Annotated in this window: 53 protein-coding genes (2 of these 53 only partly in view); 24 read left to right on the top strand and 29 right to left on the bottom strand. The window is 70.5% G+C overall.

Annotated elements, in window-relative coordinates; genetic code table 11:
- The 4 genes from F8A92_RS04320 to F8A92_RS18540 form a co-directional block, all read left to right on the top strand.
- Positions 1 to 474, top strand: partial view of a universal stress protein gene (locus F8A92_RS04320; RefSeq protein ID WP_153503685.1) — the 3' portion only. Its footprint begins 387 nt before the window's first position; only the last 474 of its 861 coding nucleotides appear in the window; its start codon lies beyond the left edge, outside the window; it ends in the stop codon at positions 472 to 474.
- Between the two features lie 159 nt (positions 475 to 633).
- On the top strand, positions 634 to 1,305 hold the full coding sequence (locus F8A92_RS04325; protein ID WP_228389189.1) for a phosphoribosyltransferase: 672 nt from the start codon (positions 634 to 636) through the stop codon (positions 1,303 to 1,305).
- The gene (locus tag F8A92_RS04330; RefSeq protein ID WP_153503689.1) at positions 1,302 to 2,627 is read left to right on the top strand and encodes an erythromycin esterase family protein; all 1,326 of its coding nucleotides are present in this window, start codon (positions 1,302 to 1,304) and stop codon (positions 2,625 to 2,627) included. The genes F8A92_RS04325 and F8A92_RS04330 overlap by 4 nt, the downstream gene beginning before the upstream one ends.
- Before the next feature lie 89 nt (positions 2,628 to 2,716).
- Entirely contained in the window at positions 2,717 to 2,860 is a 144-nt protein-coding gene (locus F8A92_RS18540) for a GPGG-motif small membrane protein (RefSeq protein ID WP_194291354.1), read from the top strand.
- Between the two features lie 75 nt (positions 2,861 to 2,935).
- Here the strand turns inward: F8A92_RS18540 and F8A92_RS04335 are convergent, their stop codons facing one another.
- Complete coding sequence (locus F8A92_RS04335) at positions 2,936 to 3,946, bottom strand: zinc-binding dehydrogenase (protein WP_228389190.1); 1,011 nt, start codon at positions 3,944 to 3,946, stop codon at positions 2,936 to 2,938.
- Between the two features lie 243 nt (positions 3,947 to 4,189).
- On the opposite strand from F8A92_RS04335, the gene F8A92_RS04340 reads away from it, so the two are divergent.
- Positions 4,190 to 5,788, top strand: coding sequence for an ABC transporter substrate-binding protein (locus tag F8A92_RS04340; protein WP_153503691.1), 1,599 nt, complete (start codon positions 4,190 to 4,192; stop codon positions 5,786 to 5,788).
- 18 nt (positions 5,789 to 5,806) lie between these two features.
- Here F8A92_RS04340 and F8A92_RS04345 read toward each other — a convergent pair whose 3' ends face one another.
- From F8A92_RS04345 to F8A92_RS04355, 3 genes are all read right to left on the bottom strand, one after another.
- A complete protein-coding gene (locus tag F8A92_RS04345) occupies positions 5,807 to 6,421 on the bottom strand; it encodes a GNAT family N-acetyltransferase (protein ID WP_153503693.1) in 615 nt (204 codons plus the stop codon).
- 74 nt (positions 6,422 to 6,495) lie between these two features.
- Entirely contained in the window at positions 6,496 to 7,551 is a 1,056-nt protein-coding gene (locus F8A92_RS04350; protein ID WP_153503695.1) for a GNAT family N-acetyltransferase, read from the bottom strand.
- A gap of 168 nt (positions 7,552 to 7,719) precedes the next feature.
- On the bottom strand, positions 7,720 to 8,616 hold the full coding sequence (locus F8A92_RS04355; protein WP_228389191.1) for a haloalkane dehalogenase: 897 nt from the start codon (positions 8,614 to 8,616) through the stop codon (positions 7,720 to 7,722).
- 421 nt (positions 8,617 to 9,037) lie between these two features.
- Here F8A92_RS04355 and F8A92_RS04360 point away from each other — a divergent pair, with 421 nt between their 5' ends.
- Positions 9,038 to 9,556: a hypothetical protein gene (locus F8A92_RS04360; RefSeq protein WP_153503698.1), complete on the top strand. Its 519-nt coding sequence runs from the start codon at positions 9,038 to 9,040 to the stop codon at positions 9,554 to 9,556.
- A 116-nt stretch (positions 9,557 to 9,672) separates the two neighbouring features.
- Here F8A92_RS04360 and F8A92_RS18895 read toward each other — a convergent pair whose 3' ends face one another.
- Positions 9,673 to 11,079 carry an alpha/beta fold hydrolase gene (locus tag F8A92_RS18895; protein WP_228389192.1) on the bottom strand — a complete coding sequence of 469 codons (1,407 nt, stop codon included), beginning with the start codon at positions 11,077 to 11,079 and terminating at the stop codon, positions 9,673 to 9,675.
- A gap of 105 nt (positions 11,080 to 11,184) precedes the next feature.
- On the opposite strand from F8A92_RS18895, the gene F8A92_RS04370 reads away from it, so the two are divergent.
- The 7 genes from F8A92_RS04370 (at position 11,185) to F8A92_RS04400 (ending at position 19,110) form a co-directional block, all read left to right on the top strand.
- Entirely contained in the window at positions 11,185 to 11,391 is a 207-nt protein-coding gene (locus tag F8A92_RS04370; protein WP_153503700.1) for a hypothetical protein, read from the top strand.
- Positions 11,392 to 11,938: 547 nt separating this feature from the next.
- The gene (locus F8A92_RS04375; protein ID WP_194291355.1) at positions 11,939 to 13,708 is read left to right on the top strand and encodes an ABC transporter family substrate-binding protein; all 1,770 of its coding nucleotides are present in this window, start codon (positions 11,939 to 11,941) and stop codon (positions 13,706 to 13,708) included.
- 130 nt (positions 13,709 to 13,838) lie between these two features.
- Positions 13,839 to 14,852: an ABC transporter permease gene (locus tag F8A92_RS04380; protein ID WP_153503704.1), complete on the top strand. Its 1,014-nt coding sequence runs from the start codon at positions 13,839 to 13,841 to the stop codon at positions 14,850 to 14,852.
- Entirely contained in the window at positions 14,845 to 15,777 is a 933-nt protein-coding gene (locus tag F8A92_RS04385; protein ID WP_228389193.1) for an ABC transporter permease, read from the top strand. Before F8A92_RS04380 ends, F8A92_RS04385 begins: the two co-directional genes overlap by 8 nt.
- Complete coding sequence (locus F8A92_RS04390; RefSeq protein ID WP_228389194.1) at positions 15,777 to 16,853, top strand: ABC transporter ATP-binding protein; 1,077 nt, start codon at positions 15,777 to 15,779, stop codon at positions 16,851 to 16,853. Before F8A92_RS04385 ends, F8A92_RS04390 begins: the two co-directional genes overlap by 1 nt.
- Positions 16,850 to 17,950, top strand: coding sequence for an ABC transporter ATP-binding protein (locus F8A92_RS04395; protein ID WP_153503706.1), 1,101 nt, complete (start codon positions 16,850 to 16,852; stop codon positions 17,948 to 17,950). Before F8A92_RS04390 ends, F8A92_RS04395 begins: the two co-directional genes overlap by 4 nt.
- Positions 17,947 to 19,110 (top strand): metallophosphoesterase, encoded by a 1,164-nt coding sequence (locus tag F8A92_RS04400; protein WP_194291356.1) that lies wholly within the window; start codon positions 17,947 to 17,949, stop codon positions 19,108 to 19,110. The genes F8A92_RS04395 and F8A92_RS04400 overlap by 4 nt, the downstream gene beginning before the upstream one ends.
- Here the strand turns inward: F8A92_RS04400 and F8A92_RS04405 are convergent.
- The gene (locus F8A92_RS04405) at positions 19,100 to 19,441 is read right to left on the bottom strand and encodes a hypothetical protein (protein ID WP_153503708.1); all 342 of its coding nucleotides are present in this window, start codon (positions 19,439 to 19,441) and stop codon (positions 19,100 to 19,102) included. The genes F8A92_RS04400 and F8A92_RS04405 overlap by 11 nt on opposite strands.
- 94 nt (positions 19,442 to 19,535) lie before the next feature.
- Between F8A92_RS04405 and F8A92_RS04410 the strand changes: the two genes are divergently transcribed.
- Both F8A92_RS04410 and F8A92_RS04415 read left to right on the top strand, forming a co-directional pair.
- Positions 19,536 to 20,324, top strand: a complete 789-nt coding sequence (locus F8A92_RS04410) for a glycerophosphodiester phosphodiesterase (RefSeq protein ID WP_194291357.1) — start codon at positions 19,536 to 19,538, stop codon at positions 20,322 to 20,324.
- A complete protein-coding gene (locus tag F8A92_RS04415) occupies positions 20,321 to 21,133 on the top strand; it encodes a lysophospholipid acyltransferase family protein (RefSeq protein WP_153503713.1) in 813 nt (270 codons plus the stop codon). Before F8A92_RS04410 ends, F8A92_RS04415 begins: the two co-directional genes overlap by 4 nt.
- 686 nt (positions 21,134 to 21,819) lie before the next feature.
- Here F8A92_RS04415 and F8A92_RS04420 read toward each other — a convergent pair.
- Positions 21,820 to 23,124, bottom strand: coding sequence for an aspartate aminotransferase family protein (locus tag F8A92_RS04420; RefSeq protein WP_153503715.1), 1,305 nt, complete (start codon positions 23,122 to 23,124; stop codon positions 21,820 to 21,822).
- A gap of 80 nt (positions 23,125 to 23,204) precedes the next feature.
- On the opposite strand from F8A92_RS04420, the gene F8A92_RS04425 reads away from it, so the two are divergent.
- A complete protein-coding gene (locus F8A92_RS04425) occupies positions 23,205 to 23,906 on the top strand; it encodes a thymidine kinase (RefSeq protein WP_153503716.1) in 702 nt (233 codons plus the stop codon).
- 105 nt (positions 23,907 to 24,011) lie between these two features.
- Positions 24,012 to 24,365: an RNA polymerase-binding protein RbpA gene (locus F8A92_RS04430; protein ID WP_153503718.1), complete on the top strand. Its 354-nt coding sequence runs from the start codon at positions 24,012 to 24,014 to the stop codon at positions 24,363 to 24,365.
- Here the strand turns inward: F8A92_RS04430 and lnt are convergent.
- Both lnt and F8A92_RS04440 read right to left on the bottom strand, forming a co-directional pair.
- Positions 24,362 to 25,948: an apolipoprotein N-acyltransferase gene (gene lnt, locus F8A92_RS04435; RefSeq protein ID WP_153503720.1), complete on the bottom strand. Its 1,587-nt coding sequence runs from the start codon at positions 25,946 to 25,948 to the stop codon at positions 24,362 to 24,364. The genes F8A92_RS04430 and lnt overlap by 4 nt on opposite strands.
- Before the next feature lie 2 nt (positions 25,949 to 25,950).
- Positions 25,951 to 27,054 carry a M24 family metallopeptidase gene (locus F8A92_RS04440; RefSeq protein ID WP_153503722.1) on the bottom strand — a complete coding sequence of 368 codons (1,104 nt, stop codon included), beginning with the start codon at positions 27,052 to 27,054 and terminating at the stop codon, positions 25,951 to 25,953.
- A 44-nt stretch (positions 27,055 to 27,098) separates the two neighbouring features.
- Between F8A92_RS04440 and F8A92_RS04445 the strand changes: the two genes are divergently transcribed.
- Positions 27,099 to 28,016 (top strand): 5'-3' exonuclease, encoded by a 918-nt coding sequence (locus tag F8A92_RS04445; protein WP_153503724.1) that lies wholly within the window; start codon positions 27,099 to 27,101, stop codon positions 28,014 to 28,016.
- Positions 28,017 to 28,031: 15 nt separating this feature from the next.
- Here the strand turns inward: F8A92_RS04445 and F8A92_RS04450 are convergent, their stop codons facing one another.
- The 7 genes from F8A92_RS04450 to F8A92_RS04480 form a co-directional block, all read right to left on the bottom strand.
- Positions 28,032 to 28,919, bottom strand: coding sequence for a DUF4333 domain-containing protein (locus F8A92_RS04450; RefSeq protein ID WP_153503726.1), 888 nt, complete (start codon positions 28,917 to 28,919; stop codon positions 28,032 to 28,034).
- Positions 28,920 to 29,100: 181 nt separating this feature from the next.
- Positions 29,101 to 31,878 (bottom strand): DEAD/DEAH box helicase, encoded by a 2,778-nt coding sequence (locus F8A92_RS04455; RefSeq protein ID WP_153503728.1) that lies wholly within the window; start codon positions 31,876 to 31,878, stop codon positions 29,101 to 29,103.
- A 21-nt stretch (positions 31,879 to 31,899) separates the two neighbouring features.
- A complete protein-coding gene (gene tatC / locus F8A92_RS04460) occupies positions 31,900 to 32,850 on the bottom strand; it encodes a twin-arginine translocase subunit TatC (RefSeq protein WP_228389195.1) in 951 nt (316 codons plus the stop codon).
- A 15-nt stretch (positions 32,851 to 32,865) separates the two neighbouring features.
- Positions 32,866 to 33,153: a Sec-independent protein translocase subunit TatA gene (tatA, locus tag F8A92_RS04465; protein WP_153503730.1), complete on the bottom strand. Its 288-nt coding sequence runs from the start codon at positions 33,151 to 33,153 to the stop codon at positions 32,866 to 32,868.
- 62 nt (positions 33,154 to 33,215) lie between these two features.
- Entirely contained in the window at positions 33,216 to 33,458 is a 243-nt protein-coding gene (locus tag F8A92_RS04470; RefSeq protein ID WP_153503732.1) for a hypothetical protein, read from the bottom strand.
- A gap of 10 nt (positions 33,459 to 33,468) precedes the next feature.
- A complete protein-coding gene (locus tag F8A92_RS04475) occupies positions 33,469 to 34,437 on the bottom strand; it encodes a helix-turn-helix transcriptional regulator (RefSeq protein ID WP_153503734.1) in 969 nt (322 codons plus the stop codon).
- Positions 34,437 to 35,417, bottom strand: a complete 981-nt coding sequence (locus F8A92_RS04480; RefSeq protein ID WP_153503736.1) for a helix-turn-helix transcriptional regulator — start codon at positions 35,415 to 35,417, stop codon at positions 34,437 to 34,439. The genes F8A92_RS04475 and F8A92_RS04480 overlap by 1 nt, the downstream gene beginning before the upstream one ends.
- 62 nt (positions 35,418 to 35,479) lie before the next feature.
- On the opposite strand from F8A92_RS04480, the gene F8A92_RS04485 reads away from it, so the two are divergent.
- Positions 35,480 to 36,589 (top strand): DUF3866 family protein, encoded by a 1,110-nt coding sequence (locus F8A92_RS04485; RefSeq protein WP_228389196.1) that lies wholly within the window; start codon positions 35,480 to 35,482, stop codon positions 36,587 to 36,589.
- Positions 36,590 to 36,597: 8 nt separating this feature from the next.
- On the opposite strand, the gene pafA is transcribed toward F8A92_RS04485, so the two are convergent.
- The 6 genes from pafA to arc all read right to left on the bottom strand — a co-directional run bounded on the left by pafA (position 36,598) and on the right by arc (position 43,170).
- A complete protein-coding gene (gene pafA, locus F8A92_RS04490; RefSeq protein WP_153503738.1) occupies positions 36,598 to 37,989 on the bottom strand; it encodes a Pup--protein ligase in 1,392 nt (463 codons plus the stop codon).
- Positions 37,986 to 38,696 carry a proteasome subunit alpha gene (prcA, locus tag F8A92_RS04495; protein WP_153503739.1) on the bottom strand — a complete coding sequence of 237 codons (711 nt, stop codon included), beginning with the start codon at positions 38,694 to 38,696 and terminating at the stop codon, positions 37,986 to 37,988. Before prcA ends, pafA begins: the two co-directional genes overlap by 4 nt.
- Positions 38,697 to 38,771: 75 nt before the next feature.
- Entirely contained in the window at positions 38,772 to 39,647 is an 876-nt protein-coding gene (gene prcB / locus F8A92_RS04500; RefSeq protein ID WP_228389197.1) for a proteasome subunit beta, read from the bottom strand.
- A 4-nt stretch (positions 39,648 to 39,651) separates the two neighbouring features.
- Positions 39,652 to 39,852 carry a ubiquitin-like protein Pup gene (locus tag F8A92_RS18900; protein WP_228389198.1) on the bottom strand — a complete coding sequence of 67 codons (201 nt, stop codon included), beginning with the start codon at positions 39,850 to 39,852 and terminating at the stop codon, positions 39,652 to 39,654.
- A 34-nt stretch (positions 39,853 to 39,886) separates the two neighbouring features.
- A complete protein-coding gene (gene dop, locus F8A92_RS04505) occupies positions 39,887 to 41,392 on the bottom strand; it encodes a depupylase/deamidase Dop (RefSeq protein WP_153503743.1) in 1,506 nt (501 codons plus the stop codon).
- Complete coding sequence (gene arc / locus F8A92_RS04510; protein ID WP_153503744.1) at positions 41,392 to 43,170, bottom strand: proteasome ATPase; 1,779 nt, start codon at positions 43,168 to 43,170, stop codon at positions 41,392 to 41,394. The genes dop and arc overlap by 1 nt, the downstream gene beginning before the upstream one ends.
- A gap of 131 nt (positions 43,171 to 43,301) precedes the next feature.
- On the opposite strand from arc, the gene F8A92_RS04515 reads away from it, so the two are divergent.
- Positions 43,302 to 44,156 carry a hypothetical protein gene (locus tag F8A92_RS04515; RefSeq protein ID WP_153503746.1) on the top strand — a complete coding sequence of 285 codons (855 nt, stop codon included), beginning with the start codon at positions 43,302 to 43,304 and terminating at the stop codon, positions 44,154 to 44,156.
- On the opposite strand, the gene F8A92_RS04520 is transcribed toward F8A92_RS04515, so the two are convergent.
- Positions 44,136 to 45,119 carry a tRNA (adenine-N1)-methyltransferase gene (locus F8A92_RS04520; protein ID WP_228389199.1) on the bottom strand — a complete coding sequence of 328 codons (984 nt, stop codon included), beginning with the start codon at positions 45,117 to 45,119 and terminating at the stop codon, positions 44,136 to 44,138. The two genes, F8A92_RS04515 and F8A92_RS04520, sit on opposite strands and share 21 nt — an antisense overlap.
- A gap of 10 nt (positions 45,120 to 45,129) precedes the next feature.
- Positions 45,130 to 46,200, bottom strand: a complete 1,071-nt coding sequence (locus F8A92_RS04525) for a site-2 protease family protein (protein WP_153503748.1) — start codon at positions 46,198 to 46,200, stop codon at positions 45,130 to 45,132.
- Between the two features lie 57 nt (positions 46,201 to 46,257).
- Here F8A92_RS04525 and F8A92_RS04530 point away from each other — a divergent pair, with 57 nt between their 5' ends.
- Complete coding sequence (locus tag F8A92_RS04530; RefSeq protein WP_228389200.1) at positions 46,258 to 47,139, top strand: RecB family exonuclease; 882 nt, start codon at positions 46,258 to 46,260, stop codon at positions 47,137 to 47,139.
- A gap of 114 nt (positions 47,140 to 47,253) precedes the next feature.
- Positions 47,254 to 48,978, top strand: a complete 1,725-nt coding sequence (locus F8A92_RS04535) for an N-acyl-D-amino-acid deacylase family protein (RefSeq protein WP_153503751.1) — start codon at positions 47,254 to 47,256, stop codon at positions 48,976 to 48,978.
- 6 nt (positions 48,979 to 48,984) lie between these two features.
- Here the strand turns inward: F8A92_RS04535 and F8A92_RS18905 are convergent, their stop codons facing one another.
- The 5 genes from F8A92_RS18905 to metH are packed head-to-tail and all read right to left on the bottom strand — an operon-like array spanning position 48,985 to position 55,378.
- Positions 48,985 to 49,614, bottom strand: a complete 630-nt coding sequence (locus tag F8A92_RS18905; RefSeq protein ID WP_228389201.1) for a DUF3349 domain-containing protein — start codon at positions 49,612 to 49,614, stop codon at positions 48,985 to 48,987.
- Positions 49,615 to 49,917, bottom strand: a complete 303-nt coding sequence (locus tag F8A92_RS04550) for a hypothetical protein (RefSeq protein WP_153503753.1) — start codon at positions 49,915 to 49,917, stop codon at positions 49,615 to 49,617.
- A complete protein-coding gene (locus F8A92_RS04555) occupies positions 49,914 to 51,152 on the bottom strand; it encodes an inorganic phosphate transporter (protein ID WP_153503755.1) in 1,239 nt (412 codons plus the stop codon). The genes F8A92_RS04550 and F8A92_RS04555 overlap by 4 nt, the downstream gene beginning before the upstream one ends.
- Positions 51,153 to 51,203: 51 nt before the next feature.
- Positions 51,204 to 51,827 carry an HAD family hydrolase gene (locus tag F8A92_RS04560; protein ID WP_153503757.1) on the bottom strand — a complete coding sequence of 208 codons (624 nt, stop codon included), beginning with the start codon at positions 51,825 to 51,827 and terminating at the stop codon, positions 51,204 to 51,206.
- A complete protein-coding gene (metH, locus tag F8A92_RS04565) occupies positions 51,824 to 55,378 on the bottom strand; it encodes a methionine synthase (RefSeq protein WP_228389202.1) in 3,555 nt (1,184 codons plus the stop codon). The genes F8A92_RS04560 and metH overlap by 4 nt, the downstream gene beginning before the upstream one ends.
- Positions 55,379 to 55,429: 51 nt before the next feature.
- Between metH and F8A92_RS04570 the strand changes: the two genes are divergently transcribed.
- Both F8A92_RS04570 and F8A92_RS04575 read left to right on the top strand, forming a co-directional pair.
- Positions 55,430 to 56,278 carry a PAC2 family protein gene (locus F8A92_RS04570; RefSeq protein WP_228389203.1) on the top strand — a complete coding sequence of 283 codons (849 nt, stop codon included), beginning with the start codon at positions 55,430 to 55,432 and terminating at the stop codon, positions 56,276 to 56,278.
- Positions 56,279 to 56,376: 98 nt separating this feature from the next.
- Positions 56,377 to 56,874: the 5' end (the start) of a PhoX family protein gene (locus tag F8A92_RS04575; RefSeq protein WP_153503758.1), read on the top strand. The gene runs 1,536 nt beyond the window's last position; 498 of the gene's 2,034 nt are visible here — the first part of the coding sequence; its start codon is at positions 56,377 to 56,379; its stop codon lies beyond the right edge, outside the window.

A 56,874-nucleotide genomic window follows, 5' to 3' on the forward strand; every position in this document is an offset into this window, starting at 1 on the left:
GTGGCGGCCCGCGCGGCCTGCCCCGTCGTCGTGGTCGGCGAGAAGACGGAGCACGGCGGTTCGGGTACCGAGGTGGTCGTCGGCATCGACGGATACGCCGACTCGCAGGCCATCCTCGACTTCGCCTTCGACCACGCCAGCTGGCACGGCACTCCGCTGCGCGCGGTGCTCTGCTGGCACCGGGATGCATTGAGCGCGCTCGGCTGGTCGGCCGCCGCGGTACCGGAGAAGACCGAGGCGTGGCTCTCGGAGGCGCTGGCCGGCTGGCAGGAGAAGTACCCCGACGTGCGGGTGCGCACCAGCGTGCTGCGCGATCGCCCGGTCGTGGGTCTGCTTGCCGCCGGTCGTGGTCAGAAGCTGCTCGTCGTCGGGTCGCGCGGTCGGCATGCCCTGGCCGGGACGCTGCTCGGATCGGTCAGCCAGGGAGTGCTGCACCACGCGACCTGCCCGGTGGCCGTCGTGCCGGTGCGCTAGCCGAGCCGGCGCCGGTCCCGCTGTTTCCCGGGCGGACCGCGCCGGCGCATGCTTTCGCCCGATCCGGGTACGAAGGTCCCTACCGGTCACGAGACGACCCGGCGAGGCTGGGACTGGAGCGGTGGCACCTGTGGGAATCACGGAGACGGGGTGGATGCCGTGGCGCGAGACGAGTACGTCGACCGCGTCGATGCGGGCCGGCGGCTCGCGGAGCGGCTGCGCAGCCTGCGCGGGCAGCACGTCGTCGTGCTGGGTCTGCCGCGCGGCGGCGTCCCGGTCGCCTTCGAGGTGGCGCGGTCGCTCGGTGCGCCGCTGGACGTGATCGTCGTCCGCAAGCTCGGCCTTCCGACGCATCCCGAGCTCGCGATGGGGGCTATCGGCGAGGGCGGCTACCGGGTGGTCGACCGCGAGCTGATGGCGCGTGCCGGCGTCCGGGACGCCGAGCTCGCGCAGGTCGAGGCCCGCGAGCGCGCCGCACTCGACTCGCGGATCGAGCGGTACCGTCACGGGCGTTCACGTGCCGATCTGCGCGGAGCCACGGCGGTGATCGTCGACGACGGCATCGCCACGGGCCGCACCGTCGAGGTCGCCTGTGCCGCGGCGCGCCGGCTGGGCGCCGCCCGGGTCGTCGTGGCCGTGCCGGTCGGGCCCGTCGAGGCGCTCGAGGGCCTGCCGGGGGCCGACGAGGTGGTCGTCGCGCGCACGCCCGACCCCTTCCTGGCGGTGGGCCGTCACTATCGCGACTTCGACCAGACGACCGACGACGAGGTGGTGCGGCTGCTCGATGCGGCCGCCGAGATCGGCGCCGATGAGAGAGGACGGCCGCGATGAGCTGGGAACCTTCGACCAGTCGGACGATCGATCGCGAGGCGCTGGCGCAGGTGCGCGCGCTGGCCCGGCCGCTCAGCGGTCCGAACGATCTCGAGGCCGTCGTGAACCGGTTCGCCCCGGACCGCTTCGTCTGCATCGGCGAGGCGTCGCACGGGACGCACGAGTACTACAGCTGGCGCGCTCAGCTGACCCGGCGGCTGATCGAGGAGAAGGGCTTCACCTGGATCGGCGTGGAGGGCGACTGGCCGGACTGCTGGCGCATCAATCGATGGGTCCGCGGAGAGCAGGACCAGGCGCTGGATGCGCGGGGGCTGCTCGCCGGCTTCCAGCGCTGGCCGACGTGGATGTGGGCGAACGAGGATGTCGCGGACTTCCTGGACTGGCTGCATCGGTGGAATCTGGGCCGTCCGACCGAGCGACGCGTCGGGTTCTACGGCTTGGACGTCTACTCGCTGTGGGACTCACTTCGCGCGATCAGGACCTGGCTCGATGCCTACGCGCCGGAGGCGGTGAGCGCCGCAATCCATGCGTGGCAGTGCTTCTGGCCGTACGGCGAGGACCCGCATCGCTATGCACGTGCGGCCCGGCTGGTGCCCCAGTCGTGCGAAGCGGCCGTCGTGTCCCTGCTGGTGGAGACGCTGCGCCGGACTCGTAGCTTCCCTGACGACGAGTTTGCGTTCGACGCCATGCAGAACGCCCAGGTCGCGGTCGGCGCCGAGCGCTACTACCGCGTGATGCTGCGCGGCGACCGGTCCTCGTGGAACATCCGGGACCACCACATGGCGGACACGATCGACCGGATCGCGCGGCACCTCGGGCCGACGTCCCAAGGGATCATCTGGGAGCACAACAGCCACATCGGTGATGCCCGCGCCACGGACATGGCGCACGCCGGGCTGGTGAACGTCGGTCAGCTGGTGCGCGATCGCCACGCCACCGAGGGTGTGGGGCTGATCGGGTTCGCCGGTCATCGTGGGTCGGTCCTCGCGGCCCGAGCGTGGGGCGGCGCCGAGTCGTGCCTTCCGGTGCCGAAGGCGAGGCCGGGCACGCATGAGGATGTGCTGCACCGTGCGTTGGGACGCCCGGCGATCCTGGACTTCGGGGCCGACCGCTCCGGATCCTGGCTCGCCGAGCCGCGCGGGCACCGCGCCATCGGCGTGGTCTACGATCCCGCTGCGGAGCGCGGGAACTACGTGGCCACGGCGATGGGACGCCGGTACGACGCATTGTTCTGGCTGGAGGAGACCACCGCGTTACGGCCGCTGCATCACGAGACGCGACCCATCCAGCCGGAGCTCGAGGCGGAACCGTCGGGTCTCTAATCGGTTACTCGGTGGAGGAGTGCACCCCAAAACACGCATGGAACTGCCCCCGGCCGGGTACCTTGAAGACACCCGAACAAGGAGGACCCATGAATACCGTGTTGTGGATCATCGCCGCCATTCTCGTCATCGCGGGAATCTTCGCCCTCGTCCGGCGGCAGTTCGTGTGGGGCGCCGTCCTGATCATCGTAGGGCTCCTGGTGGGTCCCGGCGGCGTCAGCATCTTCACCTAGCATTCCTCCCATGAACGACCGCCGTGCTGGCCAGGCCAGCACGGCGGTCCTTTGTTTGCAGGGGATCGGCGGCCGTCAACCGCCCTGGTCGTCCAAAGCCGTGCCGATGGTGAGCACGACCTTTCCCGACGCCCGGTTGGACCGCATGTAGTCCGCGGCCGCCTTCGCCTCGTCCATGGGAAGCACCCGGTCGACGACCGCGCGGATTCTTCCCTGTGCGACGGCGGGCAGGACTGCCGGACGCAAGGCGGCGTACACGCCCGCACGCTCCTCGGCGGTCCGGACGCTGAAGGTGGTGCCCTGCAACCGGATGCGACGAAAGGCGAGGTCGTCGACGTTGATCGTGGACTCGGGGCCGGTGAGCCGGCCGATGTTGATGATCGTCCCACCAACTCTGGTCGCCGCGACGGAGCCGGCGAGCGGTCGACCCCCGAGATGATCGAGCACGACATCGACGCCGGTGGACGCGGTATGGCGCAGGACCTCGGCGGTGAACGAGTCGAAGCCGGTGTCGAGCACGACGTCTGCCCCTGCGTCGGCCAGCGCGCGGACTTTCGCCGGGGACCGCGTCGTCGCGATGACGAGCGATGCGTCGAACGCCTTTGCCAGCTGGATCCCGAGGAGGCCGACCGACGATGCTCCACCCAGCACGAGAACGGACTGTCCGGCGCGGAATCCGCCCTGGGTGACGAGCGCGTCGTGCTCGGTGGCGAGGCCGACCATCAATGAGGCGGCTTCGACCAGCGGAACGCCGTCCGGTACGGGAAGCACGTGGCGGTGGTCGACGGCGACGTACTCGGCGAGGGTGCCGCCGCTCGCGGCCATCACCGCCTGGCCGAGGTCGACACCGATGACGCCGGGCCCCGCCTCGATGACGCGTCCGGCGCACTCCAGCCCGCCGATGAAGGTCCCGGGCTTGGTGAGTGCCGCATTGTAGGTGCCTCGGAGCCGAAGCAGGTCGGCGCGATTGAGGCCTGCCGCGGCCACCTCGATGAGCACCTCGCCGGGACCCGCTGTTGGGCGCGGCACGGAGTGAAGCTCCCAGTCCGGTCCGAGGCCGCCGACCAGTGCCCGCATGGTTGCCATCGTCGTCCTCGTTCCCGCCGCTCGCTTGCGCCGATGGTAGCGAGTGGGTCGGGCCGCACGCCCTCGGAACGGCGGCACGGACCGTCCACCATGTGGGAGACCGTGCATGTGCGTTCGCTGTGCGGCGTGTCGCAATTTGGCTGACCGTCTGACTCGTGTTGCGATGGTGTTAATGATCACTGCAATCTCATCCACGGGCTACAGCCCGTGGGCCTTCGACTCCAAGAGTGGGTGAGTGAATTCGTGTCAGCGAACAAGCGTGCACGGCAGATCCGAACCATTGCGGCGCTCGGCGCCTCAGCGCTGCTGCTCGCCGCCTGCGGCGGCGCCCCGAACCGCGAGACGTCCAAGGAGGTTGCCGAAGAGTTCTCGAACAAGATCAAGCTCGCCGACGATTACGACCCCAACGGTCATTTCTCGTACTCGTACAGCGTCATGACGCCCGGCTGGGATCCGATCAAGAGCGTCTCCGGCTTCGACTTCGTCACGCTCGCCCCGGTCTACGACCGGCTGGCGTTCAATGCTCCCGACGGCACGGTCAAGCCGATGCTCGCGACCGACTGGGAAACCAGTGACGACGGCAAGGCGCTGGTGATGAAGCTGCGCGAGGGCGTGACGTTCTCCGACGGGACGCCGTTCAACGCAGAGGCCGTCAAGGTGAATCTCGAGCGCGCGAAGGGCCAGGGCAGCCGGATCGCGACCGAGATCGAGCAGCTCGACGCGGTGGAGGTCCTCGATCAGTACACCGTCAGGCTGGTCGCGGACTCCGGCCTCGGTGCGCTGCTGACGGCGATGGCCGAGCGTCCGGGCATGATGGTCTCTCCGGCGGCGGCCGCCGCCGGGACGCTGGATACGCAGCCGGTCGGCGCCGGCGCGTACACCGTGACGTCGTTCAAGGCGGGAGACACCGCGTCGTACGCCAAGCGAGCGGGGTACTGGGACCCCGACGCGCAGCGGGTCGCCACCATGGACATCAAGCTGATGACCGATGATCAGACCCGGCTCAATGCGCTGAACTCCGGTGAGGTCGACGGGGCCGTGATGCGGCCGCCGCAGGTCAAGACCGCGGTCGCCGACGGGCTGACCGTCACCGCGGCGCCGTCCTCGGTGTACATGTACCTGCTGGTGAACTCGGCGAAGGAGCCGTTCGACGATCCCAAGGTGCGCGAGGCACTGAACTACGCGGTCGACCGCGTCGAGATCGGCGACGGCTTCTTCGAGGGGCTGTGCACCCCGCAGATCCAGCCCTGGCCGAAGAGCAGCTGGGCGTACAACGAGGAGATCGGCGACGGCCTCGACATCTGGCCGCACGACGTGGAGAAGGCCAAGAAGCTGCTGAAGGAGGCGGGCGTCGGCGACGGGTTCGCGATGCCGGCCGTGACGACCAACGTCACCTACACCGTGCAGCTGTCGGAAGTGCTGCAGGAGCAGCTCAGCGAGGTCGGCATCGACATGTCGATCGAGCAGGTGCCTACGCCGCAGGTGGTGGAGAGCTTCTCGGTCGCCAAGACGGTCGTCGGCAACGTGAACCCGTATTCCGGCAGTGCCGACCCGCACGGTGTCGCCTCGCGGTACCTGCTGCCGGGATCGATCTACAGCGTCGGCAACCCTCCGGCGCAGTCCACCCTTGACCTCGCACTGAAGGCATCGACGCCGGTCGATGCAAAGGACCGGGCGCCGATCTACCACGAGATGATGCAGGACATGGTGGACAACCCGAACCACATGATCACTCTCTGCCAGCTGAAGGTGCTCAGCGCCTTCAACGACAACGTCTCCGGCTTCGAGCTCGGCTCGACGGGATTCCCCGACCTTCGGGGAGTGGCGGTCGCCAAGGAGTAGGGCGCGGACGGCGGCGTCCTAGGCCGGTTCGACGGTGCGACGCATGACGGTGTTCTTCAGCCCCTTGGGGCGGACGAACTCGAAGCCGGCGCGTTCGTACACGGCGCGGGTGCCGTTGTAGAGGAACGACGAGGACAGCCGCCGCTCGCCGGGTATGTGCGGATACCCCTCCACCACGCCGCCGCCGGCCTGCGCGATCAGGTCGAGCGCGCCGTGCAGGGCGGTGGTGACCAGCCCGTGCTGCCGGAACCGCCGGTCGACGAAGACGCAGGTGATCCGATAGTCCGGCTCGGCGTCCTGCGCGGCCGCGAGATCGGCCAGGTACTGCTTGCGGTGGTGGATGTTGGGCAGCTCCGCGGGCGTTCCGTACTGTGCCCACGCGATCGCCTCGTCGCCGTCGTCCCCTGGACGAACGACGAGGGCAGCATGCGCGGCGCCCGTCGCGACGAGCTGCTGCTTGAACGCTCGGCTGCCGTCGTAGCCCTTCGCGCGTTCCGCGCAGGCGGGGTGGAACCAGGTGCACCAGCACCCGCCGAAGATGCCGTTGTGCCGCTCGACGAGCGCGGCGAACAGGTCCCACGTATCGACGGCGAGGGGCTTGATCGTCGTCGCGCCGGGCTCCCGAGTCGCCATGGGGCGACGGTACACCGCGGGCCGCGCCGCCGGCGAGCGCGCTGCTCCGCAGCCGGGAACGTCAACCAAGCGGACTAGCGAGCGCCCCCCGATCCCCGCGTCCGCCCCTCGCGCGCGCGCCTGATGGTGCGCCACGCGTGGTAGGCCAGATCGCTGGACCACGCCTCCAGGCATCGGTGAGGGTACATCGTCGCAGCTCCACTGAGCTTGTACCGCTGGAGTCCTGTGCCCCAGTCGACGGCCGAGATCACCGGATCGCCGTGTGCCATGCGGATCACCTCGGCGTTGGCCAACGCGCCAGCGCTGTACCGCATCCACTCCGGCGCCATGCGGTTGGAGTAGACGTCGAGGATGTCCGCGCTCTGTAGACAGAGGGCGTAACCGGCGAGCTCCGAGTTCAGCCGGTGGGTGAGAAGGCGGCAGCTCCCGTCTTGTGCGAGGGCGTGCACCATGTCTGCGAAGTACTGGCGGTAGCCGGCGTCCGCGAGCAGCGAGACATTCTGGCCCAGCTGGATGGTCCTGCGTTGATAGAGCGCGATCAGCTCCGGGACGATCGCGCTGATCTCGCTCGCATCCGACGTCCATCGCATCTCGCTGCGCAGGCTGTCCCGCTTGATGCGATTACGCGCCTTGGCAAGGGCGGAGCGGGTGTTGGGCGAGAGATGGGCGTTCAGGGGAGTGCCCTCCTGGAACACCAGCCGGGGCGAGTACTGCCGCGAGCTGACAGCGCGAGGCACCTCGCGCATCAGCGCGACCAACACGGGGTCGGTGATCTCCAGATAATCCAACCGCAAGACCCAGGGTGCGCGAAGCGCGCGAAGATGCCGGTGGACCGCGGCGGCCAGAGCGCGCGCGCTGACGGTGTCGACCGCCGGGAGCGCGCTGGGCAGACTGCTCTCACCGATGGTGCCGACCCGGTAGCCGAATCGACGCCGCGCGCGCACCAGCGGCGCGGCGCCGACCAACGCGCCGTTCCGGCGCAGCAGGACGGTCCACGGCGTCAGCTCGCGGTGATGGCGCAACCAGGCGAGCGTGGGCAGCCACCGGGCGGTGGCCGGCGCCCGGGTCCTCGCCAGCAGGCATTCCACCTCTGCGGCGCGCGCCTGAAGCGCCTCGAGCCCGACGACCACCTCGGAGGAGAGTCCGAGGGCTCCGCCGTCGAGCCTTCATGGGCGGGAGCGACTGCCGGCCGCCGACGTCCCGGTACCGCTGGGTCACCAGGCCGCACTGTGTCCCCCTCCTGGCAATGGCCCTGCAGGACCGGCGCGTTGTGGCCACAAGATACCCAAATCCGAGGCTCAGGTCCGGCGGGAATCTGAGGTCGTCGGGTACCAGTCGGCGATCGCGCGGCCGATCTCGTCAGGGGAGTCCTCCTGGATGAAGTGGATGCCTGCGACCGTCACCTCTTGCTGGTTGGGAAACGTGCGCGCGAACTCGCGCTGTGGCCCCGTCAGGATCGAGCCCGGCTCGGCGTTCACGAACAGCTTGGCCACCGGACTCGCGGCGAGCCAGTTGCTGTAGTCGTTGACGATCTGGCAGACATCAGCCGGTTCGCCCTCGATCGGTATCTCGCGCGGCCAAGTGAGGGTGGGCCGGCGATCTTCGCCCGGTTCGAGGAAGGGTGCGCGGTAGACGTCCATCTCAGCGCTGGTGAGAGGGCGTAGGACCGAGGCGGGAAGGACGCGCTCGACGAACATGTTCTTCTCCAGGATCAGCCTTTCCCCGGCCTCGGACCGGAATCCCTGGAACACGCCGCGCGCCGCCTCCGGCCAGTCCTCCCAGGTGACCTCACGGACGATTCCTTCCATGTAGACGATTCCTTGCACGGCGTCGCGATGACGGTTGGCCCAGTCGAAGCCGAGGGCCGACCCCCAGTCGTGCACGACCAAGGTGACCCGCTCGGTGACGCCCAGCTGCTCGAGGAGCTCGTCGAGGTAGCGACGGTGCTCGACGAACCGATAGCTGCCGGGTCCAGAATCCGCGAGCTTCTGCGAGTCGCCCATCCCGATCAGGTCCGGGGCGATGCACCGGCCGAGCGCCTGGACGTGGGGGATCACGTTCCGCCAGAGGTAGGAGGACGTGGGGTTGCCGTGCAGGAAGACGATCGGATCTCCGTTACCGACCTCCGCGTACGCCATGCGACGCCCCAGCACGTCCGCGAACTTCTTCTCCAGTGGCTTTTCGGACGACGGCACGGCGGCTCCATTCCTGGTCGGGAAGCTCGGCTGCCCTGCGGTGCGTCGGGAGGGTCCCACCAGCGGCAGCGCATCGGCTAGGTCGGTTCTACCACCTGACCGACTCCGAGCACGAGCCCGCGTTCTCCGGAAAACGTCAGCCAGGAGACCCGCTGTCCACCCGGGGTGATCAGGTGGCACCCGGTACGTCGTTTTCCGGAGAGCCGCGGCCGCCGAACGGGCCGCACGGCCAGGCGCAGAGCGAAAACCGCTGATCAGAGCCATGAATTGCCCGGGTTCCAGATTGCGGCGGTGCTGCTGAGCCCACTACCGTGAGGACCGGGGACCGTATTTCCACGGTGTTGGAACGTGTCCTGGTTGTGCTAGGGCATGCGGTTCCCGAAACGGTCCACAGAAGTAACGTTCTCGGAAAGGAATTGCCATGAAGCGACTCGGTACCATCGTGTCGGCAGCGGTGATGATGCTCGGAATGGGCACCGCCGCGTACGCCGCGACCACCGTCGATCTCGACAATGCGCCCAACGGAACCCACTTCGTGAAGGGAACGACCGCCGACTGCACCGTCGACGGGGGAGTCGTCACCTGCGGGTCGTACGAGCTCGCGGGCGTCGGCAACATCGATGCGACCGCAAGCCTCGACGCCACCTACGCGGCGACGGTCAACTGCCGCAACCACGGCGGACAGGTCGTGGAGTCGCACTCGCAGTCCACCTCGGTGGCGTCCAGCACCGGTGCGCTGTCACCGGAGAACGGGCGTCTGACGGTCCCCACGCTGACGTCCGGCATGACACCCAGCGCTGCGCAGTTCGAGGAGCAGGCGACCTGTCCCAACCCCAACTGGACCAGTGAGGTCGACGCGAGCAGCATCGCGCTGACCGGCTACACCTACACGCTCAGCTTCGACGGCTACACCGAGCCGGCGGTCACCATCACCGGCTGACGTCACCGATGCCGGCAGAGGCTGCGGGGTTGCGCTGGAGCGCAGCCCCGCAGCATTCGGCCGAACTCAGGCGGACGGTGAGGCCGCGACAGTCGGGCAGCGCGCACCTGAGCATGTCAGACGCCGAGGTGGTCCAGCGCTCTGATGAAGTACTCGGCAAACAATGGGGGATTCTCGGCCATCGAGAAATGTCCTTGTCCGGCCATCTCCCAGAACGTCGCGCCGGGGATGCGCGAGGCGGTCGCAGCCGACATGGCCGGCGTGCAGGAATAGTCGTATTCCCCGGTCATCATCACGACGGGACAGTCGCGGGTGTCGATCTGTGCGACGCGTTCACGGGCGTCCCATTCACCGCTGTAGAAGTCGATGTCGCCCTTGAACGTGTTGAATCCTCCCTGCGAGTATCCCCACCAGACCTTGCGGCGATAGCGTTCGGGGCTCGTGGGGGACATCAGGCCATACACCCACTCAGGCACGAACACGGTTTCGTCGACCTGGGGATTGCGTGCCCACGGCACCCTGCGGCCCGGAACGTGATCGGTCGCGGAGCAGGCGATGACGCCGCGGAGGCGGCCGGCCGCCCGCAAGGCAGCCTCCAGGCAGATCTCGCCGCCCATCGAGGATCCGCTGACCACCGGGGTGTGGAGCTGGAGTGCATCGATGACGGCGAAGACCGTGTCGGCGTAGTAATCGGTCGTGAGGGAGTAGGACCCGAACGCAGCTCCGGGAATCATGTCCGACCGTCCGTGGCCCGGCAGATCGAAGGTGACGAGCCGGCACCGTGACGTCAGCAGGGGATCGGTCATGACGTCGTGGTACTGGCGCCCGTCCGCTCCCGCGGTGTGCAGCAGCAGGACGTCAGGACCCTGTCCGGCCGTCTCGTAGAAGATGTCCAGCGGCCCCTGACCGGTCTCGATCTGGACGTAGCCCGACCGGATCGCCGCCTTGCTCGCAGCGGGCACGTCGGGGCCCGTGTCCGGTTTTCCGGACGTTCCGCCGTTCGCCGTCATTCGGCCGATCTCCAGTACCCGACGGGCGATCTGGATGTGCTGAGCCATGGCGAGCTCGCTGCCCTCGACGGCTGCGGACGCCACGCGCATCCGCATCCCGAAGAAGTTCTGGTACGACGGAGGTGGAACGGCCTGGAAGAACTTCGACCAGTCCTCCGGCGCGGCCGACAGCGTGAAATCAGCAGAGTCCGGTTGGTCGGACCTCGCGCCCTGCAGCTGACCGTCGCGACAGACGAACTGGACGGACTGATCGGCCGAGCGAAGGCCGAAGGTCACGTCGGCGGCGATCAGGAATTCCTGCAGCTGCGGGTCTTCTGTACATGCCTGCTGCCAGGCGTCCAGATCGATGTTCTGCCAGGTGCGCCGAATCATGCGGCTCTCCCTCATGCATCCCGGAGTGGCGCCGGTGCGGCGCCCTGGTCGTTCGATGATCCGGGGACTGTAGGCAGAGGCCGAATTTCCTGTCAATTGCGTCGGCCGTCGCGTGCTGCGCCGCGTCGGAGGTGCGCACATCGGAAGGACCTCGGCACCGACAGAGGACCGACCCGTCCACCCGTTGTGCATAGGCCCGATCCGAAACCGCAGCTCCCCGCGCCGCACAGGTGCCAGGGTGACATAATGTCGATTATCGGCGCAGGGCGGTGCAGGACTACGCAGGGTGCAGTGCGCTGCCAGCCCGGGCCGATCGACTGGCTGCAGACTGTTCTGCCGCCGATCGACGCGCGCCGCGCGAGTTACGGCGAGCCGAGCCGCCCGTCGCTCGACGATCCGCTGGCGGCTCGGCGGCTCGGCGGCTCGTTCGCGTCGTCTGAGCGGCAGGGCTGAGCTGCCAGGTCTCTGGGGTGGCTCGGAGACCCCTTTTTCAGATACTCGCGCATCGACTTCAAAGTGTCACAGTGACGATTAAAGACCTTTGCAATGACCCCGCCACCTGCGGTTATGGTCGGCGAAGTGTGGTCCGGGTCTCACGAGAACCGTCGACGGCGGATCGATTCGCCGTCGGCGGGCGCCAATCGATGCGTCGCCCTCCTCGGCGCCTGCCGTCTGGCGTCAAGGACTGTTTCGTCATTGACGAATCGGCCCGCTGGCAAGAATCGACGAGCCTCACTTCCGTTACCGATGGGTAACGGAATGCTCACGATCAAAGAATCGGTCAACCTGTGACCGAGCGTTGACGTCTCCGTGGGTTTGCCGTGTGTAAACTCTCGTCCATTCCACGATGTGGAACCCACTTGGTCACTCGATCAAAGTGGGAAGTAGGTATGGGCGCGCGAGCCTCAACACCCGATGACCTCGGGTCTCGTGCCCCGTATTGGCCCGGAGGAAACTCATGAAATTGGCTCGCATCGGCAGTGCTGCAGCAGCAGTCGCCGTGTCTGCGGCAATGCTCGCCGGCTGTTCCACTGCCAGCGATTCGTCGTCATCGTCGTCCGGATCCGCCGCGGGCGGAGGCAAGGGCACGCTGTGCCCGGACGACAAGGAAGCTGCGTTCCATCGCCCCAAGGTCGATGAGAGCGGCGGCGTCACCGTGGGCGTCGAGGAGATTGCGCACGACTACAACAACAACACCGGCGCGGCGAACAACTTCGCGAACTCCGGCGTCAGCGCGCTCCTGCAGCCCTGGGCCTACATCGCCGATTCCAAGCTGAACGTCTGCCAGGACGGCGACCTGCTCGACTCGGTCAAGGTCACCAGCAAGGACCCGCAGACCGTCGAGTACAAGATCAGCCAGAAGGCCGTCTGGTCCGACGGCCAGCCCGTGGCGTGCAAGGACTTCTACCTGCAGTGGCTGCAGGCGGTCTCCAAGGGCACCACCACCGGCGCCGACGGCAAGGCCGGCCCTGCGTTCGATCCCGCCGGTACCTCCGGCTACGACCAGATGCAGCCGCCGGAGTGCCCCGACGGGCCCGAGGGCAAGACTGTGAAGACCGTGTACGACACCCCGTACCCGGACTGGAAGGCCGTGTTCACCGGCATGGTCCCCGCGCACGTCGTCGAGAAGGCTGCCGGAGGTGTTGACGTCACGTCCTTCAAGGCCGACGACACCTCCCCCGCGCTGTCCGCGTTCGCGCAGCAGTACATCAGCCTGTTCAGCGGCCTGAAGCCCGAGTCGTCGCTGTCGGCCGGCCCGTACAAGCTGCAGTCCGCCTCCGAGGAGCAGGTCGTCCTCGTCCGCAACGACAAGTACTGGGGCCCGAAGGGCGGCCCGGAGAGCATCACCCTCAAGGCGATGAGCGACGGCCAGTCGCAGGTCCAGGCCCTGCAGAACCAGGAAGTCCAGGTCATCCAGCCGCAGCCGGACGGCGCGCTCGCCTCGCAGCTGAAGTCGAGCCAGGGCGTCGTGTTCAACGCGTACGCCGGCGCTACCTACGAGCACATCGACTTCAACATGTCGCTGCCGATGTTCCAGGGTGACGATGGCAAGGCTATCCGCAAGGCGTTCTTCCAGTGCGTCGACCGCCAGGAGATCATCGACAAGCTCGTCGCCGACGTGAACCCCGACACCAAGCCGCTCGGCTCGTTCATGTTCATGCCGACCCAGGACGGCTACAAGGACATCTACAAGGACGTCGGCAAGGGCGACGTCAAGGCGGCCGCCAAGACCCTCGAGGACGCCGGCTTCAAGAAGGGTGCCGACGGCATCTACGAGAAGAACGGCAAGAAGGTCGAGTTCCGTCTGGGCCACAAGGTCATCGACAACCGGGCGCAGATCTCCCAGCTGGTCCAGGCGTCCTGCGCCAAGGCCGGCATGAAGATCAACGACGACGTCGACCAGGTGTTCAACTCCGAGCGGCTGCCCGCCTCGGACTTCGACACCGCGCTGTTCGCGTGGGTCGGCACCCCGTTCAAGACCGCCTCGATCCCGAACTACGAGACCAACGGCGGCGCGAACTACAACAAGTACTCCAACCCGGAGTTCGACAAGATCGCCAAGCAGGCCCTGCAGGAGCTCGATGCAAAGAAGCTCGACGACGATCTGCACAAGATGGACCAGATCATGGCCGACGACCAGCACTCGCTGCCGCTGTACCAGTTCAGCGACATGGTTGCCCAGGTCGAGGGTCTGTCGCCGACGCTGACCTACAGCGGTTCGATGGGTGGCGCGCTGTGGAACGCCTACGAGTGGGTCCTGAAGAAGTAGCTTCTTCTCCCGCTTGAACGACTGACTGGCCGTCGGGACTTCGGTCCCGGCGGCCAGTCGGCAAGTGCCGACCTTCTCCCCGACGGGGCGTCCTAGACTCGTTCCGTCCCTTTGCTTGGAGACCCCACCTATGCTTCGCTACATCTTGCGGCGCGTGCTGATCTCGATCGCACTGCTCGTCGTAGCCTCCTTCGTCTGCTTCGGCCTGGTACAGCTGCTCGGCGATCCGATCGCCGACTGGGCCGAGGGACAGCGGCAACGCAATCCGAACGGCGCCGAGTCCGCGATCGCGGCGGCGTACCAGAAAGCGGGGCTGAACAAGCCCTTCTTCACCCGCTACGTCGAGTGGCTGGGCCACTTCGTCACGGGCGACTGGGGGACGACGGTCAACCCGGGCCGGACGCCGGTCGAGGTGCAGCCGATCATCATGCACTCGTTGAGCATCACGGTCCGGCTGGTGCTGATCGCGACCATCCTGTCGATCCTGCTCGGCATGCTCATCGGCGTCATCTCCGCGGTGCGCCAGTACTCGGTGTTCGACTACGGCCTCACCGGCTTCACCTTCCTCATGTTCTCGATGCCGCTGTTCTGCATCGCGGTGATCCTGAAGATCGGCGGCATCAGGTTCAACGACTGGCTGGTGTCCCTCGGCGCGGACCGCTGGCTGGTCACCGCCGGCTATCCCCCGGGCGGATTCCAAGGCGGCTTCGGCGAGCAGTTCCTGCAGTTCACCGGGGTATACCTGCTGCCGACGCTCTCGCTCATGGCGATCTCGTTCGCGCAGTACTCCCGCTTCCAGCGAGCCTCGATGCTGGAGGTGCTGAACGCCGACTATGTGCGCACCGCCCGCGCCAAGGGCCTCAACGGCCGCACGGTCATCTGGAAGCACGCGTTCCGCAATGCGCTCATCCCGGTCGTGACGCTCGCTGCGCTGTCCCTGGGGCAGGTGTTCTCCGGCGCCATCATCACCGAGACGGTGTTCGGATGGCAGGGCATGGGCTTCCAGCTCGTGCGGTACGTGCACTACAAGGAGCCGTACATGATCCTGGCGTGGATGATCGTCACCGCGGTCTTCATCATCGCCTTCAACCTGATCGCAGACATCGTTTACACGGTTCTCGACCCGAGGATTCGCCTTGACTGATCCACAGCTGTTGAACGAGGCGCCGGCCATGGCGCCTGAACCGGGCGCCCCGAGCGACCGCGAATTCACCATCGAGGCGCGCAGCCGCGGCAAGATGGTCGTCCGGCGGTTCCTCCGCCACAAGGCCGCGATGGCGGCGTTGATCGTGTTCCTGCTGCTGATGATCTTCGCGTTCCTCGGCCCCGTCGTGTGGACCAAGGGCATCGGCCCGGACTTCTCCGGCTTCGAGCCGCCGTCCGGCACCCACCCGTTCGGCACGGACAAGCTCGGCCGCGACATGCTGGCCATGGTGATGACCGGGACCCAGTTCTCGATCTTCATCTCGTTGGTCGTCGCGCTGGTGTCCACCGTGATCGGCGTGACGCTCGGCGCCATCGCCGGCTACTACGGCGGCTGGCTCGGCTCGCTCATCAACCGCCTGGTCGAGCTCAACCTGATCCTGCCGTACGTCGTGACGGTCGGCGTCATCGCGGTCTACTTCAAGGGCAACTGGTTCTGGGTCGCGCTGATCCTCGGCTTGACCAACTGGATGACGCTGACCCGCGTGATCCGCGGCATGGTCCTGTCGCTGCGCGAGAAGGAGTTCGTGGAGTCCGCCCGCGCCCTGGGCGCGACGAACACGCGCATCATCTTCAAGCACATCGTCCCGAACACCTCGGACGTCATCATCGTCAACACGACCCTGACGATCGCGCTGGCGGTTCTCGCGGAGGCGGCGCTGTCATTCATCGGTCTCGGCGTCCAGCCGCCCGACACCTCGCTCGGCCTGCTGATCAACCAGACGCAGGGCTTCCTGCCGACCCCCCACGCCATGCTGTTCTGGATCCCGTTGGTGTTCATCGTGCTGATCAGCCTGTGCATCAACTTCATCGGCGACGGTCTGCGCGATGCGCTCGACCCGCGCCAGAACCGGGTGCGTGCCTGATGACGACGGAGACGATGATCGACCAGCAGCCGGTGGAGCCGCACAACACCGACGCGTTGCTGTCGGTGCGCGGCCTGAACGTGTCCTTCCCGACCGACGACGGGCTGGTCACCGCCGTCCGCAACGTGTCCTTCGACCTGCACTCCGGTGAGGCGCTCGGCATCGTGGGCGAGTCCGGATCGGGCAAGTCCGTCTCGGCGATGGCGCTCATGGGCCTGCTGCCCAAGAGCGCCCAGATCACCGGGTCGGTGATGTTCGCGGGCAAGGAGCTCGTCGGCATGCCGGAGAAGGAGCTGCAGAAGATCCGCGGCAACGGCATCGCGATGATCTTCCAGGACCCGATGACCTCCCTGAACCCGGTGATGTCCGTCGGGAGGCAGCTGGCGGAGGCGTACAACGCGCACAACAAGGTCTCCAAGCAGGCCACCCGCGCGCGGGTGATCGAGACCCTGACGGCGGTCGGCATCCCGCAGCCGGACAAGCGCGCCAAGCAGTACCCGCACGAGTTCTCCGGCGGCATGCGCCAGCGCGCCATGATCGCCATGGCCGTCATCAACCGGCCCCGGCTGATCATCGCGGACGAGCCGACGACCGCGCTGGACGTGACCGTGCAGGCGCAGATCCTGGAGACGCTCCAGTCGCTGCAGCACGAGGGCGACGCCGCGGTCATGTTCATCACCCACGACCTCGGGGTCGTCGCCGCGATCACCGATCGCGCCCAGGTGATGTACGCCGGCACGGTCGTGGAGACCGGACCCGTGCACGACGTGCTGAAGACGCCCAAGATGCCGTACACGGCGGGGCTGATCGCCTCGATCCCGAAGTCGAGCGGGGCGAGCGGTCGGCTCACGCCGATCAAGGGCGCTCCCCCGTCGCTGATCAACATCGCCGACGGGTGCACGTTCGCGCCGCGGTGCTACATGGCGCGACCGGAGTGCGACACCGCCGAGCCGCCGCTGGTGGACGTCGACGGTCCGACCCACAAGTCGCGGTGCTACTTCTGGCCAGAGGTGACGAGGATCGACCGCGCGCCCGCCGCCGGATCGAGCCGCGCGCAGGAGGAGACGGACGTATGAGCAGCAACCCACTGGACACCGGCGTCGGCGCCTACGACGGCGCGCTGCTGGAGGTCCGGGACCTGGTCAAGGAGTTCCCGGTCGGCAAGAGCGGGCTGTTCTCGCGGGCGCGCGAGACCGTCCACGCCGTGGACGGTGTGTCGTTCGACGTCGGCGCGCGCGAGACCCTCGGTCTCGTCGGCGAGTCCGGCTGCGGCAAGTCGACCACCGGACGCGCGGTGCTGCAGCTGCACGCGCCGACGTCCGGCAGCGTGAAGTTCGAGGGCCGCGAGCTGACCACGATGAGCGGCAGCGAGCTGCGGGTCATGCGCCGCGACATGCAGATCGTCTTCCAGGATCCGTACGCCTCGCTGAATCCCCGGTGGACGATCAACGACATCATCTCCGAGCCGTTCGAGATCCATCAGATCAAGGGCATCAACGTGCAGAAGCGGGTCGACGAGCTCCTCGAGCTCGTCGGGCTCAAGCCCGAGCACCGCAACCGCTACGCGCACGAGTTCTCCGGGGGCCAGCGGCAGCGCATCGGCGTCGCGCGGGCGCTCGCGCTCAATCCCAAGCTGATCATCCTCGACGAGCCGGTCTCGGCCCTCGACGTGTCGGTGCAGGCCGGCGTGGTGAACCTGCTGGAGGACCTGCAGGACGAGTTCGACCTGGCCTACCTGTTCATCGCGCACGACCTGTCCGTGGTGCGGCACATCTCCGACCGGGTCGCGGTGATGTACCTCGGCAAGATCGTGGAGATCGGCGGCCGCGACGAGGTGTACGACAACCCGAAGCACCCGTACACCACCGCGTTGCTGTCGGCCGCGCCCGAGCCGGACCCCGACGCCGAGGGGATGCACGAGCGGATCATCCTGACCGGCGACGTGCCCAGCCCGCTGAACCCGCCGTCGGGCTGCCGGTTCCGGACCCGCTGCTGGAAGGCGCAGGAGATCTGCGCGACCCAGGAGCCGCCGCTCGCGGACATGGGCGACGGCCGACGCGCGGCCTGCCACTTCCCGGTCGAGAACCGGGCGGACGAGGCGCTCGCCGCGCAGGCGCACCGTGCCGAGGTCGACGCGGCGACGCTCGAGGCGAGGACCACTGCCGCGTCGTGACCGACTACGCCGCGCAGAGCGCGCCCGGGCCTCGACGAGGCCCGGGCGCGCTGTTCTTCGCCGTCATCTGCCTGATCGCCGCGCTGCTGCACGTCTACCCCGCCAGCCGGCTGCTGGAGTCCTCGGGCCTGGTCTCCGGCTCGGCGGCGATCGGTATCGGCGTGCTGGCCGCGCTGGTGCTGGTCGGCTGCATGCTGCTCGGGCACGGCCGGCACGTCGAGCTCGCGAGCACGGTCGGCGACATCTGGCTCGGGGTGGTGTTCCAGCTCTTCGTATGGACCGCGATCGGCGAGCTGCTGCGCCTGGTGCTGGCGTTCGCCGGGGTGGCCGCCCGAGGCCGGCTCGTGGCGTGGACGGTGCTCGTTGTGACCGCCGCGGTGCTGGCCTGGGGGCTGCGCCGGGCGCTCGGGCCGATCGGCGTACGCCGCGTCCCGGTGCGGATCCGCGGGTTGCACGCCGACCTGGACGGCCTGCGTCTGGTGCAGATCACCGACACCCACCTCTCCCGGATCCTCGGCCGGCGCTGGCTGGCCCGCGTCGTCGACCAGGTCAACGACCTGGCGCCGGACGTCTGTGTGCATACTGGTGACCTGGCGGACGGCGCGATCCAGAAGCGCGACCCGGTCGTCGGTGAGCTGGCTCGCGTCTCGGCCGCTCGCCGGTACTACATCACCGGCAACCACGAGTACTTCAGTGACGCCGAGCACTGGGGCCGGCGGATGACCGCGCTGGGCTGGGACTTCCTGCACAACCGGCACGACGTCGTCACCCGAGGCAACGGCCGGCTGGTGCTCGCCGGCATCGACGACCCCACCGGCACGTCCTCGGGCCTCGTCGGGCACGGTCCGCGGCTCGATGCGGCGCTGACCGGAGCGCCGGAGGGGGCTCCGATCGTGCTGCTCGCCCACCAGCCCAAGCAGGTGCTCAACGCGGCCCGGCGCGCGGTGGATCTGCAGCTCGCCGGGCACACCCACGGGGGCCAGATGTGGCCGTTCCACTACCTGGTGCGCGCCGATCAGCGCTACCTCGCCGGGCTGTATCAGGTGGGCGCCCGCACGCAGCTGTACGTCAGCCGGGGCACCGGCTTCTGGGGGCCGCCGTTCCGGATCGGCGCGCCACCGGAGATCACCGAGATCGCCCTGCACGCCGCTACGGGCTGACCCACAACCGGTCCAGGTCGCCGGTGGCGGCGACGACCTCACGCGCCACGCTGCGCAGCTCGGCGACGTCCGCACCGTCCCGCACGGCACCGTCGAGCACCTCCACGGCGCTGCGCAGCACGTACAGGCGGTCCTGCAGGCTCTCGAGCTCGGAGCGCGAGATCACGACGGCGTCGTCGGGCACGTCGATCCCTCCGCCGCCGGTCATCCGACGGCGCATCTCGTACGCCCGCTGGCGGCACGACTGGGCGCAGTAGCGCTTGCGTCGCCCGCGCGGTTGGCCGTCGACGATGCGCCGGCTGCACCAGGCGCATCTCGGCTGCTCGTCCACCTGGCCAGGCTAGCGACTGCGCCGTGCCGCCTCGCGTCCCCGCGCCGAGTCGGATAGCGTTCTCGTGCGACGCACCAGCCGAGGAGGATCGCGCGTGAGTGGCTACTTCGACGTCCCCTCCCCCGTGGCGATCGCGCACCGCGGCGGAGCCTGGGAAGGCATCGAGAACTCGCTCGAGGCGGTACGGCGGTGCGTCGATCTCGGTTACCGCTACATCGAGACCGACGTGCACCTCAGCGCGGACGGCCAGGTGGTGGCCGTCCACGACCCCTCGCTGGATCGCACGACCGACCGGCGCGGCCGGGTGCGCGACCTCACGTGGGCGGAGATCTCCCGGGCGCGGATCGGCGGCACCGCGACCATCCCGCTGCTGCACGAGCTGCTCGACGAGTTCCCGCAGCTGCGGTTCAACATCGACGCGAAGGTGGCGGAGGTCGTCGTTCCGCTCGTCCAGGTGATCGAGTCGCGCGGCGCCGAGGCCCGCGACCGGGTCTGTCTGGCGTCGTTCTCCGACGTCCGGCTGCGACGGATACGCATCCTCACCGGCGGCAAGGTGGCGACGTCGATGGGGCCGCGGGAGGTGGCCAGGCTGCGCATGGCCTCGTTCGTGCGGACGTCGCTGCGCGGGCTGCGGCTGCCCGGCCAGGCCGCCCAGGTGCCGGCCACGACCGGCGGCCGCCGGCTGGTGGACCGCCGGTTCGTGGAGAGCGCGCACTCGCTGGGCAAGAAGGTGCACGTCTGGACGATCGACGACCCGGTCCAGATGGTCGAGCTGCTCGACCTCGGGGTCGACGGCATCATGACCGACCGGCCCGACGTGCTGAAGGACGTGCTGCTCGCTCGCGGCCAGTGGCCGGCCGAGAGTGACGAGAGCGATCGATGAGCGACTGGTTCGACCGGCAGAAGGCAGCGGCTGCCGCGCCGCCGTGGTGGTTCTGGCAGGGCACGTTGCGGTACGGCTCGGGCCTGCTGCGGCCGTTCGGGAACCTGCGGGTCACCGGTGGCGTCGCGCCCGCGCTCCGGCGCGGACCGCTGCTGCTGGCGCCCAACCACATCGGCAACTTCGACACGTTCGTCATCGCCGCCGCGATGGGCCGCGTCGGCCTGGCGCCGCGGTTCCTGGTCACCGGCGGCATCATGACCGCACCGATCGTCGGGCCGCTGCTGGAGCGTTCGGGGAACCTGCGCGTCGAGCGGGGGAAGACCGACGCCGCCCGGTCCATGGAGCTCGTCGCGATCGCGCTGCGGCACGGCGCCCACCTGTGCATCTATCAGGAGGGGCGGGTCTCGCTCGACCCGGGACTGTGGCCGGAGCGCGGGAAGACCGGGCTGGCACGCATCGCCCTGGAGCACCAGGTCCCCGTCATCCCGATCGCCCAGTGGGGCGCGCACGAGGTGACCAAGTACGAGGACGGCCTCGCCATGCTCGCCTCCACCGTCTCCTCGACGTGGCGTCGTCCGACGCTGCGGGTGCACTTCGGCGAGCCTGTCGACCTCAGCGATCTGCGCGCGGACCGGCGCGGCGACGCGATCCGGGCCCGCAACCGCATCGCGGCGGCGCAGACCAGGCTGCTCGTGCCGCTCCGCGCCGGTGAGCTCGAGCAGCCCCGGTTCGTGGACGAGACCCGGCCGGTGTCCGAGCTGCCGACCGCGGCGTTCCCCGGCGGCGTCGTCCCCGACGTGCTGCCCTAGCTCCTCTCGCAGCCGCCGGCCTCCGAGGGCCCCGCGGGCCCGCCCCACCCCGCGGTCCACCCCACCCCGCGGGTCCACCCCACCCCGCGGGTCCGCCCCCATCCAGCGGGTCCGCCCCCATCCAGCGGGTCACCACTGTACGGTCGTCGAGCGAGCGGAGCCGATAGGCGAAGCGACGTCGAGACGTCGCGAGCCGCCCAGGGGTCGCGCGAACCGGATGGTTGCGGCGTCTCGACGTCGGGCTCGTTCCTCGCCCTCGCTCGACGACCGTGGGGAGGGCCGCGTCGTCGACCGTGGAGAGGTCTCGCGCGACGACCGTGGGGAGGCCCGCGTCGTCGACCGTGGGGAGGTCTCGCGCGACGACCGTGGGAGACGTCGACCGTGTTGTCACGGTGCTGCACGGTCGTCGAGCGAGCGGAGCCGATAGGCGAAGCGACGTCGAGACGTCGCGAGCCGCCGAGGGGTCGCGGGGACCGGATGGTTGCGGCGTCTCGACGTCGGGCTCGTTCCTCGCCCTCGCTCGACGACCGTGGGGAGGTCTGGCTCGACGACCGTGGGGAGGGCCGCGTCGTCGACCGTGGGGAGGTCTCGCGCGACGACCGTGGGTAGGTCACGCGTCGACGACTGTGGGCCGTCGACGGTGAGGGACCCGCGTCGCTCGATGACTTGCGGGAAGGGCGAGGGGGCTACGTGGTGGGTCGGGCGGCGGCGCTGAACGACTCGGCGAGGATGCCGAGCCCGGCCTCCACCTCGTCCTCGGACAGCGTCATCGGCGGCGCCATCCGGATGACGTTGCCGTACAGGCCGCCCTTGCCGACCAACAGGCCCCGACGTCGGGTCTCCTCCATCACCCGCCCGGCCATTCCCGGGTCCGCCGCGAGGCTCTGCGGCTCGCCGAGCTCCACGGCGAGCATCAGCCCCTTGCCCCGCACGTCGATGAGCTCGGGGACCTCGTCGGCGATGCGGCGCAGGCCGTCCATCAGCATGGCGCCGGTCTTGTGGGCGTGCGCCTGCAGGTCCTTCTCGAGGACGTAGTCGAGGGTCGCCTTCGCCGCGGCCGTGGACAGCGGGTTCCCGCCGAAGGTGGAGATCGACTGCGCGTCGATCGAGTCCATCAGGTCACCGCCGGCGACCACTCCGCCGATGGCGAGACCGTTGCCGAGACCCTTCGCGAAGGTCATCGCGTCGGGGACGACGCCGTGCGCCTCGATCCCCCAGAAGTGCTCGCCCGTGCGTCCCCAGCCGGTCTGCACCTCGTCGGAGACCAGCAGGATGCCGTACTCGTCGAGCACCTCCTTCATCGCCTTGAAGAACCCGTCGGGCGGCGTCGCGAAGCCGCCGACCCCCTGGATCGGCTCCGCGAACATCGCGGCGACGTCGCCGCTGGTCTGCGTGTCGATGACGTCGCGCAGGTCGGCGACGCAGGCGGCGATGAACTGCTGGTCCGGGAGGTCCTTGAACGGGCTGCGCAGCCGGTACCCGCCGTGCACGTAGCGCGTGGTGACGGGAGTCAGCGACGACGCGGACCACCCGCGGTTGCCGGTGATCGCCATCGCGCCGAAGGACCGGCCGTGGTAGGAGTTGCGCAGCGCCAGCAACTGGTTGCTGCGCCGCTTCTGCGTCGTCAGCAGCATCGCCGCCTCGTTGGCCTCGGTGCCGGAGTTCACGAAGAACACCTTCGCGTCCGGGATCGGCGAGAGCGACGCGATCTGCTCGGCGAGCTCGACCTGCTTGCGGATCAGGTACAGCGTCGAGGTGTGCACGACGCCGCTGTCGAGCTGCGCCCGGATGGCCTCGTTGACCTCGGGGATCTGGTAGCCGAGCATGTTGGTCAGGATCCCGGCGAAGTAGTCCAGATACCGGTTCCCCTCGGCGTCCGTGACGTAGCGTCCGTCGCCGGAGACGATCTCGATCGGCTCGTCGTAGTACAGCCCGATCCACGCCGGCAGTACCGCCTTGTGCCTCGCCAGCAGCTCGCTGTGCTCCGCCATCGACCCACACCTCCCGTGCGACATTCCAGACCTGCCCAACCTACAGGGCGTGGCCGCCGAGCCAGTAGTCTTGGCTGATCATGACAGCAGCATCTTCCGCGCTCTCCAGCGTTCCCGCCGCGGGCGGCCGGCGGTCGGCGTCCAGGACCGCGGAGCTGAAGTACTTCTACGGTCCGATGGACTGCGGCAAGTCGACCCTGGCGCTGCAGATCAACCACAACCACGCCCGGCAGGGCCGCAAGGGGCTGCTGCTGACGCAGAAGGACCGCTCCGGGGCGCCGGCCATCACCAGCCGCATGGGCCTGGCCGACGAGGCGATCGAGGTGGCCGACGAGCTCGATCTGCGGCGCGTCGTCCGGGACAGGTGGTCGGCGGGTGAGCGGGTCGACTACCTGATCGTGGACGAGGCGCAGTTCCTGTCCTCGGAGCAGGTCGACCAGCTCGCCGAGCTCGTCGACGAGTCGGACGTCGATGTCTACGCCTTCGGCCTCGCGACCGACTTCCGCAGCCGGATGTTCCCCGGCTCGCAGCGGCTGTTCGAGCTGGCGGACGTCGTGACGCCGCTGCAGGTCGAGGTGCTGTGCTGGTGCGGGCGCGCGGGTCGCTACAACGGCCGGGTCGTCGACGGCGAGCTCGTCAAGCACGGCGAGCAGGTGCTGGTGGCGGACACCCGGTCGTCGGAGCCCGTCCAGGTGCGCTACCAGGTGCTTTGCCGTCGGCACTGGCGTCACGGGGACATCGGCGAGGACGCCGGCCGGCAGGATCCGCTGCCGCTGGGCTGACCAGACGAGTGCGTCACATCGCCGCGAGACCCTCGCGTGCGGGGAACATTCGCGGGATGCTGTGCGTTAGCACGGCATCCAAGAATGATCTCGGAAGGAGCCACTATGGCAGAGCGCACCCTTCGCGGAAGTCGGCTGGGCAGCATCAGCTACGAGACCGACCGCAACTTCGAGCCGGTCGCCCGTGTGATGGCTCGCTACGAGTGCCCCCAGGGTCACGTCACCTCCGTGCCGTTCGCAGATGACGCAGAGACGCCCCTCGTCTGGGAGTGCCGCTACGACGGGTCCGAGGCCCGGCTGATCGGCGGCCAGGAGCCCGAGGCCAAGAAGGTCAAGCCCCCGCGCACCCACTGGGACATGCTGCTCGAGCGGCGCACCGTCGCCGACCTCGAGGAGGTCCTGGCCGAGCGCCTCGACGTGCTCAGCGAGCGCCGCGGCGAGAAGAAGAGCCGAGGCTAGTCGAGCGCACCGCTCGTCGAACCACCCGACGCCCCCGTCGCCACCTTGGCGCGGGGGTGTTGCTTGCGCCGGTATCCCACGACCGACCACCCGACGGCGAGGACGCCGCCCACCGAGATGACCAGCTCGGGCCACCAGCGCAGCTCGCTCGCGAGCGTGCTCGCGGTGCGCAGCGGAACCGACGCGACGAGGATCCCCGGCTCGAAGATGCCGGTGCGCTGCACAATCGCACCGTCCGGGGTGATGATGGCGCTGATCCCGCTGGTGGACGCCGACAGCACCGACCGGCCGTGCTCGACCGCGCGGATCCGCGCCATCGCCAGCTGCTGCGGGGCCTCGTTGGTGTAGCCGAACGTGGCGTTGTTCGTCTGCACGGTGATGATCGTCGCTCCCCCGTCGACCACGTCGGCGACCAACCCGTCGTACGCGACCTCGAAGCAGATGACGTCCCCCAGCACGAGCTTCTCGTGGCCCGGGACGTCGATGGTGCCCACCCGGTCGCCGGCGACGAAGTCCGTTCGCAACAGGTCCACCAGGCTGGTGAACGTGCGGAAGAACGCGCGCGCCGGCATGTACTCGGCGAACGGCACCGGGTGCCGCTTGACATAGGTCTGGTCCGGCCCGGTCTGCGGCAGCCACAGGATGCCCATGTTGCGGACGTTCTCGCCCGGGCCGTCGACCACCGCGCCGACCAGGATGGGCGCGTTGATCGCGTCCGCGGCCTGCTGGATCTCGCTCGCGGCGTCCGCGTTGCGGTACGGATCGATGTCGCTGGAGTTCTCCGGCCACAGCACGATGTCCGGCGCCGGCTTGTCCCCGCGGCCCACCGCGGCGGCCAGCTCGAGCGTCTGCTTGACGTGGTTGTCCAGCACCGCTCGGCGCTGGGCGTTGAAGTCCAGGCCGGCGCGGGGCACGTTGCCCTGGATGACCGCCACGACCGCCTCCGGCGCCCCCTCCCCCTCGCCGGAGGGAACGCCCAGCCAGCCGGCCAGACCGATCACCGGCACCGCCGCGGCGTACCCGAGCCGGCGCAGCCACTCGCGGTCGGCGGCCTCGCCGGCTCGCCACCGGAACCAGGCGGCCGCGATCAGGAAGCCGGTGAGCGCGACCGCGAACGACATCAGCGGGACGCCCCCGTACGCCGCGAACGGCGTGTACGGTCCGGCGTCCTGGCTGAAGCCCAGCCGGGTCCATGGGAAGCCGCCGAACGGCCAGCGCGCCTGGAAGGCCTCGATCGCGACCCAGGCCGCGGCCGCCCACACCGGCCAGCCGCGCAGCCGGCGGACCGCGACGATCGCCGGGCCCAGCAGCAGGTAGTACGACGCCTGCCACACCGCCAGGGCCACCCACGGCAACCAGCCGAGGAACTCCCCGGCCCATTTCACGTGCAGCAGCATGAAGACCAGCTGGCCGACGAACGTCACCAGCGCCGCCGACCGGGCGCGACGGTGCTCGACCGATATCGCGTAGAGCGCGACCGCCGCCACGGCGAGGGCGCGCTCCAGGCCCGCGGGCGGGAACGCCAGCGCCAGCAGGACGCCGGCGCCGGCCGCCAGCAGCAGCGCCATCCACAGTCGTCGCATCGCTACCCGACCACTCGCAGCTCGCGGGTCGTCGCGTTGAGCACGTCGATCCCGGTGCCGGTCGCCACGACGATGTCCTCGATGCGGGCCCCGAACCGTCCGTCGAGGTAGATGCCGGGCTCGATGCTGAACGCGGAGCCGGCGGCCAGCGGGGCGTGGTTGCCGCCCACGATGTAAGGCTCCTCGTGCGTCTCCAGGCCGATTCCGTGCCCGGTCCGGTGGATGAAGGCGGCCCCGTACCCACCGGCTGTGATCACGTCGCGGGCCGCCGCGTCGACGCGCTCGGCGCTGACCCCGGCGCGCACGGTGTCCCGCGCCGCCTGCTGCGCCGCGCGCAGGACGTCGTACATCGCGGTCATCTCCTTGCTCGGGTCGCCGCCGACGACGTACGTGCGGGTGGAGTCGGAGCAGTAGCCGTCGGGCATGGTGCCGCCGATGTCGACGACCACCATGTCACCGGCCTCGACCGCCCGGTCCCCCGGCTCGTGGTGCGGGTTCGCGCCGTGCGGTCCGGAGGCGACGATCACGAAGTCGACCTGCGCGTGCCCTGCGTCGCGGATCGCGGCGTGCAGGTCGGCGGCGACCGCGGTCTCGGTGCGCCCCGGGCGCAGCCAGCGCTCGATGCCGGCGTGCACCGAGTCGATCGCCCGGGCGGCCGCGCGCAGCGACGCGACTTCCTCGGCGGACTTGACCGCGCGGAGGGCGCTCATCAGCGCACCGCCGCCGGTCACGCGCAGCCCGGCCCGCTGCAGCCCGAAGACGTGCTGCGCCCACATGCGCTCGCTCACGGCGACCCTGCCCCCGGGGACGAGCCCGGCGATCAGCGGATACGGATCCTCGGTCTCGGCCCACGCCAGCACATCGAGGCCGAGGTCCGCGACCGGCGACGCGAGGGCGAGCGAGCGTTCCAGCACGGGCGTGAGGAGCACCGGGTCGCCGTCCGCCGGCACGATGAGCGCGGTCAGCCGTTCATTGAGGTGCACGTCGTGCCCGCACAGGTAGCGCAGCTCCGCGCCGGGTCCGGCGACGAACGCCGCGAACCCGCCGGCGGCCGTCTGCTCGCGGCAACGCGCGAGGCGTGCCTGCAGCTCCCCGGTCGTGGTCATGCGATCCAGAATCCCACACCGCCCCATGTGACAGGCTAGGCGGCATGACCACGATGCTGCTGGACTCCGCGAGCCTGTACTACCGCGCCTTCTACGGCGTCCCGGCGACGCTCGCGGCCCCCGACGGCACCCCGAACAACGCGTTGCGCGGCTTCCTGGACATGATCGCGCGGCTGCTCGACAGCTACCGCCCGACGGGCCTGGTCGCCTGCCTCGACAACGACTGGCGCCCGCAGTTCCGCACCGACGCGATCCCGGGCTACAAGGCCCACCGCGTCGGCGACGAGCTGACCGGTGCCGAGGACACCCCGGACGACCTGGCGCCGCAGGTACCGGCGATCCTGGAGACCCTCGCGGCGCTCGGCATCTGCGCGGTCGGCGTCGACGGTACCGAGGCCGACGACGTCATCGGGACCATCGCGGCGACCGGAGGCCCGTACGACGTCGTCACCGGCGACCGCGACCTGTTCCAGGTCATCGACGACGCCCGCGGCGTACGCGTGCTCTACACCGCGCGGGGCATCTCCAACATCGAGGTCGTCGACGACACGGCGCTGCTGGCGAAGTACGGCGTACGGGCCGCCCAGTACGCCGACTTCGCCACGCTGCGCGGCGACACCTCGGACGGGTTGCCCGGCGTGCGGGGGATCGGCGAGAAGAGCGCTGCGGCGTTGCTGGCCCACTACGGCGACATCGAGGCGTTGCGCCGGGCCGCCGTGTCGGGCGAGCCCGGCCCGATGAAGCCCGCGCAGCGCGGCAACCTGGTGGCGGCCGCCGACTACCTGGACGCCGCGCGCGCCGTCGTCGCGGTGCGGCGCGACCTCGACGTGCGGTTCGACCCCACGATCCCGGCGCGGCCGGCGGACGACGAGGTCCTCGCCGAGCTGGCGGCCCGATGGGCCATCGGGTCGTCCATCAAGCGGGTCACCGACGCGCTGGCCGCGACGACCGACCGCCGGTGACCAGCGGGCGGCGGGTCAGTCCTGGCGCGCCCAGGTGTAGGCGCCGTCGTTGTCGGTGATCTGGATCTTGATCGAGGTGCTCTCGCCGTCGGCCTTCGCCGAGCAGGTGTAGGACTTGCCCTTCTCGACGACGAGGTCGTCGTTGCAGGTGAGGTCGGTCAGCTGCTGGTCGTACTCGGACTTGAACTGGCTGCCGACATCACTGGCGACGGCGTCCTGGTCGAGCACCTTCTTGGCGAGCGGACCGAGGGCGAGCCAGGTGCCCAGACCGACGAGCAGGATCACCACGCCGGCCACGATGCCGGCGATGAGGCCCTTGTTGCTCTTCTTCGCCGGCGGGACGCTCCCCCACGGCTGGCCGCCCTGCGGGCCGTACGCCGGAGCGACGCCGTACGACTGATTCGGGTCGTAGCCCTGCTGGCCGTAGGGGTCCTGGCCGTACGCGGGCTGCTGCCCGTACGCCGGCTGCTGGCCGTAGCCCTGCTCGTAGCCGCCCTGGGGCTGGCCGTACTGGTCGTGCCCGTACTGCTGCTGGTTCGGGTCGTAGCCGGGCTGCTGCCCGTAGACCGAGGTGTGCTGGCTGTCGGCCGCCGGGTAGCCGCCGGTCTGCGGGGCCGGCTGACCGCCGGTGGACGGGTACTGCTGGCCGTAGCCCTGCTCGTAGCCGCCCTGCGGCTGGCCGTACTGGTCGTGCCCGTACTGCTGCGCGCCGTACTGCGAGGACCCGTACTGCTGCGAGGACGTCGGATCGCTGTAGGACTGCTCGCCCTGGCCGTAGCCGGCGGGCTGCCCCCACTGCTGGCCGGGCTGGCCGTAGGAGTCCTGCGATGGCACGCCGCCGGTCTGCGGGTTCTGGGACGGGTCGTTGCTCCGGGTGCCGTCGCCATTCGGCGGGTAGGTCATCGTCTGCCTCTTGTTCGTCTCGGTGCTGTCGGCGGCGGGGGTGCCGACGCGATGGGCTCAACATTACCGGTAGCCAGGTGCGCATCTGCGCTGGACGCAGCCGGAAAATAGGTGGTGGTGCGGCATAGCCCCCTAAGACCGCACCACCGCCGGCTAGGACGGCGCAGCGCCCCGGCCGGTTTCATTCCTCCTCGATCTCGTCGTCCTGCTCGGCATTCCAGGTGCCCTCCTCGAGGGGCCGCAGCGGATCGGCGAGCACCCCGCGGCGCATGGCCGAGGCCGCCGCGGCCGCGGTCCGCGGCACGTCTCCGGCGAGGGCCGGGTCGAGCCGGGCCACCTGCTCCAGCACGTCGAGCACCTGACGGCACCAGCGGACGAAGTCCCCCGGCGAGATCTCGAAGCCGGCGCGGGCCAGGTTCGAGAGCACCACGGCGAGCGAGTCACCGCTGGCCCACCGGTACGCAGCGAGCGCGAAGCCCGCGTCCGGGCGGCGCACCCGCGGCGCGTCGAGGCGGGCGGCCTGCTCGTCGAGCGTCCCCCACACGGCGAGCATGGCGCCCAGGGCGGCCCGCACCCGCTTCGACCCCACCGGGACGGTCGCGGTGTCGAAGACCTCGCCGGCGCGCGGCTCGTAGAGGGTCGCCGAGACGACGGCGGCGAGGTCCGCGGGCGCGAGCTCGCCCCACAGGCCGTCGCGGAGGCAGTGCGCGATCAGCAGGTCCGACTCGCTCCACAGCCGCGCCAGCAGGCGGCCGGGGGCCGTCACGGTGTCGTCCGCCCCGAGGTAGCCGAGGTCGGTGAGCAGCACGCAGATGCGGTCGAACGTACGCCCGAGGGACGCCGTGCGCCGGTCGAGCCTGCTGGCGAGCCGGTCGCTGTCCCGCCACGCGCGCCGCGACTCCTCGAGGTCACGGACGTGCTGCTCGCGGTCGGGGCAGGAGTGCACCGGGTGCTCGCGCAGGCGGCTGCGCAGCTCGGCGAGCTCCGCGTCGTCGACGGCGGTCCCACGGCGCCGCTCGGGACGCGGCAGGTCGCGGGCCATCCGAGCCAGGTTCGCCGCCAGGTCGCGGCGCGCCTGCGCCGAGCGGTGGTTGAACGACTTGTTCACCTTCATCCGACCGATGGGCTCGATGCGGTCGTGGAACGCCGCGGTCTCGATGCGGCCGGCCCACCGGTCCTCGGTGAGCGCGACGAGCCGCGGCTGCGGGGCGCCGGCCAGCTCGAGGACCACGGCGACACCGCGGTGCCGCCCGCTCGGGATGTCGATGATGTCGCCGCGGCGCAGCCGCCGGAGTGAGGAGTCGACGTCCGCCCGGCGCGCTGCCTTGCGCTCCTTCGTCGCGCCGCGCTCGAGGTCGCTGATCGCCAGGCGGAGGTCGGCGTACTCGCGGACGTCGCCGCGGTCGCAGTGCACCTCCGCCTGCCGTGAGCGTGCCTCCTGCTGCGCCTGCTCGCGGCGCTGCGCGAGGCCGACCGACGCGCGGTCGACCTGGTACTGCGCGAACGAGCGATCCAGCAGCGCCTTGCTCTCACGACGTCCGAGCTGCCCGACGAGGTTGACGGCCATGTTGTACGACGGGCGGAACGAGCTGTTCAGGGGGAAGGTGCGGGTGGTGGCCAGGCTGGCTACCTCGGCCGGGGTGATGTCGGGGCTCCACAGCGTCACCGCGTGCCCCTCGACGTCGATACCGCGGCGCCCGGCCCGGCCGGTGAGCTGGGTGTACTCCCCCGGCGTCAGCCGCACGTGGCTCTCGCCGTTGTACTTCACCAGCCGTTCCAGCACGACGCTGCGGGCCGGCATGTTGATGCCCAGCGCGAGCGTCTCGGTGGCGAAGACCACCCTGCACAGACCGCGCACGAACAAGTCCTCGACGGTCTCCTTGAACGCCGGGATCAGCCCGGCGTGGTGCGCCGCGTAGCCGTGCTCGAGCGCGTCGAGCCATTCCCAGAAGCCGAGGACCTCGAGGTCGGCCTCCGTCAGCTCGCTGGTGTGCCGCATCGCCGTGCGCCGCACCTCCTCGCGTTCACGGTCGTCGAGCAGCCGGACGCCGGAGCGCCGGCACTGCTCCAGGGCGGCGTCGCACCCCACCCGGCTGAAGATGAAGTAGATCGCCGGCAGCAGCCCCTGCCGGTCGAGCTTCTCGACCACGTCGGTGCGTCGCTGGAGGCGCCAGCCGCCGCCGCGCGGGCCGCGGGGGCCGCCGCGGCCCGCGCCGCTGCCGATCCGCTGCGCCTGCTGGCGGCTGGCCCGCTCGAGGTCCGGGTTCACCAGCCGCTTGCGGGAGTTCTCGGCGAGCAGGTCGTAGAGCCGGTTGCCGAGCATCATGTGCTGCCACAGCGGCACCGGGCGGTCCTCGGTGACGACGATGTCGGTGTTGCCGCGGACGGTGTGCAGCCAGGCGCCGAACTCCTCCGCGTTGCTGACCGTCGCCGACAGCGAGGCGAGCTGCACCCGCTCGGGCAGGTGGATGATCACCTCCTCCCAGACCGCGCCGCGGAACCGGTCGGCGAGATAGTGCACCTCGTCCATCACCACGAAGCCGAGCCGGTCGACCGTGTCGCTCCCGACGTACAGCATGTTGCGCAGCACCTCGGTGGTCATGACGAGCACCGGCGCGTGCGGGTTGATCGAGTTGTCGCCGGTCAGCAGGCCCACCTTCGCGCTGCCGTAGCGGCGGGTCAGCTCGGCGTACTTCTGGTTGGACAGCGCCTTGATCGGCGCGGTGTAGGCGCAGCCCTGCCCGCGGGCCAGCGCGAGGTGGACCGCGAACTCGCCCACCACGGTCTTCCCGGCGCCGGTCGGGGCGCAGACCAGCACCCCGTGCCCGTCCTCGAGCGACTGGCAGGCCATCAGCTGGAACTCGTCGAGCTCGAACGGCAGCAGCGCGGTGAACTCGACGAGGCGCGGATAGCGGCTGCGGTGGGCGGCTCGCGAATAGGCCGCAGCGGGGCTGTCCATGAGCCGAGCCTACCGAGGCGGTCAGTCCTCCGAGCGGTCCAGGCGCGACGGGCCCGGCACCGGCTCCGGTGGAGCGACCTCGTCGGGGTCCTCGCCGAGCGCGGACGGCGAGGTGTCGAGCGGCGACGGCGCGTCGTCGGACAGGTCGCCGTACCCGCTCTGCGCCTCGCGTGCGGCGACCCGCGCGTCGTGCACGCGGGCGAACTGGATCGCTCCCTCGAACAGCAGCACCATCGGCAACGCCATCGCCAGCATGGAGAAGGGATCCTGGGTCGGCGTGATGACCGCCGCGAACACGAACGTCAGGAACATCAGCCAGCGGCGCGAGCGGCTCAGCAGTCCGTAGTGCAGCACCCCGACGAGGTTGAGCATCACGATCAGCAGCGGGAGCTCGAAGCTCACGCCGAACACGAAGATGATCATGACGACGAAGTTCAGGTACTCGGGCGCGGTCAGCGCCGCCGAGACGCCGTCACCGGCGAGGGTCAGCAGGACCTGCAGGCCGGCCTTGAGGGTGAACCAGGCGCAGACCGTGCCGAGCGCGAACAGCACGCTGGACGCCGAGACGAACGAGATGGCCCAGCGGCGCTCGTTCTTGTGCAGCCCCGGCGTGACGAACGCCCAGAGCTGGTAGAGCCAGAACGGCGCGGAGATGATCGCTCCGGCCAGCAGCGCGACCTTCAGGCGCAGCAGCAGACCCCCGGCGGGGTCGAGGAACAGCAGCGTGCAGCCCTGTCCGTCCTTGGTCCAGCGCAGGTCGGACGGCAGCGCGCAGTACGGCTCCTTCAGGAAGCTGAGCAGGCCGTGGTCGTACCAGATGAACCCGATCACCGCGCCGAGGACCACGGCGATGAGCGCCTTGAAGATACGCGAGCGCAGCTCGGTGAGGTGCTCGATGACCGACATCGAGCCGTCGTCGGTCTTGGGCGGCTTGGTCGACTTGGACCGACGCGCCGGAAGATGAACCGCCACGGTGCGGAGCGGTCGCTAGGAGGCCGACGTGGGCGGCGTCTGGTTCGGACGCGGGGTGGGCTGGGCGCTGCCGGGGGCCGGCGGCACCTGGTTCACCGGCCGAGCCGGGGGCTCGATCGGAGCGCGCACCGTCTGCGCCTCCGCCCGAGTGGCGACGTCGTCGTCCTTCATGCCCTGCATCTCACCCTTGAAGATGCGCAGCGAGCGACCGACCGCGCGGGTCGCGTCGGGAAGCTTCTTGTATCCGAAGAGAGCGAAGATCAGGATCGCGATGATCGCAATCTCCATGGGGCCGAGGTTCATGGCAATCCTTCAGGTCTCGAGGGCTCGGCGTCCAGTGTAGGCGCCGGGCGGCCCGGTGGAGGCTAGCCCCGATCACGCACAGTGTGTTCTTCGCCCACGCTCAACCTGCGCACGGGCGCCGGCCGGATCGAGGGCACCTGCACGTCGGCGAGGGTGCGCACCACGCCGAGGGCGGGAGCGGTCTGCCGCTCGGCAGCGGTGACGGCGGCCTCGAACCGGGCCACGCGACCGCGCAGGTCGAACACCAGCACGCCCACCAGGCCGAGGGCGAGCACCAGGACGCCGACGCAGATCCACAACACCATGGCGGCCAGTCTAGGACGCCGCGCCGCGGTACCGCTCCAGCGCGGCCCGGCTGCGCGCGGCGACCCGCGCGGCCGCATCGGCGACCGCGGGGTCGGAGTACGACGCGAGGCCGTCGGGGCCGAGCTGGGTGACCAGCCGGTCGAGGGTCTCGGGGCTGATCAGCAACCGGACCTCGGCCCCGCCGTCCGGGCGGTCGCGCACCGACTCGGTGTCGTAGTACTCGGTGACCCAGCGCCCGGCCCGCGTCAGCTCGAGGGTGACCTCGACGTCTCCCTCGCTCGGCGTGTACACGCCCTCGGAGAGGTCGCGCTCGGGCGCCTCGTGGCGCTGCAGCGGCTCGTCGAGGGCCGCCAGGTCGCCGATGCGGTCCAGGCGGAACGTGCGGACCGCCTCGGCGCGCCGGCACCACGCCTCGAGGTAGTCGACGCCGTCCACCCGGAACAGCCGGATCGGGTCGACGACGCGGCTGCCGACCTCGTCGCGGGACGCCGTCCAGTAGTCGATCCGCACGGCGCGCTCGGCACCCAATGCCGCGCGCAGCAGCTCCGCGGACTCCGAGGCCGGCTCGGCCTCCACCGTGACCGGGGAGGCGACCCGCGAGCCGACGGCGCCCTCGAGCTTGGCCAGGGCGCTGAGGATCGCGTCGTGGCTGACCGTGCCGGGGCTCTGCGCGAGGGCGCGCAGCGCGATCACCAGCGAGCTGGCCTCCGCCGCGGTGAGCTGCAGGGGGCGCACCATCCCGGCGTTCTCGGTGATCGAGACGCGATCGCCGTCGTACACCACCTCGATCAAGTCGCCCATCCCCTGCCCGGGCAGGCCGCAGTACGACAGCGTATCGAGGTCGCGGCGGATCTGCGCCGGCGTGGTGCCCAGCTCGCTCGCGAGGTCGCCCAGCGGCGTGCCCGGGTGCGTCAGCAGGAACGGCACCAGCAGGCTCATCCGGCGCAGCTGCTCGCGCTGGTTGCCTATCCCGCCCATCACGCCACCGTCCCGTCGCCCATCGCGGCCAGCTGCTCGAGCCGGCGGACGACGGCCGCGCGCGCCTCGGGCGGCGACAGCACCTCCACCTGGTCGGCGTACGGCGTGACGATCCCGGCCAGCGACCACACGTCGCGTGCGGAGATCGCGATCCGGTCGGCGTCGGCCGGCTGCTCGACGCCGCGAGCCAGCCGCCGCAGACCCGGCGCGTCGGTGCCGTGCAGCGCGATGACCGCGCGCAGCGGCTGGCTGAACTCGGGGCCGCCGACGGCCGCCGACAGCCGCAGGTCCGCCGGGCGCTCGAACGCCCCGTCGGGGCCGTCCGCCGCGACGTCCCCGACGATCCTGGACAGCCGGAACACCCGCTGCTCGCCGCGGTCGACATCGTGCCCCACGACGTACCACCGGGCCTTCCACGAGACCAGGCCCCACGGCTGCACGTGCCGGCGCGAGACCGGCGGGTCGCTGGTGCGCGAGCGGTAGTCGAAGCGGACCTCGCGGCGGTCGGTCGCGGCCTCCAGCAGCACGTCGAACGACGGGTCGGAGCCGCGCAGCTGCGGGTGCCACTGGCTGCCGGCCGGCGCCTCGATCGCCACGCCCCCGGCGCGCAGCTTCCGGACCGCGCCCTGCGTCTCGGACGCGAACTGGGCGCTTCGCCACCAGTCGGCGGCCAGCGCGACGGCGGTCGCCTCGGGCGGCGTCAGCGAGATGTCCGGGAGGGTGTTGTCGCGGCCCTTGATGCGGTAGCCCGGCACGGTGTCGGAGAAGGAGTTCGTGCCGGTCTCGATCACCACCCCGAGCTCGCGCAGGTCCTCCTTGTCGCGCTCGAACTTCCGCTCGAACGCCGCCTGGCCCTTGTCCGAGTAGTCCCGCCCGTACGCCACGACGGCACGGCGGATCCGCTCAGCCGTCAGGAACTGCCGCGTGGACATGAGGCAGATAAGCAGGTTGAGCAGGCGTTCGTTCTTCGCGCTCGACACGTAGCCCACCCTATCGGCCGCGCGGAGCGGCGGCGGCACGCCGAGCCGATAGGGTGTGGCGAATGCAGACCGGGGATGCTGAGCAGTCGTTGGTGCGGTGGCGCGAGGCGCGGGTCGACGGCCTCGGTAAGGCGTGGCGCGGCGCCCAGGAGCTCCGGCTGACCGTGCGCGGCCGGCACGGCGAGCCGGACAGCCAGGCACGCGGTCTGGCCTACCCAGCGCTCGTCGGCCACCCCGCGGAGGGCGACCGCGTGCTGGTGAACACCACCGCGCTCGCGATGGGCCTCGGCACCGGCGGGTACGCCGTCGTCATCGCCAACCTCGACCGGCTGCCGGCCGACCGGGAGGGTCCCGGCCACCTGGTGAAGATGCGCTACAGCCCGCTGCAGGCCACCGTGCTCGGCGTGGACGAGCAGGACTCCCCCCATCACGCGGCGATCGCCGCTCGCGAGTCGGTCGAGGGGATGCCGGTGGTCGTGGCGGACCTGCACTCGGCGCTGCCGGCGATCGTCGCCGGCGTGCACGCCGACCGTCCGGCCGCCCGGATCGCCTACGTGTGGAGCGACGGCGGCGCGCTCCCCGCCTGGTTCTCGCGCACCGTCGCCGACCTCGGCGACCGGCTGTGCGGCACGGTCACCGTGGGCCAGGCGGTCGGCGGCGATCTGGAGGCGGTCACCGTGCACAGCGGTCTGATCGCGGCCCGCGAGGTGCTCCGCGCCGATCTGGCGATCGTCGCGCAGGGTCCCGGGAACCTCGGGACGGGGACGCCGTGGGGCTTCTCCGGCGTGGCCGCCGGTGAGGCGCTGAACGCGGCCGACGCGGTCGGTGGCCGGCCGGTCGCGGCGCTGCGGGTCTCCGACGCGGACCCCCGCGGACGGCACGTCGGCGTCTCGCACCACTCCACGACCGCGTTCTTCAAGGTCGGGCTCGTCGCCTGCGACGTCCCGCTGCCCGAGGCCCTGCCGGAGGCGCTGCAGCGTGCCGTGGACGACGACCTGAGCGGGCTGCCGCCGCGCGCCGTCCGGCATCGCGTCGCGATCGACGGGCTCGACGACGCGCTGCGTGCGCTGCCGGTACGGCTCTCGACGATGGGCCGTGGGCTGGACGAGGATTACGCCTACTTCCTGGTCAACGCCGCGGCAGGCCGCTTCGCGGCCGGGCTGCTGGACTAGGCGCTCGCTCAGAGCGGCCGGGGTGCGGCCTGGCGCATCGTCTCGATGAGCCGGTCGACCCGCTCGTCGACGCTCTTGAACGGGTCGCGGCACAGGATGGTGCGGGCCGCCTGGTCGTTGAGCTTGAGGTGCACCCAGTCGACGGTGAAGTCGCGCCGCAGCTCCTGGGCCGCCCGGACGAACTCGCCGCGCAGCCGGGCGCGGGTGGTCTGCGGCGGGATGTCCTGCGCGGCGTCCACCTCCTCGTCGGTGCTGACGCGCTCGGCCAGCCCCTTGGCCTCGAGCACCGGGAACAGCCCGCGGCCGCGCTTGATGTCGTGGTAGGCCAGGTCCAGCTGCAGGACGCGGGGGTCGTCCAGGTCCAGCCCGTGCCGCGCGCAGTAGCGGTCGACGAGGGCCTTCTTGATGGCCCAGTCGATGCTGCGGCTGATCGACGAGTGGTCCTTGGACTCGATCGCCTCGAGGGTGCGCCGCCACAGCCGGACCGCCGTGCGGTGCTCGGGATCGACGTCGTGCTCGGCGCAGTACCGCTCGGCGCGCTCGAGGTAGCCGCGCTGGATCTCCAGCGCGGTGCTCGTGCGGCCGTTCGCGAGCCGGATCGGCGCCGTGCCGTCGAGGTCCTTCGAGATGTCGCGGATGGCGCGGATCGGGTTGTCGATGGCCACGTCGGGGAAGCCGACGCCGTCCTCGATCATCCGCAGCACCAGATCACACGACGCCACCTTCAGCAGCGTGGTCGTCTCGCTGCAGTTGGAGTCGCCGACGATCACATGCAGCCGCCGGTACTTCTCGGCGTCCGCGTGCGGCTCGTCGCGGGTGTTGATGATCGGGCGGGAGCGGGTGGTGGCGCTGGAGACGCCTTCCCACACGTGCTCGGCGCGCTGGCTGAAGGCGTAGATCGTGCCCTTGGCGGTCTGCAGCACCTTGCCGGCGCCGCAGATGATCTGCCGGGTCAGCAGGAACGGCACCAGGGTCTCGGTGATCTTCGACAGCTCGCGGCCGCGGGTCACCAGGTAGTTCTCGTGGCACCCGTAGGCGTTGCCGGCCGAGTCGGTGTTGTTCTTGAACAGGTAGATCTGGCCCTCGATGCCCTCGGCGGCGAGCTTCTGCTCGGCCTCGCGCATGAGGCCCTCGAGGATCCGTTCGCCGGCCCGGTCGTGCACCACCAGGTCGTGTACGTTGTCGCACTCGGCGGTCGCGTACTCGGGGTGCGAGCCGACGTCGAGGTACAGCCGCGAGCCGTTGGCCAGGAACACGTTCGAGGACCGGCCCCAGGCCACCACGCGGCGGAACAGGTAGCGCGCCACCTCGTCCGGAGACAGCCGGCGCTGGCCCTGGAAGGTGAAGGTGACGCCGTACTCGGTCTCGATGCCGAAGATCCGCCGCGGGAGGCTGGTCACTCGGCGCCCGCCTGCGTGCTGCCGAGGATCTCGTCGACCTGCGCCGCGGTCAGCCGGCGGAACGCGCGGCCGGGCCGCCCGCGCTCGAGGATGGCGATCTCGAGGTTGGTCGAGGGGATGCCGCGGGGCTGCCCGTCGGCGCCGCTGGAGAGCGCCTCGACGGCGACCCGGATGGCGGCCTCGGGCTCGAGGCCGTCGGCGTACTTCTCCCGCAGCGCGGCGCTGACCGCGTCCGACTGCCCACCCATCACCACGAACCCGGGCTCGTCGACGACGGACCCGTCGAAGGTGAGGCGGTAGAGCTGGTCCTGCCCGGGCGCGTCGCCGACCTCGGCCACGCAGATCTCGACCTCGAACGGCTTGAGCTGCTCGCTGAAGATGCTGCCGAGGGTCTGCGCATAGGCGTTGGCCAGCCCGCGGCCGGTCACGTCGCGCCGGTCGTAGGCGTAGCCGCGGGTGTCGGCGTACCGGATCCCGGCCTGGCGCAGGTTCTCGAACTCGTTGTAGCGGCCCACGGCGGCGAAGCCGATCCGGTCGTAGATCTCGCCGACCTTGTGCAGCGTGGACGACGGGTTCTCGGCGATGAGCACCACCCCGCCGGTCGCGGACAGGACGGCGACGGAGCGGCCCCGCGCGATGCCCTTGCGGGCGTACTCGGTCTTGTCCCGCATGATCTGCTCGGCACTGGCGTACATCGGCATGCTCATAGTGGCTGCGCGCTCCTTAGCTGCGTGAGTCGGCTGCGGCGGGCAGCGGTAGGTACATCGGCATGCTCATCGCGGCTACCTCCCCGATCCCTGTGGTGTGTGGCTGGAGACCGAGCGGTCGCGGCGCAGGCGGCCGGTGCGCGCGGCGAGGATGTCGTCGCAGATCGCCTCGATCTCGGGATCCGAGACCCGGCGGACGCCGTCGGCGTTGATCACCATGCAGATCGGGAACAGCCCGCGGGTGAGGTCGGGGCCGCCGGTGGCGGTGTCGTCGTCCGCGGCGTCGTAGAGCGATTCGACGAGCGCGTGCACCACGCCGGCCTCGTCGAGGTCCTTGTCCCAGAGCTTCTTCAGGGCACTCTTGGCGAACATCGACCCCGAGCCGATGGCGTGGAAGAGCTGCTCCTCGTAGCAGCCGCCGGTCACGTCGTAGCTGAAGATGCGGCCGGCGTCCGCGGGCTGGCGGTGCTGGTCGAACCCGACGTAGAGCGGGAGGACGGCCAGGCCCTGCAGCGCGATGGACAGGTTGCCCTTCAGCATCGCGGCCAGCCGGTTGGCCTTGCCGTCGAGGGAGAGCGTCGCTCCCTCGATCTTCTCGTAGTGCTCGAGCTCGATCTGGAACAGCCGGACCATGTCGAGGGCGATACCGGCCGCGCCGGCGATCCCGATCGCGCTGTGCGCGTCGGCCGAGTAGACCTTCTCGATGTCGCGCTGCGCCACGAGATTGCCCATCGTCGCCCGGCGGTCACCACCGATGACGACGCCGCCCTCGTAGGTGGCGGCGACGATGGTCGTGCCGTGCGGGGCGTCGATCCCGACCGTGCCCGGGGGCAGCGGACGTCGTCCGGGCAGCAGGTCGGGCTGGGTGCGCCCGAGCAGCTCGGTGAACGAGGAGCCGCCTTCGTTCAGGTACGGCGCGGGCAGGCCGCCGTGCAGGTTGTCGCGGGGCACGGGGCTACTGTCCGCCCTTCTGCACGAACTGCTTGACGAACTCCTCGGCGTTGGACTCCAGGACGCCGTCGATCTCGTCGAGGATGGAGTCGAGGTCGTCGGACATCTGCTGGTGCGCCTGCGCGGCGCCGGGGGCCGGGGCCGCGGCGTCGTCGGGCTCACCGTCGCCGCCGGGGCGCTGGCGCTCGACATTCTCCTGTGCCATGTCCTGCTCCTTCTGTCGTGGTGCGATCGGGACGCTACGGTGCCGCCGCGAGCCGGTCGACCAGGTCGCCGGCGTCGCGTGATGCATCGAGCAGCTCGGCGACGTGGGCGTGGGTGCCGCGCAGCGGTTCCATCATCGGCACCCGAACATATCCTGGCTTGCCGGTGTCCAGCACGATGCTGTCCCAGGACGCGGCCGCGACGTCGAGCCCGAACCGGCGGATGCACTCGCCGCGGAAGTACGCACGGGTGTCGGTGGGTGGGGTCGACATGGCCCGCTGCACGTCGGCCTCGGTGAGCAGCGTTTGCATCGCGCCGCGGTGCACCAGCCGGTTGTACAGGCCCTTGTCGAGGCGGACGTCGGAGTACTGCAGGTCGACCAGCGCCACCCGCGGGCTCGCCCAGCCGAGCGCGTCGCGGTTCTTGTAGGCCTCGAGCAGCCGGAGCTTGGCCACCCAGTCGAGGCGGTCGGCGAGCAGCATCGGGTCGCGCTCGAGCGCGTCGAGGGCGCCGCGCCACGCGGTGAGCACCTCGGCGGTCTGCGGGTCGAGGTCGTCGCGCATGAACTGCTCTGCGGCCTCGAGGTAGCCGCGCTGGATCTCGATCGCGGTCAGCCGGCGCCCGTCGGTGAGCTCGAGCCGGCCGCTGAGCTGCCAGTCGTGCGAGACCGCGTGGATGGCCGGCACCGGGTCGCGCAGGGCCAGCCCGCGCGGGGCGACGCCGTGCTCGATCATCGCCAGCACCAGCGCCGTCGTGCCGAGCTTCAGGAAGGTCGAGATCTCCGAGAGGTTCGCGTCGCCGACGATCACGTGCAGCCGTCGATATTTCGACGCGGTCGCGTGCGGCTCGTCGCGGGTGTTGATGATCGGTCGCTTGAGCGTCGTCTCGAGCCCGACCTCGGCCTCGAAGAAGTCGGCCCGCTGGGAGAGCTGGAAGCCGGGCTTGGTGCCGTCCTGGCCGATCCCGACCCGCCCGGCTCCGCAGAACACCTGCCGGGTCACGAAGAACGGGGTGAGGTAGTCGATCAGGTCGTCGAACGGTGTCGAGCGGCGCACGAGGTAGTTCTCGTGCGTGCCGTACGACGCGCCCTTGTTGTCGGTGTTGTTCTTGTAGAGCGTGACCTGTGGGTTGCCCGGCACGCTGCCGAGCCGGCGCGCGGCCTCCTCGACGACCCGCTCCCCCGCCTTGTCCCACAGCACCGCGTCGCGGGGCGTCGTGACCTCCGGCGCGGAGTACTCGGGGTGCGCGTGGTCGACGTACAGCCGGGCGCCGTTCGTCAGCACGACGTTCGAGAGGTAGGGATCGTCGGCGAGGTCCGTCCCGTTGTGGTCGAGCGCGTCGGAGGCGTTGACGTGGTAGCCGCGGGCGTCCGCCAGCGGGTCCTCGCCGACGAAGTCCCACAGCGGACGCCGGCGGGGCGTGTCGCTGGCGGCGTACGCATCGACCAGCTGCGCCGACAGCACCATGGGGTTGGCGGTGGGGTCTCCCGGGACGCTGATGCCGTACTCGACCTCGGTCCCGATGACGCGATGCACGCTCATCAGAGGTATTGGCCCGTTCCGTGCATCGTCTCGATCGCCTCGCCCGGGTTCTTGGACTTGTTCGAGATCAGGGTGCGGATGTAGACGATCCGCTCCCCCTTCTTGCCCGAGATCCGCGCCCAGTCGTCGGGGTTGGTGGTGTTGGGTAGGTCCTCGTTCTCGGTGAACTCGTCGAAGACGCTCGTCATCAGGTGCCCGACGCGCAGCCCTCGGGAGCCGGTGAGCAGGTAGTCCTTGATGGCGAGCTTCTTGGCCCGGTCGACGATGTTCTGGATCATCGCGCCGGAGTTGAAGTCCTTGAAGTACATGATCTGCTTCTCGCCGTTGGCGTACGTGACCTCGAGGAACTGGTTGGTCTCGGTCTCTGCGTACATCCGTTCGACGACCGCCTGGATCATGCCCTCGACGGTGGCCTGCCGGTCACCGCCGTGCTCGGCGAGGTCGTCCTCGTTGATCGGCAGGTCGGCGGTGAGGTACTTGGAGAAGATGTCCGCGGCCGCCTCGGCGTCCGGCCGTTCGATCTTGATCTTCACGTCGAGGCGGCCGGGCCGCAGGATCGCGGGGTCGATCATGTCCTCGCGGTTGGAGGCGCCGATCACGATCACGTTCTCCAGCCCCTCGACGCCGTCGATCTCGGCGAGCAGCTGCGGGACGATCGTGGTCTCGACGTCGGAGCTCACGCCGGTCCCCCGGGTGCGGAAGATCGACTCCATCTCGTCGAAGAACACGATGACCGGCGTCCCGTCGTTGGCCTTCTCGCGGGCCCGGCCGAAGATGGTGCGGATGTGCCGCTCGGTCTCGCCCACGAACTTGTTCAGCAGCTCGGGGCCCTTGATGTTCAGGAAGTAGGAGCGCGCCAGCTTGTCGTTGTCCGGCTCGTCGCCGGCGGACACCCGGGCCGCGTGGATCTGCTTGGCGAGTGAGTTGGCGACCGCCTTGGCGATCAGCGTCTTGCCGCACCCGGGCGGGCCGTACAGCAGCACCCCCTTGGGCGGCCGGAGGTGGTGCTCGGCGTACAGCTCGGCGTGCAGGAACGGCATCTCGACCGCATCCTGGATCAGCTCGATCTGGCCCTGCAGGCCCCCGATGTCGCTGTAGGAGATGTCCGGGACCTCCTCGAGCACGAGGTCCTCGACGTCGCTCTTGGGGATCCGCTCGTAGATGTACGCCGACTTGCTCTCCATGAGCACGCTGTCGCCGATGCGCAGGCTGCCGTCGGTGAGCGGATCGGCGAGGTAGCAGACCCGCTGCTCGTCGGTGTGCGTCGCGACCAGGGCCCGCTCGGGACGGTCGTGCTCGTCGGTGAGGATCTCCTTCACGGCGACGACCTCGCCGGCGCGGTCGTAGCCGACGACGTCCACGACGTTGAGCGCCTCGTTCAGGATCACCTCGCAGCCGCGCTGCAGCACGGCCTGGTCGATCTCCGGCGAGATGCCGACGCGCAGCTTGCGGCCGGCGCTGAGGATGTCGACGGTGTCGTCGTCGTGGTGGCGCAGGAACACCGCGAACCCGTTGGGCGGGGCGGCGAGCCGGTCGATCTCCTCGCGGAGGTGGGCGAGCTGCTCCTTCGCATCGCGCAGGGTGCCGACCAGCTTGTCGTTGCGCTCGGCGAGCGCCTGGGCGCGTTGCTGCGACTCGACCAGCCGTTCGGACACCAGCCGAGAGGACGCCGGACCCGCCGCGATCTTCGTGCGCAACCGGTCGATCTCCTGCTGCAGCAGGCGGACCTGGGTGGCGGACGAATCTCCGGGGGTGCTCGAGGGAGTCTGCTCGCTCATCACCCCACTGTATAGCGGGGCGGGCCGGGCGCGGGCGGTCCCGCGCCTGGGACCGATGTGACGGATGAATACTCCTGAGGCATCGGAGTGGCGACCCGGCAACGGCGCTGCCTGCGCTTACGGTGACAGGTATGTATAGAGCCCGTTCTCTCGCCTCCGCGGTGGTGGCGACCCTGGCCACCGGCGCGGCCCTGTCCACCGCCGTGTGGGCCGGCGCCGTCCTCGCCGCCCGGGGCACCAGCCAGTCGATCCTTCCCACCCTCCTGACCACCGGCAGCTTCTCCGGGCTCGAGTGGCCGTTCCGCGCGGACCGGCCCGGCACCCCGGTGCACGTGGCGTTCTACGTCGCCGTGGCCGCCGCGGCCGTCGTCACCGGTCTGGTGACGCTGCTCGCGGTGCGGCGCGGCTCGCCGCGGAACGGGGCCGCGGCGCTGCTCGGCACCTGGTTCGGCACCGTCCTGGGCTGTCTGGTCGCGGCCGTCGCCGTCTACTACATCCGCCTCGACGCGCTCGCCGCGAACGCCGGCGCCCGCAACGAGGTGCTGGCCGGCTTGCTCGGCCGGTTCGCCTTCGGCGGGATGGTCCTCGGGCTGGTGCCGGCGTTGCTGTCGTGGGTGGCGTTCAAGATCGCCAACCGCAGTCGCGCCGCGGCGTACACCGAGGCGATGGATCTGGCCGACGGGCGCAACGTCGACGAGAACCCGTTCGACCTGGCACCCGGGTCGATCTCGCAGAGCCGTCCGGTCGAGCCGGGCTTCACCTACCCATCCGGTGACGGCTCGCACGACGGGTCCTACCGCGACGCGGACCTGCCGCCGTCCGAGCGGCGTACCGGCACCATGACGTTCAGTGACGTGACCGACGCGACCGGGGAGGACTTCTCCGACGCCGGCCGCGACGATCTCGGCACGCACGTAGACGACTACGGCGTCCGCCCGAAGACGCCTGCCGAGCAGGCCCCGGAGCTACGGAAGACGGGGTCGTAGCCGCTTCTGCGCCGGCGTCTCGCGGTCGGTCCCGACGGGTTCGGGATCGACCGCGTTCGCGTGTGCGAACGGGTTCTGCGGCGCCTCGTCGACCGACTGCCCGGCCTCGGCGGCCCGCGCCGTGGTCGGCTTGCGGTGCCGGGCCGGTGGGACGACGCCGTCGGAGAGTCGCCGCGCGGTGACCAGGAACGCGGTGTGCGCGATCATCCGGTGATCGGGGCGCACCGCGAGGCCCACGACGTGCCACGGCCGCACCAGGCACTCCCAGGACGACGGCTCGGTGAACGAGCCGTGCGCGCGCAGTTCCTCGACGAGCCGGGACAGCTGCGGGACGGTGGCCACGTAGCCGATCAGCACGCCGCCGGGGCGCAGCCGGGCGGCCACGGCGGCGAGCGGCTCCCACGGCGCCAGCATGTCCAGGATGACCCGGTCGAACGTCTCCTCGCCGGCGCCGACGTCCGCGAGGTCACCGACCCGCAGTGTCCAGTTCGCCGGCCGCTCGCCGAAGAACGTCTCGACGTTCTGCACGGCGACGACGGCGTGGTCCTGGCGGATCTCGTACGAGGTGACCGAGCCGGCCGGGCCGACGGCGCGCAGCAGGGAGCACGTGAGCGCGCCCGATCCGGCCCCCGCCTCCAGGACGCGTGCACCCGGGTGGATGTCGCCCATCGCGACGATCTGCGCGGCGTCCTTCGGGTAGATCACCTGCGCCCCGCGCGGCATCGAGAGCACATAGTCGGCCAGCAGCGGCCGCAGCGCGAGGTACGGCGTCCCGTCGGTGGACTTCACGACCACGCCTTCGGGTCCCCCGATCAGCGCGTCGTGCGCGATCGCCCCGCGGTGGGTGTGGAACTCCTTGCCGGCCTCGAGGGTGAGCGTGTGCATCCGTCCCTTGGGATCGGTCAGCTGTACCCGCTCTCCGACATGGAGGGGATTGATGGTCTCGGGAGCGGCGTCAGTCACTCGGTCAAGGCTACCGGTCGCGCAGCGCCGCTTCGCCGGTGATGCCCAGCGGCGTCCCGTCGGCGGCGACGACGGCATACCAGGGGTCATCGTGCTCGCGGACCACCGCCAGCAGGTCGAGCGCGCTCGCCGTCTCGGCGAGGATCCGGTGCGGGGGCAGCACGGTCGCGAGCGCACCGAGCGTTCCCGCGTCGTCCGCCGCTGACCGGTCGACGTACCCGAGGCCGTCGGCGGTCCGCACCAGCACCAGCGGGGTGCGCGCCGCCGCCAGCGCGGACGCCGGCAGCGCGCCGTCCAGGACGTCGATCGCGGTCAGGCGACCGACGAGCGGGATGGCGGCGAGGGCCCGCTCGCGGCGGGACTCGTCCCGGCTGCGGGCGGCCATCGACCACAGGGACGCCGACATGACGGCCAGGATCAGCACCCAGGGGATCTCGTGCACCGGATCGGGGGCGCCGAGGACTCGCCACACCGCCCATCCCGCCAACGCCGCCGCGATGCCCTGGCCGACGTACGACGCGATGCCGACGGCGCGGGCGCGATCCCCCGTCAGCCGCCACAGCACACCGACCGCGACCCGGCCGCCGTCGAGCGGCAGCCCGGGCAGCAGGTTGAAGGCCGCGATCGCCAGGTTGGCCAGCGTGACCGCCGAGACGAACATCCCGGCCACGCCGGACAGGCCGAGGTTCGCGCCGGAGCCGGTGAGGATGCCGATGCCGCCGGGCACGCCGAGCGCGATCGACACCGCCGGACCCGCAGCCGCGACGACGAGCTCGCGCTCGGGCGAGTCGTCGGCGCTGCGGATCGACGTCGCGCCGCCGAGGAAGCCCACCTCGACGCGCTCGACCTCGCAGCCGGTCAGCCGCGCGGCGGCGACGTGCCCGAGCTCGTGCAGCAGCACCGAGAGCCCCCACATCAGCGCGAGGGCGGCAGCCGTGCCGACGGCGGCGGCGGGGTTGAGCCAGTCGTCCAGCCGCTGGGTGTACAGCGGGACGATCACGGCCACGAACAGCAGCCACGACCAGGTGACGTAGATCGGCGCGCCGAGGAAGCGCGCGACGCGCAGGGCATGGGGTGGCACGACGGCCATGCTAGTTCCCCGGCGAGAAGTGTCGGTCCGCTCGCCTACCCTGTGCACGTGCCTCAGATACCAGCCGAAGCCCCCGAGCGCGCCGTCACCGGCTCGTTGTCGCCGTCGCGCGCGGCCGACTTCAAGACCTGCCCCCTGCTCTACCGCTTCCGCAGCGTCGACCGGCTCCCGGAGGCGCCGTCCTCCGCTGCGGTCCGCGGCACCGTCGTGCACGCGGTGCTGGAGCGGATGTTCGACCTGCCGCGGGCGCAGCGCACGCCGTCGACCGCCCGCGACATGGTCGAGCCGGCCTGGGAGCAGATCGCCGAGGCCGAGCCCGAGCTGCGCGCGTTGTTCGACGCCGACCACGACGGCACCGCCCAGGCCACCTGGCTGGCGTCGGCCCGCGATCTGGTGAGCACCTACTTCGAGCTGGAGGATCCGCGCGGCTTCGACCCCACCGGTCGTGAGCTGCTGGTGGAGACCGTCCTCGACGACGGGCTGCTGCTGCGCGGCTACGTCGACCGGCTCGACACCGCGCCCGACGGCCAGGTCCGGGTGGTCGACTACAAGACCGGCGCGTCGCCGCGGGAGGCCTTCGAGGGCAAGGCGCTGTTCCAGATGAAGTTCTATGCGCTGGTCCTGTGGCGCACCACCGGCACGATCCCCGCGCAGCTGAAGCTCATGTACCTCTCCGACCGTGACGAGCTGCGCTACTGCCCCGACCAGCACGAGCTCGAGCGGCTCGAGCGGCAGCTCGCGGCGCTCTGGGCGGCGATCGAGAAGTCGCTGGCCGCGCGCGAGTTCCGGCCGAACCCGAGCAAGCTGTGCAACTGGTGCGACCACAAGGCGCTGTGCCCGGCGTACGGCGGCACGCCGCCGCCGTTTCCCGACGAGCACGCGCTGAGCTTCACCATCAACCGGCGCACCGAGAACCCCACCGCCGACTGAGCCGCCTCGCCGTCGTCCCGCCGGATAATTGAGCGATCGCTACATATGTGCGATAGTGCGCACACGTCAGCAGCACCGGTGGCCGGGCCACCGCACTCTCATCCAGGGGGAAACATGGCCGAGTTCGACCTCGTGGTCCGCGGCGGCACCGTCGTCGACGGATCGGGCGCGGAGGGCTTCAGCGGCGACGTCGCGGTCTCCGGCGGACGGATCGTGGAGACCGGCACGGTCTCCGGCCGGGGCAGGCGGGAGATCGACGTCGACGGGGCGGTCGTCGCGCCCGGGTTCGTCGACATCCACACCCACTTCGACGGCCAGGCGACCTGGGACAGCTATCTGCAGCCGACCTCGTGGCACGGCGTCACGACCGCCGTGATGGGCAACTGCGGGGTCGGCTTCGCGCCGGCCGTGCCGGCCGACCACCAGCGGCTGATCAGGCTGATGGAGGGCGTCGAGGACATTCCGGGCGTGGCGCTCACCGAGGGGCTGGCGTGGGACTGGGAGAGCTTCCCCGAGTTCCTCGACGCGCTGGAGCGCAACCCGCACGACGTCGACTTCGCGACCCAGGTGCCGCACGCGGCGCTGCGGGTGCGCGCGATGGGCAGCCGCGCGGCCTCGCACGAGATCGCCACCGGTGAAGAGGTCGCGATGATGGCGAAGCTCGCCGCCGAGGCCATCGAGGCGGGCGCGCTGGGCTTCTCCACCTCGCGCACGCTGAACCACAAGAGCAGCGACGGCGAGCTCACCCCGTCGTACCGCGCCGGCGTCGACGAGCTCGTGGCGATCGCCCGGGCCATCGGTGAGACCGGCACCGGCGTGCTGCAGCTCGTCTCGGACCTGCCGGTGAAGGACCAGTCCGAGTTCGAGCTCGTCACCAGGATGCTGGAGGCCTCGCGGCGTCCGATGTCGATCTCGCTGGCTCAGGGCGGCCCGAATCCCGACCGCTACAAGTCGATCCTGGCGTTCATCACCGAGATGAACGAGCGGGGGCACACCTTGCGCGGCCAGGCGGGCGCCCGGGCGATCGGCATCATCCTCGGGCTGGAGTGCACGCTGCACCCGTTCATGATGAACCCCGTCTTCAAGGAGATCGCGCACCTGCCCATCGCGGAGCAGGCCGCCCGGATGTCGGATCCGGCGATGAAGTCCCGGATGCTCGCGGCCCAGACCGCCGAGAAGGACCCGAACATCATCGGCGGGGAGCTGATCGACTTCTACAGCCACATGGTGTACCTGGCCGACCCGCCGGACTACGAGCCGGACCTGCGGACCCAGTCCCTGGCCAACCGGGCCTTCGCCGAGAACCGGACGCCCGAGGACATCGCCTACGACATCATGGTCGAGGACGAGGGGCGTGGAAAGCTCTACGCTCCCCTGCTCAACTACGGCCACGGCAACCTCGACGCGGTCCGCGAGATGCTGGCGCACCCGCACACCGTCCCCGGGCTGTCGGACGGCGGCGCGCACGTCGGAACCATCTGCGACGGCAGCTTCCCCACCACGCTGCTGCAGTACTGGGTCCGCGACCGCCCGCACGGCCGCCTCAGCCTGCCGTTCGTGATCGCCCGTCAGGCGCGCGCCACCGCCGAGGCGGTCGGCCTGCTGGATCGGGGCCTGCTGCGGCCGGGCTACAAGGCCGACCTCAACGTCATCGACATGGACGCTCTGCACCTGCACCGGCCCACCGTGCGCTTCGACCTGCCCGCGGGCGGCCGCCGCCTGCTGCAGCGCGCCGATGGCTATCGGCACACGTTCGTCAGCGGCGTGGAGGTCTACCACGACGGCGAGGCGACCGGCGAGCTCCCGGGCAAGCTGGTCCGCGGGGCCCAGTCCGTCTGAGCCGCGTCACTGCGGGACGTCGAGCTCGCTGTCCCCGAGCTGCTCGCGCACCCGCCGCAGGTCCGGCTCGGACGGCATCTCGTCCGTGACCCGCACGATGGCGGCGCCGATGTCGGTGCGATCGGCGGGGATCGTGCCGTCGGCGACGAGCAGCTCCACGACGTCACGCACGTCGTCGTCGCTGAGCCGGCGCCGCAGCAGCGCGATCAGCGGAATGTAGTCCTGCTGCGGGACACCGGCCGGGTAGCCCTTCTTGAGCCAGGCCGTGACGCGGGTGAGCAGGCCGTCCTTGGCGTCCGCGTCGGCGTCGGGCTGCTCGGCCTGGCGGTGCATCGCCGCGCTGCCGGCCAGCGGCCAGCCGCCCGCAGCGAGCCGCGCGGACACCCGCGCGATGTCGTCGGCGCTCGCGTTCTGGAAGGTGCGCTCGGAGATCACCCGCTCGATGTCCTCGCGGCCGATCGCCGCCTTGCCCTGCTCGGCGTAACGGCCCAGGGCGTCGACGATCTGGTCGAGCTCGGTGGTCGTCAGCTGCCGGTGCAGGATGCCCAGCAGGGCGACGTAGTCGCCGCGCGGTACCCCGTTCGGGTAGCCGGCGCGCAGCCAGCCGAGGATCCGGGTCAGGAGGTTGTCGGCCATCTAGTGCCCCTTGTCCTGCACGACCGGGAGCACGCCGTGGAAGACGACCTCCTTGCCGAAGCCCGAGGCCACGATCATGGCGATGCCGAGCGCCACCGCCCCGAGGACGACCAGGAAGCAGGCGATCCCGATCAGCCGCCCGATCGGGTGCGGACGCTGCTCGCCGGTCTCGGCCGCTCCGCCGGCTCCGTAGGCCATCGCGCGTACGCCGAGGGCGAAGATCAGCGGGAGACCCGCGCCGAACAGCAGGCCGGCCAGCAGCACCTTCCAGGCGCCTTCGAGGGCGAAGCCGAGATTGCTCACGATGCGACCTTCCGGGTGTTGGCGCCGAGGGCGGCGCCGTCCGGCGGGACGGTCGCGCTCCCCCACGCGTCGTTGACGTTGCCCGCGTCGACCGGGGCCTTGCGGGAATGCCGGTACAGGTATGCCGACAGGGCGGCGAGCAGTCCGAAGACGACGAGCGGGCCCGCCAGCCCGCCGATCAGGTGGCCGATCCACCACATCAGCGCCCCGACGACGGCCGCGGCCGGCAGGGTGATCAGCCAGGCGGCCACCATCCGCCCGGCGACGCCCCATCGCACCTCGGCACCCTTCCTGCCGATGCCGGTGCCGAGGATCGATCCCGTCGCGACATGCGTCGTCGACAGCGCGAAGCCGAGGTGGCTCGAGGCGAGGATCGTGGCCGCCGAGGCGCTCTCCGCGGCCATCCCCTGGGGCGCGGAGATCTCGACGAGCCCCTTGCCGAGCGTGCGGATGATCCGCCAGCCGCCGAGATAGGTGCCCAGTGCGATGGCGAGGGCGCACGCGATCTTGACCCACAGCGGCACGCTGCCGGTGTCCGACCACTCGTGGGTGGCCAGCAGCGCGAGCGTGATGACGCCCATCGTCTTCTGCGCGTCGTTGGTGCCGTGCGCCAGCGAGACGAGCGAGGCGGAGCCGATCTGTCCCCAGCGGAAGCCCCGCTCGCGGTACCGCTCGGAGACTCCCTCGGTCACCCGGTGGATCAGCCAGGTCGCGACCGCGGAGATGGCGACGGCGATCAGCGGGGACAGGAACGCCGGCAGGATGACCTTGCCGACGACTCCGTCGAGCTTGGTGCCATCGCCTGACCAGTTCACGCCGCCCAGCCCGAGACCGGCGATGGCGGCTCCGATCAGCCCGCCGAACAGCGCGTGCGAGGAGCTGGACGGCAGCCCGAGCAGCCAGGTCAGCAGGTTCCACACGATGCCGCCGCACAGGCCGGCCAGGACGATCAGCAGCAGCGCGTGCCCGCCGTCCGCGAGGAACTCGCTCCGGGGCGCGCCGTCCTTGCCCTGGATCTTGATCACCGCGTTGGTGACCGTCAGCGCGACCTCGACCGATAGGAACGCGCCGACCAGGTTGAGCACCGCCGACAGAGCGACGGCCACCTTCGGCGCCAGCGCGCCGGTGGCGATCGACGTCGCCATCGCGTTGCCGGTGTCGTGGAAGCCGTTGGTGAAGTCGAATCCGAGAGCGGTGATGACCACCAGCGCCAGAATGATCAGTTCCGTCGTCACGCTCAACAGTCTGGGCGCCGCGCACGGGTGCCGGAAGGGTTTCGGGCCGGCTTATCGCGACGTGTTGGTCACGTTCGCCATGGGCGGCGCGCCGGGGATCGTGCCGGCGAGCGGCCCGACGCTGCGCACCGTGCAGCCGGCCGCGAGCGCCGAGGCGATGCCGGGCCGGGAGTCCTCCAGCGCGAGGCACTGCGCCGGATCGACGCCGAGCGCCGCCGCGGCCCGAAGGTACGGCTCCGGGTGCGGCTTGCCGTGCTCGACCTCCTCGGCGGCGATGGTGAAGGCGAACGCCTCCGCCGGAAGGCCGGCCAGCACGGCGTCCGCGAGCGCCCGCGGCGACATCGTCACCAGCGCCGCCGGCACCGCCGCGGCGTGGCAGCGGCGCAGCAGCTCGCGGGTCTCCGGCACGAAGACCGGCCCGGTGCGCAGTCCCGCCATGACGTACGCCGCGAGCCGGTCGATGATGTCCTGGGCCGGCAGGTCGACCCCGCGGTCCTGGAAGAACCGCGCGGTCGCCGGCATGCTGCTGCCGGTGAGCGCCTTGGCCTGCTCGACGCTCCACGGCAGACCGAACCGCGCGAACAGGTCGATCTCGGCCTGGTGCCACAGCGGCTCGGTGTCGACCAGTGTGCCGTCCATGTCGAACAGGACGGCGGCGTAGTCGGCCGGGCTCATGTCGCGAAGTACTTGGCCTCGGGGTGGTGGCACACCAGCGCCGAGGTCGACTGCTCGGGATGCAGCTGGTAGCCCTCGGAGAGCTCCACGCCGATCCGGGACGGCTCGAGCAGGTCGATGAGCTTGGTCTGCTGCTCGAGGTCCGGGCAGGCCGGGTAGCCGAACGCGAACCGGGCACCGCGGTAGCCGAGCTTGAAGAACTCCTCGAGCCGCTTCGGGTCCTCGGCGGCGGCCGAGCGGCCGCCTTCGAAGACCAGCTCGCTGCGGATCCGCTGGTGCCAGTACTCGGCGAGCGCCTCGGTGAGCTGCACCGACAGCCCGTGCAGCTCCATGTACTCGCGGTAGGAGTCGGCGGCGAACAGCCGCGCGGTCTCCTGGGAGATCTTGCCGCCCATCGTGACGATGTCGAAGGCGATCACGTCCGGCCGGCCCTCCGCGTCCGCCTGCTCGCGGCTGCGGAAGAAGTCGGCCAGGCACAGGTGCCGGTCGCGCGGCTGGCGCGGGAAGGTGAACCGGACGCGGTCGGAGCCGTCCTCGTTGAGCACGACGACGTCGTCGCCCTCGGACACGCACGGGAAGTACCCGTACACGACCGCAGCCTCCGACAGGGCGTCGGTGTGGATGCGATCGAGCCATTCCCGCAGCCGCGGGCGGCCCTCCGCCGCGACGAGGTCGTCGTACGACGCCCCGTCGCGCGATCCGCGCAGCCCCCACTGGCCCATGAAGGTGGCCCGCTCGTCGATCATCCCCGAGTAGTCGGCCAGCGGGATGCCCTTGATCACGCGCGATCCCCAGAACGGCGGCTGCGGGACCGGATTGTCGGTGGCGACGTCCGACCGGGCCGGCAGCTGCACCGGCTGCTCGGCGGCCTTGCGCTGCTCGGCGATCCTCAGGGACCGCTCCCGGCGGGCGCGCCGCTCGGCCTTCTTGCGGGCGGCCTCCTCGGACTCGGCGGGGGTGATCAGGCCGCGGCGGACCGCCATGACGTTGTCCATCACCCGCAGCCCCTCGAACGCGTCGCGGGCGTAGTGCACGTCGGACTCGTAGACCTCGTCGAGGTCGTCCTCGACGTACGACCGGGTCAGCGCGGCGCCGCCGAGGATCACCGGGAACCGGTCGGCGAGGCCGCGCGCGTTGAGCTCCTGCAGGTTCTCCTTCATGATGACCGTCGACTTCACCAGGAGCCCGGACATGCCCACCGCGTCGGCGTTGTGCTCGAGCGCGGCGTCGATGATCGTGTTGACCGGCTGCTTGATGCCGAGGTTCACGACGGTGTAGCCGTTGTTGCTCAGGATGATGTCGACGAGGTTCTTGCCGATGTCGTGCACGTCGCCCTTGACGGTCGCCAGCACGATGGTGCCCTTGCCGGCGTCGTCGGTCTTGTCCATGTGCGGCTCGAGGTGCGCGACGGCGGCCTTCATCACCTCGGCCGACTGCAGGACGAACGGCAGCTGCATCTTGCCCGAGCCGAACAGCTCGCCGACCGTCTTCATGCCGTCGAGCAGGAGGTCGTTGATGATCGCCAGCGGCGGCATGCTGCCCATCGCCTCGTCGAGGTCGGCCTCGAGACCGGCCCGCTCGCCGTCGATGATCCGCTGCTTGAGGCGCTCGTCCAGCGGCAGCGCGGCCAGCTGGGCGGCGCGCGACTGGGCGCTGCCGGAGACCTTGACGCCCTCGAAGATCTCCATGAAGCGGGTCAGCGGGTCGTACGCCGGCTCGTCACCCTCGGCCGGCCGGCGCCGGTCGTAGATCAGGTCGAGGGCGATGGTGCGCTGCTCGTCGTCGATCTTGGACATCGGCAGGATCTTGCTGGCGTGCAGGATCGCGCTGTCCAGCCCGGCGTCCTGGCACTCGTTGAGGAACACCGAGTTGAGCACCTGCCGCGCCGCGGGGTTCAGGCCGAACGACACGTTCGACAGCCCGAGGGTGGTGCTCACCTTGGGGTAGGCGGCCTTCAGCGCGCGGATGCCCTCGATGGTCTCCAGCGCGTCGCGGCGGCTCTCCTCCTGCCCGGTGGCGATGGTGAACGTGAGGGTGTCGACCATGATGTCCTCGTGCGCGATGCCCCACCGCTCGTGCAGCTCGTCGATCATGCGGCCGGCGATGCGCACCTTGTCGGCGGCGGTGCGGGCCTGGCCCTCCTCGTCGATCGTGAGCGCGACGACGGCCGCGCCGTGCTCGCGCACGATCGGCAGCAGCCGGGCCCAGCGGGACCCTTCGCCGTCGCCGTCCTCGAGGTTCACCGAGTTGATGATGCAGCGGCCGCCGAGCCGTTCCAGGCCCGCCTCGATGACCGGCACCTCGGTCGAGTCGAGCATGATCGGCAGCGTCGTCGCCGTCGCGAACCGCTCGGCGAGGGTGCTCATGTCGGCCGCGCCGTCCCGACCGACGTAGTCGACGCACAGGTCGATGACGTGCGAGCCGTCGCGGGCGAGGCCCTTGGCCACCTCGACGCAATCGTCGAGGCGGCCGTCGATGAGCGCCTCGCGGAACGCCTTGCTGCCGTTGGTGTTGGTGCGCTCGCCGATGAGCAGGACGCCGGCGTCCTGCCGGTACGGCACCTGCTGGTAGAGCGAGGAGATGCCCGCCTCGAGCACCGGCTCGCGGGTCGCGGGGGTCAGGCCGGCGACGGCCTCGCGCAGCGCGGAGATGTGCTCCGGGGTGGTGCCGCAGCAGCCGCCGACCATGCTCACGCCGTAGTCGGTGACGAACCGGCGGACGGCCGAGCTGAACGCCTCGGGGCCCAGCGGGTAGACCGCGCCGTCGGGCCCGAGCTCGGGCAGGCCCGCGTTCGGCATCACCGAGATGCGGATCGGAGAGTGCGCGGACAGGTAGCGCAGGTGCTCGCTCATCTCCTCGGGGCCGGTCGCGCAGTTCAGGCCGATGACGTCGATGCCGAGCGCGGTGAGCGCGTTGAGCGCGGCGCCGATCTCCGAGCCCAGCAGCATCGTGCCGGTGGTCTCGACCGTGACATGGCAGATGATCGGGACCTCGTGGCCCCGCTCGGCCATCGCCCGCTTCGCGCCGATGACCGCGCTCTTGGCCTGCAGCAGGTCCTGGCAGGTCTCGATGAGCACGGCGTCGACGCCGCCGTCGAGCAGCCCGGCGACCTGCTGCTGGTAGGCGTCGCGCAGCGTCGTGAACGGGGCGTGCCCGAGGGTGGGCAGCTTGGTGCCGGGACCGATGGAGCCCAGCACGAACCGCGGCTGGTCGTCGGTCGACGCGGCGTCGGCGGCCTCGCGCGCAATCCGCGCGCCGGCCTCCGCGAGCTCGTAGATCCGCTCCGGGATGTCGTACTCGAGGAGGTTCGCGTAGTTCGCGCCGAACGTGTTGGTCTCGATCGCCTGCGCGCCGGCGGCGAGGTAGCGGTCGTGCACCGCGCGGACGACGTCCGGCCGCGTCACGTTGAGGATCTCGTTGCAGCCTTCGAGCTGCGCGAAGTCGTCGAGGGAGAGGTCGAAGCCCTGCAGCATCGTGCCCATCGCCCCGTCGGTGACCAGCGGTCCGTTGTCGAGTGCGGTCAGGAACGAGGGGCGAGTTGGTTGCTGCACCTTGCCATTCTATGTGCTGTCGGTGAGCACACTCCGCCGTACGCTGGGGTGATGATGCCCTCAGAGGACTCGCTGCCCGATCTCGTCGCGCCGGTGATGGTGTGCGCGTTCTCGGGCTGGAACGACGCCGGCGAGGCGGCGTCGTCGGCCGTGGAGCATCTCGCGCTCACCTGGGACGCCCGCCCGTACGCCACGCTGGAGGGCGAGGAGTACTACGACTTCCAGGTCAACCGCCCCCAGGTCTCGCTGGTGGACGGCGTGTCGCGCCGCATCACCTGGCCCGGCGTCGACATCAGCATCGCCCGGATGCCGTCCTCCGGGCGCGATCTGGTGCTGGTGAGCGGACCCGAGCCGAACCTGCGCTGGCTGACGTTCTGCGAGGAGATCCTCGACGTGGTCCGCGACCTCGGTGTCGAACGGCTGGTGCTGCTGGGCGGGTTGAGCACGGACAGCCACTTCGAGCGGCGCGTGCCGGTCAGCGGCTCGGCGTGGGATGCGCGGTCCGCCGCCCGCTACGCGCTGGCGGCGACCCGCTACGAGGGTCCCACCGGCGTGACCGGGCTGCTGCACCACCTCGCGGTGCGCAGCGGGTTCGAGGCCGTGTCGTTCTGGGCGGGTACGCCGTACTACGTGTCCGCGCCGGTGTGGTCGCCGGCCACCGTGGCGCTGCTGCGCCGCGTCGAGCAGGTGATCGGTGAGGACATCCCGCTGGGCACGCTCGATCAGCAGGCGGCCGCGTCGATCGACGCGGTCCGCGCGCTGGTGGACGCCGACCCGTCGATGCGTGAGCACATCGACGCGCTGGCCGACGAGCCGGAGATCGACTCGACGACCGCCGACGAGCTGGCGGCCGAGTTCGAGAGATACCTCCGGCGGCACGACGACGACGGCAAGGGCTGAGGAAGCGTCCCCGGCCGTTCACGCCGAATTCACAAACCTGCCGCTCGCGCTCACTAGGTTTCTCAGGGTCTGCACCCCTGGAAGACTTGGAGCCCTCGATGACCGACGCCCGGCCACGGCGCGCATTCCTGCCGCTGTTCACCTCCGCGCACTCGAACCGTTCGTCGCTGACCTGCCGAATGCGGTGTGGCAACGCCTGCGACCACGCCGCCCCGAACACCTCCGGCGGCGAGTACTTCGGCGACATCATGACGGCCGCGCTGTCGCGCCGCCGGATGCTGCAGGCCACGGCTGTCGTCGGTGCCGCCGCGGCCGCCTCGAGCGTGCTCGGCGGCCGAGCGGCGTACGCGGCGCCGTCGGTGGCCGCGCCCGGGCTGCGGTTCACGCCGATCGCGCCGTCCACCGCGGACGCCGTGGTCGTGCCGGCCGGCTATGAGCAGAAGGTCGTCCTGCGGTGGGGCGATCCGATCCTCGCCGGTGCGCCGGCGTTCGACCCCGCCGCCCAGAGCGCCGCCGCACAGCAGGGCCAGTTCGGCTACAACAACGACTTCCTCGGGTTCTTCGATCTCGACGCGTCGACCCAGCTGATGATGGTG

Origin of the sequence: Cumulibacter manganitolerans (assembly GCF_009602465.1) — a bacterium.
GTDB lineage: Bacteria > Actinomycetota > Actinomycetes > Mycobacteriales > Antricoccaceae > Cumulibacter > Cumulibacter manganitolerans.

Bases quoted from the DNA above. Each gene is read 5' to 3' on its own strand.
- F8A92_RS04330 (WP_153503689.1), top strand. From the start codon at position 1,302: ATGAGCTGGGAACCTTCGACCAGTCGGACGATCGATCGCGAGGCGCTG.
- F8A92_RS18540 (WP_194291354.1), top strand. From the start codon at position 2,717: ATGAATACCGTGTTGTGGATCATCGCCGCCATTCTCGTCATCGCGGGA.
- F8A92_RS04335 (WP_228389190.1), bottom strand. From the start codon at position 3,946: ATGGCAACCATGCGGGCACTGGTCGGCGGCCTCGGACCGGACTGGGAG.
- F8A92_RS04345 (WP_153503693.1), bottom strand. From the start codon at position 6,421: ATGGCGACTCGGGAGCCCGGCGCGACGACGATCAAGCCCCTCGCCGTC.
- F8A92_RS04360 (WP_153503698.1), top strand. From the start codon at position 9,038: ATGAAGCGACTCGGTACCATCGTGTCGGCAGCGGTGATGATGCTCGGA.
- F8A92_RS18895 (WP_228389192.1), bottom strand. From the start codon at position 11,079: ATGTGCGCACCTCCGACGCGGCGCAGCACGCGACGGCCGACGCAATTG.
- F8A92_RS04370 (WP_153503700.1), top strand. From the start codon at position 11,185: ATGTCGATTATCGGCGCAGGGCGGTGCAGGACTACGCAGGGTGCAGTG.
- F8A92_RS04380 (WP_153503704.1), top strand. From the start codon at position 13,839: ATGCTTCGCTACATCTTGCGGCGCGTGCTGATCTCGATCGCACTGCTC.
- F8A92_RS04390 (WP_228389194.1), top strand. From the start codon at position 15,777: ATGACGACGGAGACGATGATCGACCAGCAGCCGGTGGAGCCGCACAAC.
- F8A92_RS04395 (WP_153503706.1), top strand. From the start codon at position 16,850: ATGAGCAGCAACCCACTGGACACCGGCGTCGGCGCCTACGACGGCGCG.
- F8A92_RS04415 (WP_153503713.1), top strand. From the start codon at position 20,321: ATGAGCGACTGGTTCGACCGGCAGAAGGCAGCGGCTGCCGCGCCGCCG.
- F8A92_RS04420 (WP_153503715.1), bottom strand. From the start codon at position 23,124: ATGGCGGAGCACAGCGAGCTGCTGGCGAGGCACAAGGCGGTACTGCCG.
- F8A92_RS04425 (WP_153503716.1), top strand. From the start codon at position 23,205: ATGACAGCAGCATCTTCCGCGCTCTCCAGCGTTCCCGCCGCGGGCGGC.
- F8A92_RS04430 (WP_153503718.1), top strand. From the start codon at position 24,012: ATGGCAGAGCGCACCCTTCGCGGAAGTCGGCTGGGCAGCATCAGCTAC.
- lnt (WP_153503720.1), bottom strand. From the start codon at position 25,948: ATGCGACGACTGTGGATGGCGCTGCTGCTGGCGGCCGGCGCCGGCGTC.
- F8A92_RS04440 (WP_153503722.1), bottom strand. From the start codon at position 27,054: ATGACCACGACCGGGGAGCTGCAGGCACGCCTCGCGCGTTGCCGCGAG.
- F8A92_RS04445 (WP_153503724.1), top strand. From the start codon at position 27,099: ATGACCACGATGCTGCTGGACTCCGCGAGCCTGTACTACCGCGCCTTC.
- F8A92_RS04450 (WP_153503726.1), bottom strand. From the start codon at position 28,919: ATGACCTACCCGCCGAATGGCGACGGCACCCGGAGCAACGACCCGTCC.
- F8A92_RS04455 (WP_153503728.1), bottom strand. From the start codon at position 31,878: ATGGACAGCCCCGCTGCGGCCTATTCGCGAGCCGCCCACCGCAGCCGC.
- tatA (WP_153503730.1), bottom strand. From the start codon at position 33,153: ATGAACCTCGGCCCCATGGAGATTGCGATCATCGCGATCCTGATCTTC.
- F8A92_RS04470 (WP_153503732.1), bottom strand. From the start codon at position 33,458: ATGGTGTTGTGGATCTGCGTCGGCGTCCTGGTGCTCGCCCTCGGCCTG.
- F8A92_RS04475 (WP_153503734.1), bottom strand. From the start codon at position 34,437: ATGGGCGGGATAGGCAACCAGCGCGAGCAGCTGCGCCGGATGAGCCTG.
- F8A92_RS04485 (WP_228389196.1), top strand. From the start codon at position 35,480: ATGCAGACCGGGGATGCTGAGCAGTCGTTGGTGCGGTGGCGCGAGGCG.
- prcA (WP_153503739.1), bottom strand. From the start codon at position 38,696: ATGAGCATGCCGATGTACGCCAGTGCCGAGCAGATCATGCGGGACAAG.
- F8A92_RS18900 (WP_228389198.1), bottom strand. From the start codon at position 39,852: ATGGCACAGGAGAATGTCGAGCGCCAGCGCCCCGGCGGCGACGGTGAG.
- dop (WP_153503743.1), bottom strand. From the start codon at position 41,392: ATGAGCGTGCATCGCGTCATCGGGACCGAGGTCGAGTACGGCATCAGC.
- arc (WP_153503744.1), bottom strand. From the start codon at position 43,170: ATGAGCGAGCAGACTCCCTCGAGCACCCCCGGAGATTCGTCCGCCACC.
- F8A92_RS04515 (WP_153503746.1), top strand. From the start codon at position 43,302: ATGTATAGAGCCCGTTCTCTCGCCTCCGCGGTGGTGGCGACCCTGGCC.
- F8A92_RS04535 (WP_153503751.1), top strand. From the start codon at position 47,254: ATGGCCGAGTTCGACCTCGTGGTCCGCGGCGGCACCGTCGTCGACGGA.
- F8A92_RS18905 (WP_228389201.1), bottom strand. From the start codon at position 49,614: ATGGCCGACAACCTCCTGACCCGGATCCTCGGCTGGCTGCGCGCCGGC.
- F8A92_RS04560 (WP_153503757.1), bottom strand. From the start codon at position 51,827: ATGAGCCCGGCCGACTACGCCGCCGTCCTGTTCGACATGGACGGCACA.
- F8A92_RS04570 (WP_228389203.1), top strand. From the start codon at position 55,430: ATGATGCCCTCAGAGGACTCGCTGCCCGATCTCGTCGCGCCGGTGATG.